This is a genomic window from Kitasatospora sp. NPDC087314 (assembly GCF_044744365.1).
GTDB lineage: Bacteria > Actinomycetota > Actinomycetes > Streptomycetales > Streptomycetaceae > Kitasatospora.
In genome coordinates, this window is record NZ_JBIUYE010000003.1 from 283,154 (window position 1) to 340,643 (window position 57,490).

Consider the following 57,490-nt stretch of genomic DNA (forward strand, 5'->3'; position numbering starts at 1 on the left):
GGTGGTCGCGGCGTCGCTGCCGGGCTCGGGAATCCTCGGCGTCCCGCCGGTCCGGCCGTTCGCACCGGCTCCCGTGTCGTCGTCCGGCTGCTGCGTCTGTGCCATCGCTCCTCGCCCCGGGCGTTCGCTCGGATCGCGGTGCCCTGTCGCTTACGTATCCCCGAACGCTACCGCTTCCGGCCCGGACCCGTGGCACGCCCGAACCGGCCGGAAAGCGTCAGAGCAGGCCATTCCGGTCGGCCGGAAGGTCCACCACCAGCACCGCCGCGGGCCGCTCGCCGCTGGTGTGCCCGGTCTTGGTCTTCGTCTTGTTGTCCTGCGCCTTGTTGACCACGATCGCGATGATGATGCCGGCCAGCACGAGCACGCCGACGATGATCCCGATGACCACCGCGGCCGTCGAGCAGCCGCCGCCGCTGGGCGCCTTCGGCTGCTGGTACGGCGGCATCGGCTGCGGCGGCGGGGTGTGCGCCTGCTGCGGCGCCCCCTGCTGCGGGTACTGGGGGTGCGGTGTGTGCGGGCCCTGCGGGTGCGACGGCTGGAAGGCCGGCGGCGGGGTCCGGTACTGCGGCTGCTGCGGCGCCCCCTGCTGCAGGTACTGGGGGTGCGGGGTCTGCGGGCCCTGCGGGTGCGACGGCTGGAAGGCCGGCGGCGGGGTCCGGTACTGCGGCTGCTGCGGGTACTGCGGCTGCGGCGTCTGCGGGGCCGGCGGCGCGGCGTGCACCGAGCGCGGCCCCTCGTTGATCACCAGCGGCGTGCTGGCCTGCAGCTGGTGCCCGCTGCCGCCGCCCTTCGCGGCCGCGATCAGCCGCTCCGCCTCGTCCCGCATCGCCGCCGCGCTCTGGAACCGGTGGGCCGGGTCCTTGCGCAGGGCCTGGGCGACGAAGGCGTCCACCACCGGGGTGACCGACCGGTTCAGGGTGGACGGCGCCGGCGGCTCCTCCTGGACGTGCTTGTAGGCGATCGAGAAGGCCGAGTCGCCGTCGAAGACCAGCTGGCCGGTGAGCATCTCGAAGAGCATCACGCCGACCGAGTACAGGTCCGAGCGGGCGTCCACCGGCTTGCCGAGCGCCTGCTCGGGCGACAGGTACTGCGGGGTGCCGACCACCATGCCGGTCTGCGTCATCGACGTGACGCCCGATTCCAGCGCCCGGGCGATGCCGAAGTCCATGACCTTGACGTTGCCCTTGCGGTCGAACATGACGTTGCCGGGCTTGATGTCGCGGTGCACCAGGCCCATGTCGTGCGAGGCCTCCAGCGCGTTCAGCACGCCGACGATGACCTTCAGGGCCTCCTCGGTCGACATCGCGCCGAACTGGGCGACCGCCTCGTTGATCGCCTCGCGCAGGCCCTTGCCGTCGATCAGCTGCATGACGATGTACGGCGTGCTGGAGCCGTCCGGGGCGACGTCCTCGCCGCTGTCGTACACCGTGACGATGTTCGGGTGCTCCAGCCGGGCCACCGCCTGCGCCTCGCGGCGGAACCGCTCCTTGAACGAGTCGTCCCGGCCCAGCTCGCTGTGCATGCTCTTCAGCGCGACCTGCCGGTCCAGCACGCTGTCGTACGCGAGGTGCACGGAGGCCATGCCGCCCTCGCCCAGCAGCCGCTGCAGCACATAGCGGCCGTTGCCCAGGGAGGAGCCCTCGACCGCCGCGTTGCCGTGCTCGCTCATGGTCCTCTGCTCCCCCTCGGCGCGGCCGTGGCGCCGCGACCGTGACGTTCGGTCTCGTCCGTGCGTGGTGGGCCCGGCCCGCTGGCCTGGCGGACCCCTGCCGCGGCGGTACGACCGGCCTGCGACAGGGGTCAGGGTATCGGCTCACGCCGACGGTGATCGGTCCAGGGCCGATCCTGGCCCCGGGCCGCCGACACCGTCCGGTGGCGCCTCGATCCGGGGCGGATCGTCGTGGTACGTCCGGTTCCGACGGCCCGCTACAGGTACGGGCCGGACCGGATGCCGCGGCTCTGGCCCGGCTCGTCCTCGTCCGGCTCGCCACCGTTCAGACCGGGCGGCAGCGCCCGCCGCATCTGCTCCAGCTGGGCCCGTGCCGCCATCTGCTGGGCGAACAGCGCGGTCTGGATCCCGTGGAACAGGCCCTCCAGCCAGCCGACCAGCTGGGCCTGGGCGATCCGCAGCTCGGCCTCGGTCGGAATGCTGTCCTCGGTGAACGGCAGCGAAAGCCGCTCCAGCTCGGCGACCAGCTCGGGGGCCAGACCGAGCTCCAGCTCCTTGATCGAGCTGGCGTGGATGTCCTTCAGCCGGGCCCGGCTGGCCTCGTCGAGGGGCGCCGCCCGGACCTCCTCCAGCAGCTGCTTGATCATGCTGCCGATCCGCATGACCTTGGCGGGCTGCTCGACCATCTCGGTCACCGGGAGCTCACGCGGCAGGTCTCCCCCGTCGTCGCCCGCCGAACCGGCGAACCCCTGGCCCACCGGCAGCCCGTCCGGTCCGACGATCAGCACCTTCTGGCCGTCCTGCGACTGCCCGCCCGCGGCCTGGAAGGGCTGCTGCGACGAGCGCTCGTTCATCGGATTCGTCATGAACAACATTCTCTCTCACTGGGGTTGGTCGGGCGGAAGCCCCCGTACGCCCGCCGTCCTGAGCCGCCGCTGACGACGGTACGCCGACGCGCGCCGCCCCGGGAATCCGTGCGGATACTCAGTTTCCGCCCCGGCCCACCACGCCCCGGCCCACCTACGGCCGCCACACACCCCTCACCGAACCTCCCCCCACCACCCGGCGCAACCGCTCCACCGCGGGGTTCACCCCCGCCGCAACCGCAACCCGATCAACCCGAGCCCGCACCCGATCAGCCCCAGCCCCGCGCCCAGCGGGAACTGCAGGGTGGAGGCGTCACGCCAGCGGGCGGGCAGGACGGTGGGGGCGGCGGCGGCCACGGCCTGGTCGGTCGCGGCCGTGGCGGTGGCGGTGTCCGGCGCGGCATCGTCGGCGGGAGCCGTCGCGTCCGGGCCGCCCTGGTCGGCCTCGAGCGGGTTCGACGTGGTGGCCTGCGCAGGAGCCCGGTCCGGCACCCGCTCCGGCGCCTGCTCCGGGGCGGCTTCGGCACGCTGGGGTGCCCACGCGCTCCGGTGGCGATGCACCCGGGGGCCGCCACCGTCCGGGTGCGGGCGGGGCACCGGGTGCTGCGGCGGCGCGGCCGCCGGGACTGCTGCGTCAGTCGGCACAGGAGTCAGCGCCGCCGGGACCACCGGGGCCGTGGGCACGGCGGCCACGGCCGCCGCCGGCGCGGCGCCCGGCGTGGCGCTCCCGCCAGGCGTCGTCGCCGGTGTGCCGGACCGGGTCGGGCCGGTGGTCGGCGCCGCGGCCGGCTCCACGATCGTCTCTGCGGTCGGCTCCGCCCGATCGCTCGCCTCGCCCGTCGGCGACGGGTGCAGCGCGGGGGACGGCACGGCGACGGCCACCGAAGCGGCGGCCAGCGGGAGCGTGAGCCCCAGCACGGCCGTCGCGATCAGCCGATGGGCCCGGCCCGGGCGGGTGCGGTGGGGACGACGGTGGTGTGGCGCGGAGGGCAGCGGCCCGAGGAGGTGTGTAGGTGCGGCCACGGTCGGAGGTCCTTCCGACGGCCGACCGCCCGCGGGCGGGTCGGCGGCGGGACAGCTCGGGACCAGCCTCACACATTCGGCCAATGAGAGCATTTCGGACCATTCGCACCAGGCCCCGGCCCTCAGCACTCAGGCCTCAGCCTCAGGCCTCAAACCCGCAGCACTCAGGCCCGCAGCACGACCTTGCCGACCTGCTCCCCCGCCGCCAGCACCCGGTGCCCCTCCCCGGCGTCAGTCAGCGGCAGCACCCGGTCGACCACCGGCTTCACCACCCCGGACTCGACCAGCGGCCACACGTGCTCGCGCACCGCCGCCACGATCGCCGCCTTCTCCGCCAGCGGACGCCCGCGCAGGTTGGTGGCGATCACCGCGGCGCGCTTGCGCAGCAGCGCGTTGAGGTCGAGTTCGCCCTTCACGCCGCCCTGCAGCCCGATGATCACCAGCCGCCCGTTGACCGCCAGCGCGTCCACGTTCCGCTGCAGGTACTTGGCGCCCATGATGTCCAGGATCACGTCCACCCCGGTCCCGCCGGTGGCCTCCTTGACCACCTCGACGAAGTCCTGCTCGCGGTAGTCGATCGCGATGTCCGCGCCGAGTTCGGTGCACCGGGCCAGCTTCTCGGCGCTGCCCGCGGTGACCGCGACCCGCGCGCCGACCGCCTTGGCCAGCTGGATCGCCATGGTCCCGATGCCGCTCGCGCCACCGTGCAGCAGCACCGTCTCGCCGGGCCGCAGGTGGGCGGTGAGGAACACGTTGGACCACACCGTGCAGGCGACCTCGGGCAGCGCGGCGGCCTCCTCGAAGCCCAGGCCCTTGGGCAGCGGCAGCAGTTGCCCGGTCGGCACCGCGACGCGCTGCGCGTACCCGCCGCCGGCCAGCAGCGCGCACACCTCGTCGCCGACCGCCCAACCGGACACGCCCGCCCCGAGGGCGACGATCCGCCCGGCGCACTCCAGCCCGGGGTAGGGCGAGGCGCCGGGCGGCGGGTTGTAGTTGCCCTGCCGCTGGAGCAGGTCGGCACGGTTGACGGCGGTGGCCGCCACCTCGACCAGGACCTCGCCCTCGCCGGGCACCGGGTCGGGCACCTCGGCCCACACGAGCGCCTCGGGACCGCCGGGTACGGGAATCGTCATCGCATACATGCCTCGAACCTACTGCGCGTCAGGGCGCGGCGGCGGGCAAGGCCCGCGTCAGCCGGTCGACTTGATCACGATCACCCGGTCGGTGAGCTGGAGCGCGGCGGCCTCGGGCTCGGTGTAGTTGAGCACCCGCCGGCCACGGACCACCGCGACCACCAGGTCCTCGCACGCGCGCGGGCTGTGCCCGGCCTCGGCCCGGGTGACGGGGCGCTCGACCACGTCCAGGCCGTGGCCGTAGGTGAGCAGGTCCTCCATCACGGCGCCGGCGTGCGGGCTGAGCATCGACAGGCCGAGCAGCCGCCCGGCCGAGCTGGAGCTGGTGACGACGACGTCGGCGCCGCTCTGCCGCAGCAGCGGGGCGTTCTCGTCCTCCCGGACGGCCGCGACGACGGTGGCGCCCTTGTTCAGCTGGCGCGCCGTCAGGGCGATCAGGACGGCGGTGTCGTCCCGTTCGGGCGCGATCACGACCCGGGCCGCGGTGGGCAGGGCGGCGCGCAGCAGGGTGTCGGTGCGGGTGGCGTCGCCGACCACGCCGACCAGGCCGTGCCGGGCGGCCTGCTCGATCACCTTGCGCTGCGGGTCGACGACGACGATCTCCTCCTTCTTCACGCCCTGTCCGAGCAGGGTGTCGACGGCGCTGCGGCCCTTGGTGCCGTACCCGATGACGACGGTGTGCTCGCGCACGGTGGACCTCCAGCGGTTCAACCGCCACTGCTGGCGGGTGCGTTCGGTGAGCACCTCCAAGGTGGTGCCGACCAGGATGATCAGGAACACCACGCGCAGCGGGGTGATCACGAAGATGTTGGTGAGCCGGGCGCCGTCGCTGTACGGGGTGATGTCGCCGTACCCGGTGGTGGAGAGCGTCACGGTGGCGTAGTACGCCGCGTCCAGGAAACTGAGCCCGCCGCCCGCGTTGTCGTTGTAGCCGTCCCGGTCGACGTAGACGACCAGCGTGGTGGCGACCAGCACGGCGAGCGCCAGCAGCAGCCGCGAGCCGACCTGCCGCCCGGCGGGCGCGGTCCGGCGGGCGGGCAGCACGATGCCGGCGTCCGCCCACGGCTCGCTGCCCGGGGCGGCCACCCGTCGCAGCCTGCTCATCCGCCCACCTCTCCCCCGGCCGTCGGCCACGGGTACCCCCGCCGTCCGGCGGCCGCTCCGCACGACACCTGCGCCCCGACGGTTCGCCCGTTCACGGCGCCTCCAGCAGTTCGACGGGCTCGCCGGCCGCCGCGCCGCCGGGCGGGACCACGGCGAGCGCCTCGGCCCGGGCGAGGCCGCGCAGCATCGCGGGCCCGTCGAAGGCGAGCGGCACGACGCCGTCGGCGGTGCGCCGGACGGGCAGCAGCCGGGTGTCCACCGGGTGCCCGGGCAGTCCGACCGCGGCGGGCGCGAGGGCCGGCGAGGAGGCGGACCGGCCGCTGCGGGCGTGCAGCAGCGGCAGGGCGAGGGTGACCGCCCCGGCGACGGCGGCCAGCGGGTTGCCGGGCAGGCCCACCAGGTGCCGCCCGCCCGGGGAGGCCTCGGCCGACGGGATTCCGGTGGGCGGGAGTTCGGCCAGCAGCATCGGGTGTCCGGGGCGGACGGCCACACCGTCCACCAGGAGCCGGGCACCGGCCTCGGCGAGTGCCCGGTGCAGGAAGTCGACCGGGCCGGCCGCCGTTCCGCCGGTGGTGACGACGACGTCGGCGGTGGAGTGCCGCAGTGCGTCCCGGAGCAGCCCGAAGTCGTCCCGGACGAACCGGACTTCGGCCACCTCGGCGCCGGCCGTCCGCAACCAGGGCGGCAGCAGCGGCCCGAGCGCGTCCCGGACCAGGCCCGGCCCGGGGACGCCCGAGGCGAGCAACTCGTCGCCGAGGACGAGCAGTTCGACCACCGGGCGGCGGCGGACGGCGAGCCGGTCGTGGCCGCAGGCGGCGGCCAGCCCGAGCACGGCCGGGCCGACCGGGAGGCCACCGGGCAGCAACACCTCGCCGCGGCGGCACTCCTGGCCGCGCGGACGGACGTCCTGGCCGGTGGTCAGCGACTGGTGGCCACGCTCGTGCAGCAACGTGCCGTCCGTCCGGCCGCGCTCGCGGCGCAGTACGGCGGTGGCGCCGGACGGCAGTTGGGCGCCGGTGGCGATCTCGACGGCCATGCCGTCGGCCAGCGGCGCGGCCTCGGCCCGGCCGGCCAGCACCCGCCCGGCGACCCGCCAGGGACCGGGCCCGGCGACCGCCCAGCCGTCCATCGCGGAGGTGTCGAAGGCCGGCAGGTCGGTCAGCGCGGTGAGCGGCTCGGCGAGGGTGCGGCCGAGCGTCTCGGCGAGCGGCAGCCCGATCGCGGGCAACGGGCGCAGCCCGGCCCGGCGGGCGGCCTCGCGGGCCTGCGGCCAGCTCAGCACGCCCGGTCCGGTCGACGGGGCGGCCACGGTGGTCTGCCCGACGGCGCTCACGGCTCGCCCGGCCCGGCGGCGGCGCTCCAGCGCTCGGCGAGCGCGGCGGTCCGGCGGGCGGCCTCGGCCACGGCCTCAGGCCCGCCGCCCTGCTGGGCGGCCGCGTAGCCGATCAGAAAGGCGGTCAGCGGTGCGGCCGGGCGGGCCACTCCGTGCGCGACCACCCGGGTGAGGTCGAGCAGTCCCCGGACGTCGACGTCCAGGTCGATGCCCAGGTCGGCCCTCACCTCGGCGATCCAGTCTTCCAGCGTGCGCTCCATGCGCCCATGCTGCCTGATCGGCGGTTTCCCCGAGGTGTTCGCCCCATGTGCAGCGCGCGTCGTTTCCCGCACGGGCTCCCGCCCGGGCCGTGCGGGAGCCCGTGCGGGAGCGCCCAAGCGCTAGGACCGGTCGCGCTCCCGGGCCTGTTCGAGGTCCTCCCAGGTGTCGCAGTCGTAGGCGACGTTGTCGGTGTCGGCCACCAGCAGGCGGGCCAGGCCGCCGGTGAGGCGGCGCAGCGGGAGGCCGGCCGGTTCGCCGATGGCGGCCAGCGCGGTGCGCAGCGGGGCGGTGCGGTAGGCGGCGGCGAGCGGCTGGTCGCGCCCGCCGGCGTCGACCAGGACGGCGGCGTCGACGGCCGGTCCGGCCTCGGCGAGGGCGGTGGCCAACCGGTCGACCGTCCGCCGGTCCAGGAACGGCAGGTCGGCGGCGAGGAGCAGCACGGTCGGCGCGGTGACCAGGTCGAGACCGGCCGCGACGGCGGCGACCGGCCCGCCCCCGGGCGGCTGCTCCCTGGTCCAGCGGACGCCGGTGCGCGTGGTCGGCCGGGTGGGGCCGACCACGACGGTGCTGCCGGCGCCCGCGCAGGCGGCGAGCACCCGGTCGAGCAGGGTGGTCTCGCCCACGCTCAGTCCGGGTTTGTCGGTCCCGCCGAGGCGCCGGGCGGCCCCGCCCGCCGGGACGATCACGTCGTACGGCGTCATGCGGCCAGTATCCGCCCTACTCGGCTTCGTCCTTCTCGGCGCCCTCGGGGCCCTCGGGGCCCTCGGCCCCCGTGGCCGCCGTGGGCTCCTCGGCGGCCTCCGCCGCCCGCCCGGTGTTGGCCGCGGCGCCCAGTTCCAGGATGGCCGGCAGCGTCAGCTCCCCGTACCGCTCGTTCATCGCGGTGACCAGCGCCTCCGGGTCGTCCGGGTGCTCGGCCAGCAGCCGGTCGAAGTCCTGGAGGTACTCGCCGGTGAAGGCGAGCACCCGGGCGGCCTCGTCGCCCTGTTCGGGGGCGCGGTGGCCGGCGATGACCCGGTCGACGCCGAGCTCGGCGATCCGGCCGAGGTTGTGGCCCCAGGTGGTGCGCTGGGCCGGGGTGGTGTCGGCGGTCCAGACGTGGGTGCCGTTGTAGGCGAAGTCCCCGGCGATCACGGTCCGGATGCTCGGCACGTGGACGACCGTCGAATCGCCGCAGTCGCCCTGGCCGAGCAGCAGCACGGGGATGACCTGGCGGTCGAGCATGAGCGGCTGCGGCAGCAGTGGGGCGGGGATCAGCGGGTGGTCCGGGATGTCGTCGCCGTAGACCGGCTTCCACTGGGCGACCTTGGCGGCGGCGGTGCGCCGGATGCCGTCCACCACGACGGGTGCGGCCAGCAGCCGGGCGTCGGGGAAGAGCTTCAGCACCTCCTCGGCGCCGAAGTAGTGGTCGGGGTGCTGGTGGGTGACGACGATGGCGAGCAGTCGGCGGCCCTTGCCGGCCACCCATTCGGCGAGTTCGCGGCCGGCGCTGCGGGTGAGCTGGGCGTCGACCAGGATCGCGGTCTGCTCGCCGAGGATCAGGGTGGAGGTGGCGAAGAAGGCCGATTCGGGGCCGGTGAAGACGGCGACCTCCAGCGGGCGGGCGGGCTGCCCGGCGGCCGGGGCGGCGGCCTCGGCGCCCGTACGCTCCGCGCCGGCGCCCTCCTCGGGCGGGGACGACGTCACTGGCTGCTCCCTCTGGTCGGCGGTCGGACTTCCTGCGCCCTACAGCATGGGAGCACCGGCGGCCGATTGCGCGGAAGGCGCGCCCGGCGGGGCGCGCCTTCCGGCTCAGGTCACATCGGGGCTCAGACGGCCGCCGTCTTGGCCCTGTGGGCGGCCTGCTCCAGGGCCTGGGCCTTGGACTCGGCGGCCTGGGGCACGAAGTCGGACAGCGCGGGGACGATCGGCGCCAGGGTGAACTCGGGGACGATGAAGTCGACCTCCAGCCCGAGCATGCCGGTCAGCACCTTCTCCAGGTAGGTGGTGACGAACTCGTACGGCTCGCGCGGGGCGCCGGGCGCGTAGGAGCCGCCGCGTGCGGCGACGACGGTCACCGGGGTGCCCTTGGCGGAGGGGGCGTCGCCTGCGGTGCGGCCGACCAGGATCACCTGGTCCAGCCAGGCCTTGAGGCTGGACGGGATCGTGAAGTTGTACATCGGGCTGCCGATGACGACGGCGTCGGCCTGCTCCAGCTCGGCCATCAGCTGCTCGCGCAGGGCGAAGGCGGCGGTCTGCTCGGCGCTGCGGCCCTCGGCCGGGACGTACGAGGCGGAGATGCCGTGGACGTCCAGGTGCGGTACCTGCTCGACGGCGAGGTCGCGGTAGACGACCGTGCCCTCGGGGTGCTCGGCCTGCCAGGCGGCCCGGAAGGCCGCGGTGACCTCGCGGGAGACGGAGCCGTCGGCGACGGCGGAGGAGTCGATGTGCAGAAGCGTGGGCATGACGGAACCTCCATAGGATTAGCAGCTGCTCTTTCCTCCGCAGCTGCAACTACCGTAGCAGCTTACTTTTCTGCAGTCACTATGGAAGGGTCGGGTACGCTGGAGCCATGTCCGAGCAAGAGCTAGCGACCGACCGGCTCCAGGGCCCGCCCGGGGTGCCCACGGGACACTGTGCGGCCGCCTCCCCCGCCCTGACCCGGGTCTTCGCGCTGCTCGGCAAGCGCTGGTCCGGCATCGTGGTCGCCGTGCTCAGCCACGGGCCGGCCTACTTCTCCGAGCTGCGCCGCACCATCCCCGGCATCAGCGAACGGATGCTCTCCGACCGGCTCACCGAGCTCGCCGACGCCGGGCTGGTCCTGCGCGAGGTCGACGCCGGCCCGCCGCTGCGGGTCAGCTACCGCCTCACCGAGGCCGGCGTCGCGCTGAAGCCCTCGCTCACCGAACTCGCCCTCTGGGCCGACCGGCACCTGCCGGAGCGCCCACTGCCCCCGGGCGGCTGCTGATCCTGCCGCGCAGGCGCGCGCACCACGCGCGAAGCCGCCCGGAGAGCGTCCGAGCGCGCAAACGCCCGGGGCCCGTCCGTTCTCGCAACGGACGGGCCCCGGGCGTACGGGAAGCTCAGCGCCTGGCGGCGCCACGCAGGCGGGCCAGCCGGTCGGCGACGCCCCAGGCGGTCACCCGCCACAGCGCCTCGACCACGATGTTGCGGCTCATCTTGGACGCGCCCAGCTCGCGCTCGACGAAGGTGATCGGTACCTCGGCCACCTTGAACCCGGCCTTCACCGTGCGCCAGGCCAGGTCGACCTGGAAGCAGTACCCGGCCGAGGCGACCTCGTCCATGCCCAGGCCCTGCAGGGTCTCCTTGCGGAAGGCCCGGTAACCGCCGGTGACGTCCCGGATCGGCACGCCCAGCATCAGCCGCGAGTAGGTCGAGCCGCCGCGGGAGAGCAGCAACCGCGACTTCGGCCAGTTCACCACCCGGCCGCCCGGCACCCAGCGCGAGCCCAGCACCAGGTCGGCGCCGCGCAGCGCGCCCAGCAGCCGGTCCAGCTCCTCGGGCTGGTGCGAGCCGTCCGCGTCCATCTCGACCAGGACGTCGTAGCCGTTGTCGATGCCCCAGCGGAAGCCCGCGAGGTAGGCGGCGCCCAGGCCCTCCTTGCCCTTGCGGTGCATGACGTGCACGTTCGGGTCCTCGGCGGACAGCTTGTCGGCCAGCTCGCCGGTGCCGTCGGGGCTGTTGTCGTCGGCGACCAGCACATGGGCCTCGGGCACCGCGGCCCGCACCCGGCCGACGATCCGCTCGACGTTCTCCGCCTCGTTGTAGGTCGGAATGATCACCAGGACCCTGCCGAGATCAGCAAAACTCTGCTGGTTCACGGTCACGTACAAACCTCTCGGCCGATGACGGGGAGTGTCAGAACACCGTCGCCCGCACTCTGGAACGCGGCTCCGCCGGCAGCCCGCCGACGGGATGACCACGGTGGAATCTGCTGCGCAGGGCGGAGACTACTGCGTCCTGGCATCCTACTACCGCGCCCGGGAACCACCGGTCCGGCCAGGGCACTCCCCTCCGGCACCGGCCGTTTCCCCGGTGGCGGCACCGGTCGGCTAGGGTCGATGCCCTTGCCTGTGCCCGGACCCCCGCACCGCCGGGCCCGCTGCCCGGCGATCCGGCACACCCGCCACCCAGCGAAGGAGTAGGACCGCGCGCATGGACAGGCTCGTCAACACCGTCCGCCCGTACGCCTGGGGGTCGCCGACCGCCCTGCCCGACCTGCTCGGGCAGGAGCCGACCGGCGAACCGCAGGCCGAGCTGTGGATGGGCGCCCACCCCGGCGACCCGTCCCGCGCCGACCGCGGCGACGGGCCCCGCCGGCTGGACGAGCTGATCGCCGCCGATCCCGAGGGCGAGCTCGGCGCCGCGACCGTCGCCCGGTTCGGCCCGACCCTGCCGTTCCTCTTCAAGGTCCTGGCCGCGGGCATCCCGCTGTCCATCCAGGCCCACCCCACGCTCGACCAGGCCCGCGCCGGGTTCGCCGCCGAGAACGCCCTCGGCATCCCGCTGGACGCCCCCGAGCGGAGCTACCGCGACGCCAACCACAAGCCCGAAATGGTCTGCGCGCTGGGCGAGTTCGAGGGCCTGTGCGGGTTCCGCCGGCCCGCCGAGGCGGCCGGGCTGATGGCCGGGCTCGCAGTGCCCGGGCTCGCCCCGCTGATCGATCTGCTGGCCGTCGAGGACGAGTCCGCGGCACTGCGCGGCACGCTGGCCGCCATCCTCACCATGGACGGGAAGGCCGCCGAGGAGACCGTCCGGGAGACGGCCGAGGCGCTGGCCGGCACCGACCCGGAGGGGGTCTACGGGCCGTACGCCCGGATCGCCAAGGACTTCGCGCAGGACCGCGGCCTGATCGCAGGACTGCTGCTCAACCACTTCCGGCTGCGGGCCGGCGAGGCGCTCTACCTGGGCGCCGGGGTGCCGCACGCCTACCTGGCGGGCGTCTGCGTCGAGCTGCAGGCCAACTCCGACAACGTCCTGCGGGCCGGCCTCACCCCCAAGCACATCGACGTCCCCGAGCTGCTGAAGGTCGTGATCTTCGAGGCCGGCGCCCCCGAGGTGCTGCACCCGGCCGTCGTCGAGGGCACCCCCGGCGAGGAGCTCTACCCCGTCCCGATCGACGAGTTCCGGCTCTCCCGCTTCACCCTGGACGGCCGGGACCGCGAGATCGACGGCCGCACCCCGCAGATCCTGCTCTGCACCGCCGGCACCGCCCGGCTCACCGGCGCCGACGGCACCAGCCTGGACCTCGCCCGCGGCCGGTCGGCCTTCCTCCCCGCCACCGGCACCCCCACCCGCCTCTCCGGCACCGGCACGACCCTGTTCCGCGCCACCGTGACCGTCTGACCGCACCCGCCCGGCGGCCCCGGCACGACAGGATCTGCGAACACCTGCGCACCGCCGGCCTGGGCGCCCTGGCCGACCTCGAAACCAGCCGGTGACGAACGATCTAGTGCAGCGCCGCGTTGATCCTTCGGGGGTTCATGCGGCTTTGAGCGGGCTGCCGTCGTAGGTCCAGCGGTAGGGCTTGGCGTCGCGTTCGTCGTAGGCCAAGACGAAGGTGGCGCTCGACGATGTCGGCGAAGGGAACCCCACGCCGCACGACATACTCCCGGCGGATTACTCCGGTACCTCCCGGGGGCTACGAACGACACCAGAATGCTTACATCCATGGGCTGATTCGATACGGAGCTGCGGATCCTAGCGTCGATCCCATGAAACGCAATCGCCGTATCAGCGCTGTCGCGGTGCTGGCGCTCGCCGCCCTCGTCACCGGAACCGGCGCCGGGTTCGCCGCCACGACCACACCGTCGGCCACACCGGTGGCCACGCACGCGTTCGACACCGCACCGGCCGCGGCCACCGCGCCCACGCGGACCTTCCACGGCACGCTCCCCGCGCCGACCGGCCCCTACGCCGCCGGCGAGGAGATCATCCACCTCACCGACACGAGCCGCCTCGACCCGTGGGTGCCGTCGTCCGGCCCCCGCCAACTGACCGTCACGATGGTCTACCCCGCCGTCCCCGGGACCGGGACCCCGGCCCCTTACATGACCGTCGCCGAGGCAGCCGGAATCACCGAGCGCCGGAAGTTGCCGGCGAGCACCGGCGTCACCCCGCAGACCCTTTCCAGCGTCACCACTCACGCCTTCGACGGCGCGCGGCCGCAACGCGGCAAGCATCCGCTGGTGGTCCTCTCAGCCGCGTCCGAGAACCCGCGCATGATGCTCACCTCGCTCGCGACCGACCTGGCCAGTCACGGCTACGTCGTCGCGCTCGTCGGCCACACCTACGAGGACAGCGGCGAGACGCTGGCGAACGGCCAGACGCCGCCGTGCGCGATCTGCGACCACCCGGAAACGATCGACTTCGACGCCGAAGCTGTCAGCCGCGGGCGGGACGTGTCCTTCGTGATCGACCAGTTGACGCACGGCAACACCGCGTGGCGCCTGGCACACCTCATCGACAAGCACGAGATCGGCATGGCCGGACACTCCCTCGGCGGAGCGGCGGCGGCCGCCACGATGATCGCCGACCCGCGTGTACGGGCCGGAGTGGACATGGACGGCACCTTCCACCCGCTCCCGATGCCCGGCCAGATCAACCGGCCCTTCCTCATGCTGGGTAGCGACGGCCACACGCCCGGCAGCGGCGACGGCATCGTGGGGCGGGCCTGGGCCGCCCTCGGCGGCTACAAGAAGTGGCTGACGGTCACCGGCGCCGACCACTTCAGCTTCTCCGACCTGGACGTGCTTCAGGAGCAGGCCGGGTTCCCGGCGGGGCCCCTCTCCCCGGAACGCGGGGTGGTGATCACCCGCGAGTACGTGACGGCGTTCTTCGACCAGACGCTGAAGGGGATCCACAGTCCGCTGCTGGACGGCCCCTCACCGAACAATCCGGAAGTAACCTTCCAGTCCTAGTGCAGCGCCGCGTTGATCCTTCGGGGGTTCATGCGGCTTTGAGCGGGCTGCCGTCGTAGGTCCGGCGGTAGGGCTTGACGTCGTGTTCGTCGTAGGCCAAGACGACGGTGTCGATGGCCGCGGCCAGTTCGTCGCGGGAGGCGAACTGGCCGCGGCGTAGTAGACGTCGGGTCAGGGTGGAGAAGAACAGCGCGACTTGGTTGAGCCAGCCGGCGTGTTCGGGGGTGTGGTGGATGTTGAAGCGGGGACGGGTGGCCAGCCAGGCCTTCGTCTTCTTCGCAACGTGGGATGAGCCGTTGTCCATGACCAGGTGGATGCTGGTGCCGGCGGGGATGGACTCGTTGAGTTGGCGTAGGAAGCCGATGAAGGTGTCGGCGTTGTTGCGGTCGATGCGCTCGGTGAGGACTTGGCCGGTGTGGACGTTGGCGGGCCGGATACGCCTACATCGACGCCGTCATCAACGGCGACGACGAAGACGACTTGCAACTGTGCAGGCTCAAGGACACCGGCCACCCCGAGATGCGGGGCTTCGCTCTGTTCACCTACAGCAACGAACGCTACGAGGACAACATCCTGCCCACGGGCCTGTCCTTCGGAAGCCCCGAAGACGCCCTCGACTGCGCCGTCGGCCTCTACCTCGGCGACCCCGCCAGCTGACCGGCAACCCCCGAAGGATCAACGCGGCGCTGCACTAGGACTCCAGCCGGACTTCTCCATTCCCGCTGGTCAACGGTCTGGGAGTGGGGAGTGTAGCCGGGCGGGGGCGGGTGTGGGGCGGTCTTGGCCGCCCCGTCCCGCCAACGGGTGACCCCTGCGCGTGTAGTGGCAACGCTGCGGGCAGTCAGCCCTCGTGAACGATGCACCAACCAGCCTGTGGGAAAAAGAACTTGGCGATCTGCTCTTGCGTCGAAAGACCTGTGCCGCGCGCTGGACCTGGGCTTCGAACCGTCCAAGATCGAAGGCATGCGGTCCAAGCTCAAACGCCTGACCGCCGCCAGCCTCGTTGCCGAAGACGAACCGGGCTTGTTCGCCCTGCCGCGCCCCCGCCCCGGCGGCTGACCCCTGACCAGCCCGCCTCACCCAACACCAACGACGAAGCGGGCATCACGGTACGTCACGCCCTCTGAAGCGCATTCGGGAGGACCGGTGGGCTCCACCACGGCCGTCGCCGTCGTCGGTGGTGGGTACCGGCAGCTGTCAGCGGCCCCCTGACCCTCCCGGTCGGCATGGCGCCAGCTGGGCGTAGTAGGAGAACGGCGGGCCGATCAGCCGGGTCACGTGGAGCCCCACAGCATTGGCATGGCGAGCCAGGGTGGCGCGCCGCACCTGGTGCCGGTCGAAGAACTCGCCCACCACGATCCTCCCGGTCGGCTTGACCACCCGCTTCAGCTCCGTCAGCGTCACCTCCGGCTGCGGGATCTCGCCCAGGGCCGTCACCAGGTAGGCGGCGTCGAACACGGAGTCCTCGAACGGCAGGTGGTGGGCGTCCGCCTGGGTCGGCGCGACGTTGGTGAGGCCGCGCTGTGCGGCCCGGCTCATCACGTGGTCGAGCATCTCCTGCTGGATATCGACGATATCCAGTCGACCGTCAGGGCCCAGTTGCGGGGCGGTCTGCAGAGCCTGCAGGCCCGTACCCGGTCCGACCTCCAGGACCCGCTCGCCATGGCGCAACTCCAGCATCGAATCGAGCCGCCCCTGGCTGAGCAGCGGCAAGGGCAGATCGAGCAGCCAGCGCTGCGCGTACGGATAGGGGGCGGAGTCCAACATCCACCAGGACAAAGCCGCAGTGCCGGCCGCCGCCGCGGTCAACCCCCATCGCGCTCCGGGCCGACCGAGCGCAGTACGAAGATTCATGATCGAGGGTCCTCTGTTTTCCAGTGATCGACGGTTGGTGTCGGAACTCGGAGCGGTCGCCAGGCGACGACCGCACAGACCACCGCAAGCGGCAGTTCGCCGAAGCACGCCATGGCCAGCGCCACGGCGAAATCGCGGCCAGGCCCCGCTGTCATCAGGTCGAACCAGGAGTCGACCAGCAACAGCATCGACGTGGCCGCGGCAGACAGGACCCGTCGGAGATCGCCACGAGCTGCCAGGACCCCGGTGGCGATGAAGCCGAGCGCCTCCATGACGTCCAACCCGGCCCAGGCGGCCGACCAATCCGCAGCAGTCGCCGTGGACGGCAGGGCGATGCAGAGCACGAACGCCCAGGCGAGTACTGCGACTCCGCAGCCGATGAGCGCCAACTCAGGCCACCGGCAAGGAAAACGGCGCCGATGCTGCGCGGGCTGCCTGCCCGCAACGGCGCTGTCGTGACTCGAATCGGACTGCGCCTTCGCCGCTGACCGGTCGATGACGCTCATGGTTTCTCCTCGCCGTACTGGTGGCCCTTCGCGTCCTCCAGCCTGCGAGCGGTACTTCGCCGATCCGGCCTCACCAAGCTGATCGACGCGCGTGCCCTCGACGGTGACACTGCCGCTGGAGGGCTTGTCCAAACCGGCGATCAGGTTCAGCAGCGTGGACTTCCCACTGCCGGAATGGCCGAGGATCGCCACACAATCACCGGACGCCACGGAAAAGGGTCACACCGGCCAGCGCGGGCGGGCCGTCATCGTATTTCTTCGTCGCCTCGCGGACGTCGATCATCGGTGCGTTCGTCATGTCCACGAACCTACGAACAGAGCGTGATCCGTCGCGTCGGCCGGTGGATGTCACCGTTCCCCAGGCCGTCGGCCCGGGGGTGTACCCCGCGTACATCCCCGGGGCGACGCGCGGAGCCGACGCCGCTGAATACGATCTCCGTATGGAAGAGCTTCTCCAGCGTCTCTCGACATCGAAGCGCGTGACCTGGCTGACGGACCAGGCCGTGGTGCTGGCCACCGCCTGCTTCTACGCGGTGATGCTCTGCTGGTCGATCGCTCAGGTTCGGGACCACGACGGCCTGTTCCGGTTTCCCGACCTCGGGCCCTTCCAGCTGATGGGTCTGTGCGTCGTGCTCGCCCTTCCGGTTCTGCTGATGCGCCGTCTGCCGGCGGCGGTCTTCGCGATGATCCTGGGCGAATCGGTCCTCGGCGACATCTTCGGCGTGCGGCCCTGGATCGTGTTCGTCCTGCTCGTCGTCTTGGGCGGGCACCTCGCCGTCCGGCGGCCGAAGGCTGCCGCCGTCGGCTCCGTCGCGGCCGTCGCGGCCGCGTTCGTCGAGAACATCCGCGTCTACCCCGGGGAGACGGTCAGCGACGCGGCCCAGTGGGCCGGGCAGTTCGCGTTGTGGTTCGCGGTCGCGTGGGTCTTCGGGGGGGTGTATCGCAAACGCCGTGAATACCTCGGAGCCCTGCACGAGCAGAGGGCGGCCCGCGCCGTCGTCACCGAGCGGCTGCGGATCGCCCGCGAACTGCACGACAGCGTCGCGCACAGCATCGGGATCATCACGGTGCTGTCGGGAGCGGCGGCGCGGGTCGTGGACACCAAGCCCGAGCAGACGCGGCAGGCGCTGACCGGCATCGAGTCCACCAGCCGCCAGACGCTGCTCGAGCTGCAGCGCATGCTCGGGGCGCTCCGCCGCGCCGAGCCGGACGACGCCATGCCGGGGGCCGCTCCGCTGGCGCCGGCCGGCAGCCTGGCCGATATCCCGCGGCTCGCCGAACGCACGGCCGACGCCGGGGTGCGGGTCCACGTGGCCTGGCGGGGCGAGCGGCGTCTGCTGCCGCCGGAGATCGAGCTGTCGGCGTTCCGGATCGTCCAGGAGTCGGTGACGAACGTGGTGCGGCATTCCGGTGCGCGGACGTGCCGGGTCGCGGTGGGTTACGAGCCGACAGGAGTGACGATCGAGGTGGTGGACGACGGGGACGACGGTCCCGGCCGTCCGAGGCCCTCGGCGGCGGCCGGCGGGAGCGGCTTCGGCCTGCTCGGCATGCGCGAGCGGGTGTCGCTGCTGTCCGGCCAGTTCAGCGCGGGCCGGCGTCCGGAGGGCGGATTCCGGGTGGCGGCGAGGTTCCCGGCATGAGCGTGCGGGTGCTGCTGGTCGATGACCAGCCGCTGATGCTGGTCGGGCTCGGGATCCTGATCGGCGGCACCGACGACCTGGAGGTGGTCGGCGAGGCCGGCGACGGCCGCGAGGCGGTGCGCCTGGTGCGTGAGCTGCGGCCGGACGTCGTGGTGATGGACATCCGGATGCCGGGCATGGACGGGATCGAGGCGACCCGGCAGGCGACCGCCGAGCCGGACCCGCCCAAGGTGCTGGTGCTGACGACCTTCGACGACGACGAGTACGTCTACGGCGCACTGCGCGCCGGCGCCAGCGGATTCCTGCTCAAGAGCATGGCCCTGGACGCGATCCTGGACGCGATCCGCGTGGTGGCGGCCGGCGACGCGTTGATCGCGCCGAGCGTCACCCGACGGCTGATCGCCGACTTCGCCGGAACCTCCGCCACCCCCGCGGCCCCCGCACCGGACACCGAGCCCGCCCAGGACTCACGTCTCATCGCAGAGATCACCGACCGGGAGCGCGAGGTGCTGGCACTGGTCGGACAGGGACTGTCGAACGCTGAGATAGCCGAGCGGTTGGTGATCAGCGCGGCGACGGCGAAGACCCATGTCGCGCGTCTGTTCGCCAAGCTCGAGGCCCGGGACCGCGTCCACCTGGCGATCATCGCCTACGAGAACGGACTCACGCCGGGTAGACGGTAGGGCAGGGTGAGAAGAACGATCGCCGACCACGAGTTCGCCGCGTTCGCCAGATGCGCGAGCTCACCCACCTGGCCGCGGCCTCTCAACCCCGATCGTGAACCAGCCGTCGGCGAGTTTGCGCAGCCAGCCGCGGTCGGCGAGCTTGGTCGGTTGTGCGCGAAGCGGCTCCAGCTTGCCCCGGACGCCGACAGGAAGGCCGAGTATCTCGCCGACCCGACGGACCGTGACCGGCCGAAGAGCTCGTAGTCCGGCGGGAGCGCGTCGGGGCCGGAGCCACCACGAACCGCCCTGACGGACGATCTACACCACAGACACCCGCCCACGACCAGTACGAATACCCACGAACCCTGACACACCAGCACGCTGACCAGCCACTTCGAGATGGTGGATCTTCAGTGGCCTCAAATTGACCATCAACCGTGAGACTTGGCCACGAAATCTGACCTCCCCTCCAGTCAGACGTCTCCGCCGTGTGTATTCATGGCTCGGCCACGCACGCGGACGACAGCCGGGGCGGTCTTGTACACGAAGGGGAACTACTCGCTGGCGAGGCATGAATCCCATGCCCCTGTCCTATTGGCCACACGATGGACATCACCGGTGGGAAAAGGACAGGGCATCCGGGATCCCACACCGACAAGCCCTAGTCGCGGGTCATGTCGACGAAGCGGGAGTAGTGGCCCTGGAAGGCCACCGTGATGGTGGCGGTGGGGCCGTTACGGTGCTTGGCGACGATCAGGTCGGCCTCGCCGGCGCGCGGGGACTCCTTCTCGTAGGCGTCCTCACGGTGGAGCAGGATGACCATGTCGGCGTCCTGCTCGATCGAGCCGGACTCGCGCAGGTCGGAGACCATCGGCCGCTTGTCGGTGCGCTGCTCGGGGCCACGGTTCAGCTGGGAGAGCGCGATGACCGGGACTTCCAGCTCCTTGGCCAGCAGCTTCAGGTTTCGCGACATGTCGGAGACCTCCTGCTGGCGGTTCTCGGCCCGGCGGGAGCCGCCGGACTGCATCAGCTGGAGGTAGTCGATGACGACCAGCTTGATGTCGTTGCGCTGCTTGAGCCGGCGGCACTTGGCCCGGATCTCCATCATCGACAGGTTCGGGGAGTCGTCGATGAACAGCGGCGCCTCGCTGACGTCGGGCATCCGGCGGGCGACCCGGGTCCAGTCGTCGTCCGTCATGTTCCCGGAGCGCATGTGGTGCAGCGCGACCCTGGCCTCGGCGGACAGCAGGCGCATGGCGATCTCGTTGCGGCCCATTTCGAGCGAGAAGATCACGCTCGGCAGCTTGTGCTGGATCGAGCAGGCGCGGGCGAAGTCCAGCGCCAGGGTCGACTTGCCCATCGCGGGACGGGCCGCGATGACGATCATCTGGCCGGGGTGGAGGCCGTTGGTGAGCTGGTCGAAGTCGGCGAAGCCGGTCGGGACGCCGGACATCTGGCCGTTGCGGGAGCCGATCGCCTCGATCTCGTCGAGGGCGCCTTCCATGATGTCGGCGAGCGGCGCGTAGTCCTCGTTGGTGCGCTGCTCGGTGACGGCGTAGATCTCCGCCTGGGCGGCGTTGACGATCTCGTCCACGTCACCCTCGGCCGCGTAGCCCATGCCGGCGATCCGGGTGCCGGCCTCGACCAGCCGGCGCAGCACCGCGCGCTCGTGGACGATCTGGGCGTAGTACTCGGCGTTGGCGGCGGTCGGGACGGAGTTGACCAGGGTGTGCAGGTAGGAGGCGCCGCCGACGCGCTGCAGCTCGCCGCGCTTGGTCAGCTCGCCGGCCACGGTGATCGGGTCGGCCGGCTCCCCGCGGGCGTACAGGTCGAGGATCGCGCCGTGGACCATCTCGTGCGCGGGCCGGTAGTAGTCGGCCGGCTTGAGCACCTCGACCACGTCGGCGATGGCGTCCTTGGACAGCAGCATGCCGCCGAGGACGGACTGCTCGGCGGCGAGGTCCTGCGGGGGGACCCGCTCGAAGCCGTCCACGCCGCCCTGGCCCTCGTCGTCACCCCGGCGCTGCCAGCCGCCCTCACGCTGCGAACCGTCGCGCGGGGAGCCGTTCCGGCCGCCCTTGCCGCCCTGGGAGCCGCCGCCCTTCTGGAAACCGCCTTCGCGGCCTCCGCCGCCCTGGCCGCCACCCTGGCCACCGTTCTGGCCGGCGCGGCCGCGGGAGACCGGGAGCCGGTCGCCGGGCCCGTCCGGGAAGGGCGCGTCGTCGAAGGCGCCGGCCGGGAAGGGGTCCTCGGCGGTCTGCCAGTCCTCCTCCGGCGGCGGGGCGTCGTGGTCGTCGTACTGGGGGCCGGTCACGCGTGTTCCCCGATCAGCGAGTGGTGCGAGTTGGAGCGGGCCTTGCCGGTGGCTGGGTGGAACGGAGCCGCTCCTCTTTGTACGCCACGGCACCGACAAATCGGACGCCGGGGCGGGCGGGAGTGTCGGGCGGAGGGCCCACGCTAAGGCGCCGGGAGCCGTTCAGCCAAGACGGTTATCCACAGGGGGTGTGGACGAGCGGCCCTGGGCTGTGGAGAAGTGCCGCAAAGCTGTGGACACCCCTGTGGAAGGTCCTGTGGATAACCAGACCATCCGCCCACCGTCAACCCGCTGACCAGGTATTACCTCTTACCGGGCCTGTGCATGAGAAATTCTTCACACGCCGCCGGGTGGCTGTGGGCGCACAGCGGGCCGAGTGCGTCGCTCAAGAATTCGAGTAATGGCCAGATACCACTAGCAGTCATTACCTGTGGATGAGTAGCCTGGAGCCCATGACCGCCTCTCCCGCAGCCCCGACCCCCGCCAGACGCCGGCACGACCGGGAGATCCTCGCGCTGGCCGTTCCGGCCTTCGGAGCGCTGGTCGCCGAGCCGCTCTTCCTGATGGCCGACTCGGCGATCGTCGGCCACCTCGGCACCCCGCAGCTGGCCGGCGTGGGCGTCGCCGCCGCCGCACTCTCCACCGCGACCGGCGTGTTCGTCTTCCTCGCCTACGCCACCACCGCCGCGGTGGCCCGCCGGATCGGCGCCGGGGACCGCCGGGGCGCCGTCCAGCAGGGCGTCGACGGCATCTGGCTCGCCCTCGGCCTGGCCGTCCCGGTGGTGCTGCTCACCCTGCTGCTGGCCCCCTGGGCGGCCGACGTCCTGGGCGCCTCGCAGACCGCCGCCCCCTATGCAGTGACGTATCTGCGGATCAGCTCCCTGGGCATCCCCGCGATGCTCATGGTGATGGCCGCCACCGGCGTGCTGCGCGGACTCCAGGACACCCGCACGCCGCTGCTGGTGGCGATAGCGGGCTTCGCCGCCAACATCGGCCTGAACGCCGGCCTGGTGTACGGCGCCGGGCTCGGGGTGGCCGGCTCGGCCTGGGGCACCGTGCTGGCGCAGACCGGGATGGCCGCCGTCTACCTGGTCGTGGTGGTGCGCGGGGCACGGCGTGAGCACGCCTCGCTGCGGCCGGACGCGGCCGGCATCCGGGCCAGTGCGAAGGCGGGCGGTCCGCTGCTGGTCCGGACGGTCAGCCTGCGCGCGGTGCTGATGATCGCCACCGCGGTGGCCGCCCGACTGGGCGACGACCAGGTGGCCGCGCACCAGATCACCATGACGCTGTTCAGCTTCCTGGCCTTCGCACTGGACGCCATCGCGATCGCCGGCCAGGCGATCATCGGCCGCTACCTGGGCGCCTCGGACGCCCCGGGCGCCCGGGCCGCCACCCGCCGGATGGTCGAGTGGGGCATCGGCTCGGGCGTGCTGCTCGGCCTGCTGGTGGTGGTCGCGCGCCCGCTGTACGTCCCGCTGTTCACGCCCGATCCGGCGGTGCAGGGGCAGCTGGACACCGCCCTGCTGCTGCTCGCGCTCAGCCAGCCGGTCGCCGGACTGGTCTTCGTGCTGGACGGGGTGCTGATGGGCGCCGGGGACGGCCCCTACCTGGCCTGGGCCGCGCTCGCGACCCTGGCGGTGTTCACCCCGGCGGCCTTCGCGGTGCCGACCACCGGCACCGGGCTGGCCGGGCTGTGGTGGGCGATGAACCTGTTCATGCTGGTCCGCGCGGCCTTCCTGGTCGGACGGGCCCGCGGCGGCCGCTGGCTGGTCACCGGGGCCGTCCGGAGCTGAGGGCCCCGGAACACGACCGAGGGCCGGGCTCCCGGAGGAGCCCGGCCCTCAGGCCACTGCTACGGAACTCAGGCAGCGACGACGGCGACGTCGAGGTTGGCCTGGACGTCGGCGTGCAGCTTGACCGAGACCTTGTGGGTGCCCACGGTCTTGATCGGCGAACCGATCGCGACGGCGCGCTTGTCCACGGCCGGGCCGCCGGCGGCCTTGATGGCCTCCACGACGTCGGCCTGGGTCACCGAACCGAACAGACGGCCGGCGTCACCCGAGCGAACGGCCAGCTTGACCTGGACGCCCTCGAGCTTGCCCTTGACCTCGTTGGCGGCCTCAAGGGTCTGGATCTCGTGGATCTTGCGGGCGCGACGGATGGCGTCGACGTCCTTCTGGCCACCCTTGGTCCAGCGGATGGCGAAGCCACGCGGGACCAGGTAGTTGCGGGCGTAGCCGTCCTTGACCTCGACGACCTCGCCGGCGGAGCCGAGACCCGGCACCTCGTGCGTGAGGATGATCTTCATTACTTGGTCACCCTCTCTTAGCGCGCGGTGCTGGTGTAGGGCAGCAGCGCCATCTCACGGCTGTTCTTCACGGCCGTGGCGACGTCACGCTGGTGCTGGGTGCAGTTGCCGGTGACCCGGCGGGCACGGATCTTGCCACGGTCGGAGATGAACTTCCGCAGCAGGTTCGTGTCCTTGTAGTCAACGTAGTTGACCTTGTCCTTGCAGAAGACGCAAACCTTCTTCTTCGGCTTGCGAGCAGGCGGCTTCGCCATTGTGTGCTCCATTTGGGGTTCACGGCCCGGCGGGCGTCCTTCGACGCCGGCGGCCGGGCCGCACGAAATCTGTCAGCTCTTAGAACGGGGGCTCTTCCGAGTAGCCGCCACCGGACGGGGCACCCCAGCCACCGCCACCGCCGCCCTGCTGGCCGCCGGAGGGAGTGCTGGACGCCCACGGGTCGTCGGAGGGGCCGGCCTGGCCGCCGCCGGAGTTTCCACCCCAGCTGCCGCCGCCCTGCTGACCGCCACCGCCGCCCCAGCCGCCCTGCTGGCCGGCGCCGCCGCCCTGCTGGCCGCCGAAGCCGCCACCGGGGCCGCCGGACCGGTTGGCCCGGGTGACCTTGGCGGTCGCCGAACGCAGGCTCGGGCCGACCTCGTCGACCTCGACCTCGAAGACCGTCCGCTTCTCGCCTTCCTTGGTCTCGTAAGACCGCTGGCGCAGTCGGCCCTGCACGATGACGCGCATGCCGCGCTGCAGCGACTCGGCCACGTTCTCCGCCGGCTGCCGCCAGACGTTGCACGTGAGGAAGAGGCTCTCGCCGTCCTTCCACTCGTTCGTCTGACGGTCGAAGGTGCGGGGGGTGGACGCGATACGGAACTTCGCGACCGCCGCACCCGACGGGGTGAAGCGCAGCTCGGGGTCGTCGACGAGATTGCCGACGAGGGTGATGACGGTCTCGCCTGCCATGGTGGTGATGACCTCTCGGGAAGATGTCCGTTCACCGCTGTTTCACGTGAAACAGCGGTCGCGAGCTACCCGAGACCCGAAGGCCTCAGAGGTGGCTCAGTGGGTGTCCGGGCGCAGGACCTTGGTCCGCAGAACCGACTCGCTCAGGCCCATCTGGCGGTCGAGCTCCTTGACGACCTCAGGCGTGGCCTTGAGGTCGATGACCGAGTAGATGCCCTCGGACTGCTTGTTGATCTCGTAAGCCAGACGGCGACGACCCCAGGTGTCGACCTTCTCCACCTTGCCGCCCGCGTTGCGGACGACGGTGAGGAAGTTCTCGATCAGGGGGGAGACAGCGCGCTCCTCGACCGAGGGGTCGAGGATGACCATCACCTCGTAGTGACGCATGGGTAACCCACCTCCTTTGGACTCAACGGCCACGGTCTCTCCGTGGCAGGAGGGTTGTGCAGCGTCGGCACCGGAGCAGTGACGACACCGGCCCACCGTAGCGGCCGGGTCCGACAGTCGGCCCCCGCTCACCCGGTGGGGCGGTCGCCCGGAAGAGGGCGCAAGGGGGCACAACTACACCAGTGCAGATGGCACAGCCTACCCGCACCCGTACGGCCGAACAAAACGCATAGGGGTTGTGAGACCGGCCCAACCGCCGCAATCTGGACGGAACGGGATTCCTGCCCGTTCGTTTCCACGCCAGGAGGTGGGACTCATGGCCCAGTCCGTCCACCGCATGCCCGCGCTCACCCTGAACACCGACGGCCACCCGCACCCCCGGGAGAACGCCCTGGTCGGCCTCACCGCCGTGCTGGGCGTGATCGCCTTCACCACCTCGTTCTTCCACAACCTGCACCTGCTGACCTCGTGGACCGGCCTGTTCGGGATCATCACGGGGCTGCTCGGCATGTTCGTCTCGGTCACCACGGCCGAGCGCTTCGTGCTGATGATCACGCTCGGCGCCTCCGCCGTCGGCTTCTACCTCGGCGTCGCCCGCGGCGGCCTCTGGGGCTGAGCCGCCCCGCCGGACCGCTCCGCTCCGGTCGGACGGCCCCACCGGACCGCCCGCGCGGAACCCTCGGCGCCCCCGTGACGTATCTGCAAGAAGACAGGTACGCGACGGGGGCGCCGTCGCGCCCGCAGCGGCGGGTGCCCGGGCCCCGGACGATAGGGTCAGCCCGAGAACCTGGGGCCCACCGCAGCCCGACCGACGAGGAGCACCGAGCAATGAGCCTGCGCCTGAGGACGATCACCCGCGAGGAGCACCTCGCCTTCATCAGGAGCCGCGCCTCGGCCAGCCACATGCAGGTGCCGTCGTGGGGCGACGTGAAGGCCGAGTGGCGCTCGGAGTCGATCGGCTGGTTCGACGACGCCAACCAGCTCGTCGGCGCCGGCCTGGTGCTCTACCGCCAGCTGCCGAAGCTCAAGCGCTACCTCGCCTACCTGCCCGAGGGCCCGGTCATCGACTGGTTCGACCGGGACCTCGACCGCTGGCTCTCCCCGATGCTGGCGCACCTGAAGTCGCAGGGCGCCTTCTCCGTGAAGATGGGCCCGCCCGTCGTCATCCGCCGCTGGAACGCCCCGACCATCAAGGAGGCCATCGCCGCCAAGCAGGCCAAGCGCCTGCGCGACGTCGAGGCCGACTGGTACGAGGCGCGCGCCTTCGAGGTGGCCGACCGGCTGCGCAAGTCCGGCTGGCTGCAGGGCGAGGACGGCGGCGCCGGCTTCGGCGACGTCCAGCCCCGCTACGTCTTCCAGGTGCCGCTGGCCAACCGCTCGCTGGACGACATCCAGAAGGGCTTCAACCAGCTCTGGCGCCGCAACATCAAGAAGGCCGAGAAGAGCGGCGTCGAGGTGTACCAGGGCGGCTACGACGAGCTGCCGATCTTCCACCAGCTCTACCTGGTGACCGCCGAGCGCGACAAGTTCACCCCGCGCCCGCTGGCCTACTTCCAGCGGATGTGGAAGGCCCTCACCGCCGAGGACCAGAACCGCATGCGGCTCTACATCGCCTACCACGAGGGCGAGCCGCTGGCCGCGACCACGATGCTGGTGGTCGGCGAGCACGTCTGGTACTCCTACGGCGCCTCGGCCAACCACAAGCGCGAGGTCAAGCCGTCCAACGCGATCCAGTGGCGGATGATGCGCGACTCCTACGCGCTCGGCGGCGGGGTGTACGACCTGCGCGGCATCAGCGACACCCTGGACGAGAACGACCACCTGTTCGGCCTGATCCAGTTCAAGGTCGGCACCGGCGGCCAGGCGGCCGAGTACCTCGGCGAGTGGGACTTCCCGCTCAACAAGCTGCTGCACAAGGCCCTCGACCTCTACATGTCCCGCCGCTGAGGAGGCTGCCCCGATGACGCTGTCCCTCTACCTCGACACCGAACGCTGGCGCACCCACCAGCGATCCGTCCTCGCCGAGTTCCCCGGCCTGGTGCCGGTCGCCAAGGGGAACGGCTACGGCCTGGGCAACCACCGGCTGGCCGAGGAGGCGACGCTGCTCGGCACCGGGGTGCTGGCCGTCGGCACCGCGTACGAGGCCGCCGACGCCGCCGAGTGGTACGGCGGCGAGCTGCTGGTGCTCACCCCGTACCGGGTCGGCGAGGAGGCGCTGCCGCTGCCGCACGCCCGGGTGATCCGGACGGTGGCGAACCTGGACTCGCTGCGGGCGCTGCACGGCTCCCGGGTGGTGGTGGAGTGCATGACCTCCATGCGCCGCCACGGGGTGAGCGCCGCCGACCTCCCGGCGGTCGCCGCCGAGCTGGCCGGCGTCGCCTTCGAGGGCCTGGCGCTGCACCTGCCGATGGACCGGCCGGACGGCTCCAGCCCGGTCGAGGAGGTCGCCCACTGGGTGGACACCGCCCGGGCGGCCGGCGTGCCGGTGCACACCGTGTACGTCAGCCACCTCGGCGCGGCCGGCATGGAGCAGCTGGCCCAGCGCTACCCGGACATCGTCTTCCGGGCCCGGATCGGCACCCGGCTCTGGCTGGGCGACCACGGCGCGCTGGAGGTCCGGGCCACGGTCCTGGACGTCACCCCGGTGAAGAAGGGCGACCGCTACGGCTACCGCCAGCACCCGGCGCCGTCCGACGGCCACATCGTGGTGGTGGCCGGCGGCACCGCGCACGGCATCGGCCTGGAGGCGCCCAAGTACGTCCAGAGCATGGCCTCGCGGGCCAAGGGCATCGCCCGGGCCGGCCTGGCGACCGTCAACAAGACCAAGTCGCCGTTCCACTGGGCCGGCAAGCAGCTCTGGTTCGCCGAGCCGCCGCACATGCAGGTCTCGCTGCTGTTCCTGGACGGGGAGACCAAGCCCCCCGCGATCGGCGACGAGCTCGGCCTCCAGGTACGGCACACCACCACGCACTTCGACCGCGTGGTGGACCGCTGACAGCTGGTTCTACTTCTCGGCCGGCTCCGACAGTTCGGGCTCGTTCAGCCACTGCTCGGAGCCGGCCGGCGCGTATCCGGCGTAGCTCTCCTCCTCGCGCAGCGCCCGGGCGGCGCCGACCACGAACACGTCCGGGGCCCGGTCGAGCACCCCGCCGGACGGGTCGTCGCTGCCGTCCAGGCGCACCGGGTCGCGGTCCGGCAGCAGAATGTCGCGGACCACCAGGGCGACCAGGTAGAGCGTCCCCAGCAGGTGCAGCACGACCGCGAAGTGGTACCAGGACTCGCCGATCCCGTGCTGCTTGGTCCCGGTGACGAAGCCCAGGTGGGACCAGATGCCCAGGGTGTACAGCACCTCGCAGGCCTGCCAGACCAGGAAGTCCCGCCAGCGCGGCCGGGCCAGCACCGCGAGCGGCAACAGCCAGAGCGCGTACTGCGGCGAGTACACCTTGTTGACCAGCACGAACAGGGCGACCACCAGGAAGGCCAGCTGCGCGAAGCGCGGGCGGCGGGGCGCCGAGAGGGCGAGCCACGCTATGGCCAGGCAGCCCAGCACCATGAGCACGCCGATGTAGAGGTCGAGGTCGGTCAGTCCCGTGCCCCGGGCCTGCATCAGGATCAGCCAGAACGAGCCGTAGTCCTCGGCGCGGTGCTTGCTGAAGACGTAGAAGGTCGACCAGCCCTGCCAGTTGGCCGCCATGATCGGCAGGTTGACCAGCAACCAGGCGCCGACCGCACCACCCAGCATCACCCGGAACTCGCGCCACTTCCCGGCCCGCCAGCAGAGCACCAGCAGCGGGCCGATCAGCAGCACCGGATAGAGCTTGGCCGCGGTGGCCAGGCCGATGAAGACGCCCGCCCAGCCGGGCCGGGAGCCGGCCCACCAGGCCATCGCCACGGCGGCCAGCGCGACCGCGAGCAGGTCCCAGTTGACCGTGCCGTTCAGCAGCAGGACGGGCGCGAGCGCGAACAGCAGGGCGTCCCAGGGGCGGCGGCGGTGGGTGCGCGAGAGCGCCACCACGGCCACCACCGCGCAGGCCATCAGCATCCCCGCGTTGATCGCCCAGAACCAGCGCTCCTGGTCCTGCTGGGTGCCGGCGCCGGGCGTCAGCCAGGCCGCGACCTGCATGAACAGGCCGGTCAGCACCGGGTATTCGAGGTACTGCAGATCCCCCGAGGTGCCCGGGATGCGGTCCACGTACGGGTGCAGCCCGGCCGAGAAGCCGCGGCCGGAGAACAGGTGCGGGATGTCGCTGTAGCAGGCGTGGATGTACTGCGGCGAGCCCGGCTGGAACCAGGCCTGGTTGTAGCAGGGCGCCTTCTGCACCATGCCGAGCACCGAGACCACGATCACCGCCAGCGCCAGGAAGCGCGCCGGGATCCACCAGGAGACGCCCAGCAGCGCCCGGCGGCCCGGCGGGCCGCCGATCACCTCGCTGCCGGCCGCCGCCACCGGGTCCTCGTCGGCCGGGACGACCACGGTGTTGACCGGCGGCGCGGCCGTGGCGACGGCCGTCGGCGCCGGCCCTGCGGCGTCGCCTGGCCCGACCGGGCCGGCGGATTCGTCACGATCGCTCGACGTCATGCCGGACATCCTGCCGCACCGGCCCCACCAGGACGAGGAGGCCCCCGCAACGGGCCCGGCCCCCGTCGCCCGGGGTGCGGCGAATCATGACGAAACGGCGGTGGCGGCCCTCCGGAGAGGACCGCCACCGCCGTTCATCCGCTCTGCGGATGGCCTCAGGGCAGCAGGGCGCCGCCCTGTGCCCCGCCCGTGCTGGACGGTGTCGGCGGCTTGCCGCTCGGCTTGCCGCTCGGCGGCGGGGTGTCCGTCGGCGGCGTCGTGGGCGGCGGCGTGTGACAGCCGAGGATGCCGCAGCTGCTCGTCGGACCGGGGTTGGTCTGCGTCGGCGTCTGGCTCGGCTGCGCCGGGCAGTCCACGCCCGGGACACAGCCCGGGCCCTGGGTGGGCGCGGGCGGCTGCGGCGGGTTGTTGCCGGCCGGCGGGGGCTGGTTGGCGGTCGACTGCGTCGTGGGCGGGGCCGACGGGGTGTCGGTCATCGTCGGCGAGGACGTGGGGGACGCGGTGCTCGGGGCCCCGGAGGAGTCGACCTCGGTGCCGACCGGGGTCGGCGTCGGGAAGTCCAGCTTCTTCTCGTTGGCCAGCGCGACCTTCATGTACCGGGTGAAGATGTCGGTGGGGATGTCACCACCGTGGATGGACTCCTTGCCGCCGGTGCCGTTGAGCGACAGCCGCTCGTGCTTGGTCGGGTCCTCCCGCCACATCGCGACGCTGGTGACCAGCTGCGGGGTGTAGCCGACCCACCAGGCCGACTTGTTCTGGTCGGTGGTACCGGTCTTGCCGGCCACCGGGCGGCCCAGGGGCTTGGTCTTGGTACCGGTACCGTTGCTCGCCACGTTCACCAGGACGTCGGTGACGTTGTCCGCGACGGCCGGCTCCAGCGCCACCCGGGGCTCCTTCTTGCCGAAGCCCGGGCGCTCCTTGCCGTCCACCTCGACCTTGGTGACCGAGTAGGGCTCGGACTCCTTGCCGCTGGCCGCCAGCGTGCCGTAGCCGGTGGCCATCCGGATCGGGCTGATGGTGGAGGTGCCGAGCGCGAAGGTCGGGGTCTTCGGGTCGGCGAAGCTCTCCTTCTTGATGCCCATCTGCTCGGCGATGTTGGCCACGTTCTGGCCGCCGACGTCCTGGTTCAGCTGGACGAACGGCACGTTGTAGGAGTACTGCATGGCCTGCCGCAGCGAGACGTAGCCGTGCTTGGTGGCGTCCTCGTTCTTCTGCCGGTAGGGCTTGCCGTCGTCGCCGATCACCAGCGAGCCGTCCGGCTTGCGGATCTCGGACAGGTCGTCGGCCAGGTAGCGGCTGTCGGCGTTGATCCGCTTCGGCTTGCCCTTGTCGTCGGTGGCCGTCTGGACGCCGACCTGCATCGCGGTGGCCAGCACGAAGGGCTTGAAGGTCGAGCCGACCTGGACCCCGATGGCGTCGGCGTTGTTGTCGAAGTGGCCGTTCTCCACGCCGTCGCCGCCGTAGAGGGCGACGATCGCGCCGTCCCCGGGGCGGATGCTGGCGGAGCCGAACTGCACCCACTTGTCCAGGTCGGGGCGCTTCTGCAGGTTGAGGTTCTCGCCCTTGACGTCGTCGACGGCCTTCTTCAGGGCGTCGACCTTGTCCTTCTCGAAGGTGGTGTAGACCTTCAGGCCGCCCTTGTCGATCATCTGCTGGGTGATCGTCTTGTCCGTGGCCATCAGGTACTTGTTCGCGGTGTCGACCAGGTAGCTGACCTCACCGTTCATGCTGGAGCTGGGCTTCTGCGGGACCGGGTCCGGGAACGTGGTGCACTTGGCGCGCTCCTCCGGGGTGATGGCCTTGGTCTTCACCATCTGCTCGAGGATCCAGGTCCACCGGTCGTTGGCCCGCTGCTTGTTCTCCGGCTTGGTGGGGTCGAAGTACGCGGCGCCCTTCAACAGGCCCGCCAGCATGGCGCTCTGGCAGACGTTCAGGTCCTTGGCGTCGACCCCGTAGTAGGCCTGCGCGGCGGCCTGGGCACCGTTCGCTCCGCGACCGAACCAGCTGGTGTTGAGATACCCCTTGAGGATCTCGTTCTTGTCCTTCTCCTGGTTGATCTTCAGCGTGATGAAGAACTCCTTCACCTTGCGGCTCAGGGTCTGCTCCTGGCTGAGGTAGGCGTTCTTCACGTACTGCTGGGTGATCGTCGAGGCGCCCTGGGTCTCGCCGCCCTTCGCCATGTTGTAGACGGCGCGGAGCATGCCCTTGGGGTCGATGCCGCTGTCGGTGCGGAAGCTCTGGTTCTCCGCCGCGATCACCGCGTTCTGCAGGTTGGGGCTGATCTCGGAGAGCTCGACGATCTGACGGTTGGTCTCGCCCTTGCGGGTCATCTCCGAGTCGTCGGCCCAGTAGTAGATCGTGTTCTGATCCTTCACCAGGTCGTTCAGCTGCGGGACCTGGGTGGTCTGGTACAGGTAGAAGACCAGGCCGACGAAGGCGGCGAAGACGGTCAGACAGGCCGTCAGCCACTGTCGCCAGGACGGCAGCCAGCGCTTGACACCGGTCTTGCCGAACCGCGGGTAGTCGATGAACCGCTTCTTGCCCGGGCCGGCGGCGACGGCCGCCGATGCGGCGGCGGCACCGCGCCGGCCGCCCTTGCCACCCTTCTGCGCGGCCTTGCGCATCTCGGCACGGCCCATGCGGGGCTGCTGGGCGGTCTCCCGCACGCCCGGTGGGCGGCGGCGGCCGATTCCGTCCGAGTTCAACTCGTCACGGCCGGGTCCGCCCCGACGGTCTCCACCTCCCGGGGGCTGCTGCCCGTCACCGCCCGGGTTGGGCGTCCTTCGCCGTCGTTCGCTCATGTTGCAGCCACTCCTCGCCAGGCGGTTCCAGCCTGAAGGCAGGGTTCACGTCCGATGCCCGCCAACCGCCCTAACCCCGGAGGTGGTCCTCGTGCACACGCGACAGCGTACGCAGCCGTTAATCACACCTAATCGGGCATCAGTCGCCAATGGCCGCAAAACGGCAACAGATCATTACACGCCCGTTGCCAATCACCGCCGCGCGTCGCCTTGTGATCACATTCACGCGTGCCCCCCTTGCCCGTTCCGGGGGCCAGGTTTACTGTTCTCGATATATCGAGCCGATACATCGAAGCGGCATACCGCCGGATGCAGCGGCCGGACGAGGGTCGAGAGGAAGGAGGACGACGGCAGTGGGCAGGCGCTCAGGAGTGCTGGAGTTCGCCGTTCTCGGCCTGCTCCACGACGCCCCGATGCACGGCTACGAGCTGCGCAAGCGGCTCAACGTCCTGCTCGGAACGTTGCGGGCGTTCTCCTACGGAACGCTCTACCCCTGCCTGAAGAGCCTGGTCGCCCAGGGTTTCCTGGTCGAGGACAACCCGGACGTCGAGTACGTCCCGGCCACCGCGCTCAACGGCAAGCGGTCCAAGACCGTCTACCGGCTCTCCCCCGAGGGCAAGCAGCGCTTCGAGGAGCTGCTCGCCGACTCCGGGCCCGACGCCTGGGAGGACGAGCACTTCGGCGTCCACTTCGCGTTCTTCGGCCAGACCGACCGGGCCGTGCGGATGCGCGTCCTGGAGGGGCGCCGCAGCCGGCTGGAGGAGCGCCTGGAGAAGATGCGCAACTCGCTGGCCCGGGCCCGCGAGCGGTTCGACGACTACACCGTCGAGCTGCAGCGGCACGGGCTGGAGTCGGTGGAACGCGAGGTCCGGTGGCTCAACGAGCTGATCGAGACCGAGCGCGCCAACCGCACCGGCCGGACCGGGCCCGCCACCGGCGGGAACACCACCGCCGTACCCCACAAGACTTCGGACGGCCGTGGCCAGGAGGAAGGGTCCCTGGACCCGCCCGGGCCACCGTACGACCGCCCGGGGCGCTCCGACCAGGAGCGCTGACACCGCGTCAGCCCTGTGCCGCGCGGCAGGAGTGGGCGCCTTGCGCCCGTACATGCAGTCATCGAAGAAGCAGGACGAGTGCCGTCGACCCCGGCGGTCCTCATGAGATCACAGGGAGCAACCGGAATGGGTTCGGTTCGCGTAGCCATCGTGGGCGTGGGCAACTGCGCCGCGTCGCTGGTGCAGGGTGTCGAGTACTACAAGGACGCCGACCCGGCCGGCAAGGTCCCCGGGCTGATGCACGTCCAGTTCGGCGAGTACCACGTCCGTGACGTGGAGTTCGTCGCCGCGTTCGACGTCGACGCCAAGAAGGTCGGCTTCGACCTGGCCGACGCCATCGGCAACAGCGAGAACAACACCATCAAGATCTGCGACGTGCCGCCCACCGGCGTCACCGTCCAGCGCGGCCACACCCTCGACGGCCTGGGCAAGTACTACCTGGAGACCATCGAGGAGTCCGACGAGGCCCCGGTCGACGTCGTCCAGGTGCTGAAGGACCAGCAGGTCGACGTCCTGGTCTGCTACCTGCCGGTGGGCTCCGAGGCCGCCGCCAAGTTCTACGCCCAGTGCGCCATCGACGCCAAGGTCGCCTTCGTGAACGCCCTGCCGGTGTTCATCGCGGGCACCAAGGAGTGGGCGGACAAGTTCACCGAGGCCGGTGTGCCGATCGTCGGTGACGACATCAAGTCCCAGGTCGGCGCCACCATCACGCACCGCGTGATGGCCAAGCTGTTCGAGGACCGTGGTGTCATCCTCGAGCGCACCATGCAGCTGAACGTCGGCGGCAACATGGACTTCAAGAACATGCTCGAGCGCGAGCGCCTGGAGTCCAAGAAGATCTCCAAGACCCAGGCCGTCACCTCGCAGATCCGCGACCGCGAGCTGGGCGCCAAGAACGTCCACATCGGTCCGTCGGACTACGTGGCCTGGCTGGACGACCGCAAGTGGGCGTACGTCCGCCTGGAGGGTCGCGCGTTCGGCGACGTCCCGCTGAACCTGGAGTACAAGCTCGAGGTCTGGGACTCCCCGAACTCCGCCGGTGTCATCATCGACGCCGTGCGCGCCGCGAAGATCGCCAAGGACCGCGGCATCGGTGGCCCGATCCTGTCGGCCTCCTCGTACTTCATGAAGTCTCCGCCGGTCCAGTACTTCGACGACGAGGCCAAGGAGAACGTCGAGAAGTTCATCCGCGGCGAGGTCGAGCGCTGAAGTTGACGGCGGGTAGCCGCCGTTAGGGGCCCCGGCCTCACCGAAGGGCCCACGGTCACCGGATCGTGGGCCCTTCACCGTTTCCGGCCGAATGTTTCACGTGAAACAGCGACCGGTTCCATGGCACCCTGGGCGGGTGGCGATCACCGAGAACGGCAGCACCCACCAGTCCGCGCACCGTGCCACGCTTCTCGGCCTGCTCCGCGGTCGGGACTTCCGCCGGCTGCTGACCGCCCGGGTGCTCTCCCAGCTCTCGGACGGCGTCTTCCAGGTCTCGCTCGCCGCCTACGTGGTGTTCTCCCCGGAGAAGCAGTCCTCCCCCGCCGACATCGCCTCGGTCCTGGCCGTGATGCTGCTGCCGTTCTCGGTGATCGGCCCGTTCGCCGGTGTGCTGCTGGACCGCTGGCGCCGCCGCCAGGTGCTCTACTACGGCAACCTGGCCCGCTTCGGACTCGGGCTGGTCACCGGCGCCCTGCTCCTGGCCGAGGCGCCGACCTGGCTGTTCTTCGCCTCGGCGCTGCTGGTCACCGCGCTCAACCGGTTCATCCTGGCCGGGCTGTCCGCCGCCCTGCCCCGGGTGGTGGAGCAGGACCAACTGGTCACCGCCAACGCGCTCTCCCCCACCCTCGGCACGGTCGCCGCCGCCTCCGGCGGGGGCGTCGGCTTCCTGCTGCACCAGGTGATGACCCCCGGGCCGAAGGCGGACGCCGCGCTGGTCACGGTGGCCGCGCTGCTCTACCTGTCGGCCGCGCTGGCCGCCCGCCGGATGGACCGGGACCTGCTCGGCCCGGAGAAGCACGGCGACCGCCCGGCGCTCGGCCAGGCGCTGGTCCGGGCCGCCGTCGAACTCGGCGCCGCCGTCCGCCACCTGGTGCGGGACTGCCGGCCCGCCGTCCACGCGCTGGCCGCCGTCACCGCGGCCCGGTTCTGCTACGGCGTGCTGATCGTGGTCGTGGTGATGCTCTCCCGGTACACCTTCAACGACCCGACCGACAGCGCGGCCGGGCTGGTCACGCTCGGCCAGGCGGTCGGCCTCTCCGCCGCCGGGTTCTTCGTCGCCGCGGTGGTCAGCCCCTGGTGCACCCGGCGGCTCGGCCTGGCCGGCTGGATGACGGTCTGTCTGGCGGCCCCGGTGGTCTTCGTCCCGGCGCTGGGCCTGAGCTTCACCCTGCTGCCCTGCCTGATCGCGGCGCTGCTACTCGGGGTGGTCACCCAGGGCACCAAGATCTGCGCCGACACCGTGGTCCAGGAGTCGGTCGAGGACGAGTACCGCGGCCGGGTCTTCGCGATCTACGACGTGCTGTTCAACGTCGCCTTCGTGGCCGCCGCCCTGGTCACCGCGCTGGTGCTGCCGCTCTCCGGCCGCTCGGTCGCGGTGCTCGCCGGGGTCGCGGCGGTGTACGGGCTCGCGGCGGTCCTCTACCTGCGCGCCGCCCGGCGCCACGGCCCGCTCCCCGGTGACCAGCACTCCTGAAATCCCCTGGGCACCGGTGGCGTCCGACCGACTCGCTAAGGTACGTCAGATCTGTCGGAGCGACAGCACTCCGCCTCGGGGGACGAACTGATGAGCACACCGCCCGGCCCGTACGGGCCGCCGCCGCCGTACGGGCAGCCGCAGCAGGCCCCGCCCGGCTTCGGGCCTCCGCCGCCGTACGGGCAGCAGCCCCCGTACATCCCCTCGCAGCCGCAACCGCAGCCCGGGGCGCCGCAGCCCGCCCCGCCCGGCTTCGGGCCGCCCCCGGCGTACGGCCAGCAGCAGCCCGGCTACGGCGCCCAGCCGCCGTACGGGCAGCAGCCCCCGTACGGCCAGCAGCCGCCCGCCGGTCCGTACGGCTATCCGCAGCCCGCCCCGGCCGCCGGCGCGCCCGGTGGGGGGAAGCGCGGCGTCAAGGCCCGGCTGAAGGCCGTCGGCGTGGTCGGCGGCTGCATCGCCCTGGCCGTCGGCTACTTCGTCAGCGGCCCGGCCGTCAGCAGCGCCAAGCCCGGCGACTGCGTCCGGGTGAGCGGTACGCGCGATGTCGAGATCGTCAAGTGCACTGACTCCACAGCGAATTACCGAGTGCTGTCGAAGTTCGACGACACCACCGACGTGAACCGCTGCCGCCAGACACCGCAGACCACCAGCGCCGTCTCGGGCAAGAGCGGGCGCCGCTGGAACAAGAAGCGGTACGTGCTCTGCCTCGGCCCGATGGCCCCCGCCGGCACCCCGCCGGTGAAGAAGTCCTGACCTCTCCACCACCACCGTTTCCCCGGGGGACCCCTTGTCCGTTCCGCCGCCCCAGATGCCCTACGGCTCTCAGCAGCCCGACGACGGCAACCCGTACGCCGCCGGGAACCCCTACGGCGCACCGACCCCGCCCCCGCCGCCGGGCCCGCCGCCCGGCTACGGCTACCCGACCGCCCCGCCGCCGCCCGACCAGCCGTACGGCTACCCCCCGCAGCCCGCGCCCGGTTACGGCTACGGGTACCCGCCGCCGGCGCCGCAGGACGGGCCCACCTGCCGCTTCTGCGGCGGCTTCCCGGCCGTGGACACCACCGTCCGCGGCCACCAGGGCCTGCTCCTGGCCTACCGGATGCTGCGGATGTCGGGCCCGTTCTGCCGCACCTGCGGGACGGCGACGGTGCGCGACATGTCCGCCCGCACCCTGGTCCAGGGCTGGTGGAGCCCGGTGTCGGTGCTGCTGGCGCCGATCACCCTGCTGCTGAACCTCGTCCCCAACGGCCGGATCAAGCAGCTGCCGCCGCCCGTCCCGGGCAGCCACGGCCCCCAGCTCGACCCCGGCGTCCCGCTGGGCCGGCGGCCGCACGCGCTGATGCTGCTGCTGCCGCTCTCGCTGGTCGTCACGCTCGTGCTGGTCGCCACCGGGGCGCTCGGCCCGAAGCAGGACGACCCGGCCAAGCCGATCGCGATCCCGACGGTGACGGTGCCCCCGGTGTCCACCTTCTCTCCGCCGGCACTGCCGACCTACACGCCGCGGCCGTTCCCCTCGCCGACGTTCACGATGCCGCCGCTGCCCAGCATCACGCTGCCGCCGCCGTCCGACCCGAGCACCGAGGCGAACAGCATCGACCAGGCCAAGTCCGGCGACTGCCTGCGCAACGAGAACGGCACCGGCGCGACCCACGACGCCAACCCGAAGATCACCATGCTGCCCTGCGGCGACTCCCGCGCCCAGTACAAGGTGGTCTTCAAGTACCTCGCCACCTCCGACGAGAAGGTCTGCGAGAAGCAGCCGAAGTCGGACAGCACCTACACCCGCACGTACTCCAACCTGCCGTCCCTCAGCTACGTGCTCTGCCTGCAGAGCCTCCACGGCTGACCTTCCGGCACGCCCGAGGGGTGGTCCCGGCCGACGCCGCGACCACCCCTCGTCAACACCCCTCAGCCCTGCTGCCCGGCCCACCAGGCCCGCAGCGCGGCCACCGCCTCGTCGTGCTCCATCGGGCCGTGCTCCAGCCGGAGTTCGAGCATGTGCTTGTACGCCTTGCCGACCTGCGGGCCGGGCTTGAGGCCGAGCAGCTCCATGATCTGGTTGCCGTCCAGCGCCGGACGGACGGCGTCCAGCTCCTCCTGGGCCCTCAGCTCGGCGATCCGCTGCTCCAGGCCGTCGTAGGTGCGCGACAGCGCCGTCGCCTTCTTGCGGTTGCGGGTGGTGCAGTCGGAGCGGGTGAGCTTGTGCAGGCGCTCCAGCAGCGGCCCGGCATCGGTGACGTAGCGGCGCACCGCGGAGTCGGTCCACTCGCCGCCGCCGTAGCCGTGGAAGCGCAGGTGCAGCTCGACCAGGCGCGAGACGTCCTCGGTGAGCTCCTTGGAGTACTTGAGCTCGCGCATCCGCTTGCGGGTCATCTTGGCGCCGACCACCTCGTGGTGGTGGAAGGAGACCCGGCCGTCCGACTCGAAGCGGCGGGTGCGCGGCTTGCCGATGTCGTGCAGCAGCGCGGCCAGCCGCAGGATGAGGTCCGGGCCGTCCTGCTCCAGGGCGACGGCCTGCTCCAGGACGGTCAGCGAGTGCTCGTAGACGTCCTTGTGCCGGTGGTGCTCGTCGCGCTCCAGCCGCAGCGCGGGCAGCTCGGGCAGCACGTGGTCGGCCAGGCCGGTGTCGACCAGGAGCCGCAGGCCCTTCACCGGGTGCTCGGCCAGCAGCAGCTTGTTCAGCTCGGCCTGGACGCGCTCGGCCGAGACGATGGTGATCCGCTCGGCCATCGCGGTCATCGCGGCGATCACCTCGGGGGCCGGGTCGAAGTCGAGCTGGGCCGCGAAGCGGGCGGCCCGCATCATCCGCAGCGGGTCGTCGGAGAAGGACTCCTCGGGGGTGGCGGGGGTGCGCAGCACCCGGGCCTCCAGGTCGTCCAGGCCGTGGTGCGGGTCGACGAAGCCGCGGCCGGGCAGGTCGACGGCCATCGCGTTGACGGTGAAGTCCCGGCGGACCAGGTCCTGCTCGATGGTGTCGCCGTAGCTGACCTCGGGCTTGCGGGAGGTCCGGTCGTACGCCTCGGAGCGGTAGGTGGTGATCTCGATCAGGAAGGAGCCCTCGGCGGTGTCCTTGCGGGCACCGACCGTGCCGAAGGCGATGCCGACGTCCCAGACCGCGTCCGCCCAGCCCTTGACCAGCTTGAGCACCTGCTGCGGGCGGGCGTCGGTGGTGAAGTCCAGGTCATTGCCGAGCCGGCCGAGCAGCGCGTCCCGCACCGAGCCGCCGACCAGGGCCAGCCGGTGACCGGCCGCCTCGAACCGGCGGGCGATCTCGTCGGCGACCGGCGACACCCGCAGCAGCTCTTGCAGCCCCAGGGTCTGGGCCTCGCTCAGGCCTGGGACGACCTGGACGGCGGTGCTGGAAGGGTCGATGCGCGCGGTGGGCTCATTGGCAGTGGACACGGCTCACAAGAGTACGTGGCCCGGCAGGTCAACCGCCCGCGCGTTTTGGGCGTCTCACCCCAAGGCCCGCAACACTGCATCCCGGGCTGCATCGTTACCATGCCGGTGGACGAGTCTCGGGCACCGGACAGGGGATGCGGTGTCGCGCGCCGCCGTGGCCGGCGGAGTATCCGCGGCACCGGCACGGCGAACAGCGTCAAGCGAACAGCATCAGCAGCGAGCGATCGAGAACGGCGAGGGCGGAACGAGTGAGTGAGCCGGCACGGCACTCGGGCCTGGGGGCGCACCGACAGCCCGAACGGACCGAACGGACCGTCGAGGGGCGCGGCCCGGGACTGCGCGCGAGGCGTGCGGCCCGCCGCCTCGCCGCCGCCTGCGGGGCCGCCATAACCCTGTTCGCGGCGGTCGCCCCCGCCGAGGCGCTGCCGAGCGGGGGCAACGTCCGGCCGGCCGCCGACAGCGGGTCCACGGCCGAGTACCCGGTGACGATGACCATCGACACGGTGGCACCGCAGGTGGCCAGTCCGAACGGCACCGTGACGATCACCGGGCACGTCACCAACACCGGCAAGTCGGCGCTCAAGGGCGCCCACGCGGCCGTCCGCAAGCCGGTGTCGGGCAAGCCGCTGCAGCGGCGCAGCGAGCTGTCCTCGGTGGCCGGCCGCTCCGGCCCGGGCAACTCGGACGGCGTGGAGCTGGACAGCCCGCAGTACGCCCTGCCGGAGCTGGGCCCGGGCCAGAGCCAGCCGTACACCCTGGGCGTCGCGGTGAGCGACCTCGGACTGTCCGAGAGCGGCGTCTACGAGCTCGCGGTGGACGCCTGGGGCTCGACCGCCGACAACCAGCGCGACCGGCCGCTGGGCATCGCCCGGACCTTCCTGCCGTACAACCCGGGCGGCGCCGAGGCGCAACCCACCAAGATCACCCCGCTCTGGCCGCTGGTGCACGCGCCGGTGCTGGTCGCACAGACCACCTCCGAGAACGACCAGACCGTCCCGGTCCTGCGCGACGACAGCCTGACCGCCGAGTTCTCCCCGGGCGGCCGGCTGTACGAGCTGGTGGACACCGGGGCCAAGCTGCCCGGGCTGACCTGGGTGGTCGACCCGGACCTGCTGGACGCCGCGTTCGCGATGACCAAGCAGTACCGGGTGCAGAAGCCGGGCCACGACTCCTCCGGCAAGCCGGCCAAGGACGACAACACCGTCCTCGGCAACGGCCAGGCCGCGGCCACGGCCTGGCTGGACAAGCTGCGGGCCGCCATCGCCAAGCCGGGCGACCAGGTGGTGTCGCTGCCCTACGCCGACCCGGACCTCGCGTCGATCGCGCACAACGGCGCCGACCTGACCGGGATGGGCACCGCCCTGAACAAGGCCGCCACCGCCGGCCGGCTCACCGTCGAGGGGCGGCTGTCCGTCGACACCCGCTCGGACGTGGCCTGGCCGTACCAGGGCTACCTCGACCAGCAGATCGCCGGCGTCGCCCAGCAGGCGGGCAGCAACCTGCTGGTGGTCAACGGCGCGAGCATGCCGGAGTCGGACTCGATCACCTACACCCCGACCGCGGTACGCCCGATCGGCAACGGGCAGAACGCGGTGGTCGCCGACGAGACCGTCTCCGGGTTGTTCCAGACCGACCTCACCACCCCGCAGGCGCAGACCCAGGCGACCCAGCGCTTCCTCGCCGAGACGTACACGATCACCCACGAGCAGCCGCAGAACCAGCGCGGCCTGCTGGTGATGCCGCCGCGCGAGATGACCGTGAGCACCGCCAAGGTGCTGGCGGGCGCCCTGCAGACGGCCTCCGACAAGTGGCTCTCCCCGGTCAAGCTGGACACGCTGGCCCAGGCCTCGCCCGACCCGAAGGCCACCACCGCCGTCCCGGCGGCCACCGACTACCCGGCCCAGGCCCGCGCCTCGGAGCTGTCGGCGGACGACCTGAGCAAGACCGACGGCATCCAGCACGACCTGGACACGCTGATGCGGGTGCTCACCCTGCCGCAGCGGGTGCGCGGCCCCTTCAGCGCCGCGATGGTCCGCTCGCTGTCCACCGAGTGGCGCACCAACGCGTCGGCCGGCAGTAGCTACCGGGACGGCGTCACCGACTACCTGGACGAGCTGACCAAGGCCGTCCGGGTGCCGCCGAAGACGGTGGTCACCCTCTCCGGTGACACCGGTCTGCTCCAGGTCAGCGTCCGCAACGACCTGACCCAGGCCGTCACCAACCTCAAGCTGGTGCTCACCTCGACCCAGCCCAACCGGCTGCGGGTGGGCAAGGACGAGGAACTGGTCATCCCGGCCTCCCAGAGCGTCACCCTCCGGTTCCAGGCCGAGGCGCACAACAACGGGCCGGTCACCATGACCGCCCAGCTCTGGACCACCGGCCCCAACCCGCAGAAGTACGGCGCGGCACAGACCTTCCAGGTCGAGGTCACCTCGGTGACCAACGGCGTGCTGTACGTCTTCGCGGGCGCCGCCCTCCTGCTGCTGCTCGCCGCGCTGCGGTTCGTCCGCCAGCGCAAGCGGCGGGCCGGGCAGCCGCACGCCGACGGAGACCAGCCGGTCGACGGCCCGGCGACGGGCGGCCCGGCCGGGGACAACCCGGCCGGGGGCGGTGCGGCGGACCCGGCGAAGGACGGGGGCACCGACGGGGACGAGCCCGAGGACGGTGCCGGCGAACCCGCCGAGGACGGCCCGGACGACGGCCCCGACAGCGGCTCCGGCGACGGCTCCGACGCCGCCGGTCCGGCGCAGACACCGCGCGGCAGCAGCGCGGATGGGCGGGATCGGACCGCCAGTGATGAGAAGGTTGGTCCTTGATACCGCCGACCCCCGCAACGCCGGGCCGGCCACCCCCACGACAGCGAAGAGGTGACATGACCGGGCGCAGCGAGGAGCGGCCGCCGGGCCGCGGTGAGAACCGGCCGGGCGCCGAGTCGCCGTCCGGCGACTGGTACGTGGCCGACACCTACGCCCAGGACCCGTACGCGGCCGACGCGTACGGGAACCCGCGGGCCGGCCAGGACCCGTACGGCCTGCGGGCCGACCGGCCGGCGACGCCGCAGCCGCCGGCCACCGCGTACGACGTGCCGCCGCAGCTGCCACCGCACGGCGGCGGCTACCCGACACCGGTGCCGCCGGTCCAGTTCCCGTCGCCGGCGCCGTTCCCGTCACCGGTGCCGCCGGTGCAGCCCGGCTGGGACACCCCCGCGCAGGCCGCCTGGCAGGAGGCGCCGGCTCCGGCCGGCGGCGGCCAGTGGGGCGGCCAGGAGCAGCCCCGGCAGCAGTGGGAGCCGGGCCCGGCGCACGCGACCTGGGACAGCGAGACCACCGAGTACGTCGGGGTGGACGCGCTGTTCGGCGGCCACCCGGCGCAGGCCGCGGCCCAGCCGCCGGCGCCCCAGCCCGCCCCGGTGCCGCCGATGACGCCGCCGGGTGCGCCCGTGCCCCCCGCCGCCGGGCCGCCGGTCACCCCCGCGCCGTACCCGCCGCCGGGCGGCTATCCGGGGCAGCAGCCGCCGCACGGCGCTCCGGACGGGTACCGCCCGTACGTGCCCCCGATCGAGTTCGACCCGCCGCTCTCCGAGGAGGAGGCCACCATGCAGGTGGCCGCCGTGGCGGTGCCGCCGGCGGTGGAGCCGCTGGCGGACATCGTCGCCGACGAGCGCGCCGCCCAGCAGGCGCCCGCGCCCGCGGCCGAGCCCGCCCCGGCGCCCGGCGGCGGCAAGGTCGCGAGCCTGCTGAACTCCAGCGCGATCATGGCGGCCGGCACGCTGGTCTCCCGCGGCACCGGCTTCGTCCGGACCATGGTGATCACCGCGGCCATCGGCGTCGCCGTCATGGGCGACTCGTACAACGCCGCGTACACCCTGCCGACCCTGCTGTACATCCTGATCGGCGGCGGCGCGCTGAACGCGGTCTTCGTGCCGCAGCTGGTGCGCAGCATGAAGAACGACGAGGACGGCGGCACCGCGTACGCCAGCCGGCTGCTCACCCTGGTGATGGTCGGGCTCGGCGGCGTGGTGTTCCTCGCGGTGCTCGGGGCACCTCTGCTGGTGCAACTGATCTCGCACCCGATGATGGAGAACCGGGCCCGTGCCGACACCACGGTGGCGCTGGCCCGGTACTGCCTGCCGACCATCTTCTTCATGGGCGTCCACGTGGTGATGGGGCAGATCCTCAACGCCCGCGGCCGGTTCGGCGCGATGATGTGGACCCCGGTCCTCAACAACATCGTGGTGATCTTCACCTTCGGCGCGTACATCTGGGTGTACGGCGGCTACAGCGGCTCCCAGGTGACCCCGGAGACCATCTCGCCCGAGGGCGTCCGGCTGCTCGGCCTCGGCACCCTGCTCGGCCTCGTCGTCCAGTCGCTGGCGATGATCCCGTACCTTCGGTCGGCCGGCTTCCGCTACCGGCCCCGCTTCGACTGGCGCGGCCACGGCCTGGGCAAGGCCGCCCGGCTGGCCAAGTGGACCTTCTTCTTCGTGCTCGCCAACCAGGCCGGCTACCTGGTGATCACCCAGCTGGCCACCGCCGCCGGCAGCGCCGCCGAGAAGCTCGGCCACGAGGGCGTCGGCCTCTCGGCGTTCTCCAACGCCCTGCTGATCTGGCAGCTCCCGCAGGCCGTCATCACCGTCTCGATCATGAGCGCGGTGCTCCCCCGGCTCTCCCGGGCGGCGGCCGACGAGGACGCCGGCGCGGTCCGCGACGACCTCTCGTACGGGCTGCGCACCTCTGCGGTGGCGGTCGTCCCGGGTGCCTTCCTGTTCCTGTCGCTCGGCCCGGCGATCGGCCGCTCGATCTACGCGGTCGGCGGCGGTGACAAGGCCCTGGACAACGCGACCAACGTCGGTCTGATGCTCTCGGCCTTCGCGCTCGGGCTGATCCCGTACTCGGCCCAGTACGTGATGCTGCGCGGCTTCTACGCCTACGAGGACACCCGGACGCCCTTCTCCAACACCGTCTGGGTCGCGGTCTGCCAGGCCGGGTTCTCGCTGGTCTGCTGGTTCGCGCTGCCCGCCCAGTGGGCCGTGATCGGGATGGCCTTCGGCTATGGTCTGGCCTACGCCGTCGGAGTGGCGGTCGCGCTGCCGAAGCTGAAGAAGAAGATCGGCGGGCTGGACAGCAAGCGGATCGCCAAGACCTACAGCCGGCTGGCCACCGCCTGCGTGCCGGCCGCGGTCGTCGGCCTCGGCGTCAGCCTGGCGGTCCAGCAGGTGCTCGGCGGTTGGATGGGCAGCGTGCTCTCCCTCGTCGCGGCCGGCGGCCTCCAACTGGCGGTGTTCGTGTTCATCGCGAAGCGCCTGCGGATCGAGGAGCTCAACGCCATGCTCGGCATGGTTCGCGGCCGGCTGGGCCGCTGATCCACCGCACCAACCGACCGGACGAGCGGGCGCCCTGACCGGGCGTCAACCGGAGCCACCGACTCCTCCGCCCGTCCGGCCGGGTGTCGGGCCGCCGCCCGCGCCCGGATCCGCCCGGGCCGCCAGATGGCGGCCCGGTGTCGGGTCTGCACCACATCTCTCCACCGTCATGCAACCGAGCAGGCCCTTCAGCGGTCGTACTCGGTGGAGAAGAGTGGGCACAATTGTCCTGGAGCACGGGGCCCCCAACCCGCGGGCTCCAGCGACTCTCTCAGGCCGGGGCGACACAAGGGGAGGCAGGACCACGGTGGCTGATGGCACCAAGGCGGTCGTCGACACGTCAGCAGCTGACGCGGCGGCGGACGAGGCCGCACTGGCCGCGGCGATCGACGAGCTCGCGGGCGGGAAGACCGCCCCTGCGGGCGACGCCGGCGCGCCCTCTTCGGACGCCTCCAAAAACGCCTCCACGGACCCCGAGCAGGGCTCCGCCCCGGACACCCCGGTGGCCGACGACGCGGCCGACGACGCGGCCGGCGACGCGGGCCCCGACGCGGCCGCGGAAACGGAGGCCGACACGGGCGCGGAGGCCGACGCGGAGGCCGGAAAGGGCGCCTCCGGCGGCGAGGAGACCTCGGAGATCACCGCTCCGCTCTCGGTCCACGAGATCGCCGCCGAGCTGGCCGCGGGCACCGCCCGGCGCAAGCCCGCCGCCCCGGAGCCCGCGCCGGCCGCCAAGCGCCGCCCCACCGACCCGCAGCCCACCGTCGACCCGCGCGACACCGCCACCCTCCCGCGCACCCTCCCCGCCCCGCTGCGGCACAGCGGCGACAAGATCGGCAACCGGTACCGGCTGGAGGAGTGCATCTCCCAGACCGAGACCTTCAGCAGCTGGCGCGCGGTCGACGAGAAGCTGCGCCGGGCCGTCGGCGTCCACCTGATGGCCTCCGGCCACCAGCGGGCCCGCAAAGTGCTGGCCGCCGCCAAGTCCGCCGCCCTGCTCGGCGACCCGCGCTTCGTCCAGGTCCTGGACGCCGTCCAGGAGGGCGAGCTGGTCTACGTCGTGCGGGAGTGGCTGCCGCACGCCTCCGACCTCGCCAAGCTGCTCGCCGACGGCCCGATGGAGCCGCACGCGGCGTACCAGATGGTCCGCCAGGTCACCGACGCCGTCGCCGCCGCCCACCGGCGCGGCCAGGCCCACCTGCGGCTCACCCCGCGCTGCGTACTGCGCACCGACAGCGGCCAGTACCGGATCAACGGCATCGCGGTGGACGCCGCGCTGCGCGGGCTGCCCGCCGACGATGGTGCCGAGGACTCCCAGCGCGCCGACACCCGTGCGATCGGCGCACTGCTGTTCGCCGCGCTCACCCACCGCTGGCCCTACCCCGAGGACCGCTACGACCTCCAGGGCCTGCCGAAGGACCTCCAGAACGCCGCGCCGGACCAGGTCCGCGCCGGCGTCCACAAGGGCCTGTCGGAGCTCGCCGCGCGGGCCCTGTTCGACCACCCGCCGCATCACGCCGAGCCGATCACCACTCCGGAGGAGCTGGCCCGGGCGATCTCGCTGATGCCCCGCATCCGCCAGCCCGAGCCCGAGCTGCCCGTCTTCCCGACCCCGCCCCGGCACAACACCCACGCCCTGCCCACCGCGCCCATCCCCAACCGGGTGGCCGACCCGGCCGTCGCCCCGCTGCCGGCCTCGTCCCGCCCGACCTCGACCCGGCGCACCCGGCGGCGGCTGCGCCGGGTGGTCAAGGCGACCGCCTGGACGGTCGCCCTGGGCGCGATCGGCATCGCCTCCTGGCAGTTCGTCGACACCCTGCGCAACAACCAGGGCGCCGTCGCGTCCCCGCTGCCCTCGGCGAGCAGCGCCTCGGTGACCCCCCACCCCACCACGCACACCCCGGTGCCGATCCCGATCAAGGAGGCGCTGTCGTACAACCCGCTGGGCGACGGCCCCGACGGCAACGACAGCATCGGGAAGGCCGTCGACGGCGACCCGAACACCAACTGGACCACCCAGTGGTACAACGACCAGCTCGGCCCCAAGCCGCCCGCCCTCAAGTCGGGTACCGGTCTGTTGATCGACCTCGGCTCGCCGCAGGCCATCAGCTCCGTGAACGTCCAGTTCGTCGGAAACCACACGGCGGAGCTCCGGGTGCCCAACGCCGCGGCCGCGGCCGACCCGAAGGGCGCCCCGATCGGCGAGTACACCCTGCTCGGCAAGAAGAGCGGCACCGCGACCGACTTCACCCTGGACAGCCCGGTCACCACGCGTTACGTCATGATCTGGCTGACCAGCCTGTCGAAGGATTCCGACGGCAGGTTCCGTGGCCACGTCGCCGAGGTCAAGGTCTCCGGCTGAGCGGAGGCCCGCACACACCGGGACGGCGGAGAGGGGGGGCAAGGGTGACGACGGCGGACGACGACGCGGCGTTGCTCGCCCGGCACGTCGCCGGCGACCCGGACGCCTTCGGCCTCCTGGTGAACCGCCACCGCGACCGGCTCTGGGCGGTCGCCCTGCGCACCCTCGGCGACCGCGAGGAGGCCGCCGACGCCCTCCAGGACGCCCTGGTCTCCGCCTTCCGCGCCGCCCCCGGCTTCCAGGGCCGCTCGGCGGTCACCACCTGGCTGCACCGGATCGTGGTCAACGCCTGTCTGGACCGCGCCCGGCGCAGCGCCACCCGCCGCACCACCCCGCTCGACGAGGACCCGCGGCGCCTGGACGCCCTGGTCGGCGCCGCCGAGCCGGCCGACTCCCCGGTGGTCCGGGCCGAGGTCCAGCGCGAGCTGACCGCGGCGCTCGCCGAACTGCCCGCCGAACAGCGGGCCGCGCTGGTCCTGGTCGACATGCAGGGCTACCCGGTCGCCGAGGCGGCCGAGCTGCTGGGCGTCCCGGTGGGCACCGTGAAGAGCCGCTGCGCCCGGGGCCGGGCCCGACTGCTCCCGCTGGTCCGCCACCTGCGCGAGAACGGCGGCGGGGCGGATGTTTCACGTGAAACACCGGACGGCCCCGGCCCGGCCCTGCCGTCACGGCGGAGCGCACCGGGGAACCCCACGGACACCCGCACCGTCACAGGGACAGGCCCGAACACCGGTCGGACGGTTCTGGAAGGAGACGCGAGCACGCGATGACGGCCCACTTCTCCTCCCCCGGCACCCCCGGCCCCGCAGGGGCCCACCCCTCCGTCGACGAGCTCGCCGACCTCGCCGAGGGGCTGATCGCGTCCGCCGGTGCCGCCGACGCGCTGCGGCGGCACCTGGACGGCTGCGCCGAGTGCCGCGAGACCACCGACACGCTCGGCGAGGTCCAGGCGCTGCTCGGCGCCGTCGAGACCCCGCCGATGCCCGCCGACGTCGCCGCCCGGTTGGACGCCGCCCTGGCCGCGGCCGCCACCGCCCCCGAGGCGGTGCAGGCCACCCAGGACACCCCCGCCGCGGGCTCCCGGGCCACCACCCCGGCCCCGCCCTCGCGGGCCGTCACGGCGCCCACCGCGCCCCCTGCCCGGCCCGCCGCACCCACCGGCCCGGGCCGCCCGCGCCCCCGGCGGCGGCGCGTCGCCCTGCTGCTCGGCGCGGCCACCGCCCTGGCCGCGATCGCCCTCGGCGGGGCCCTGCTGCTGCGCCCGGCCGACCAGGGCGACCGGCATCCGGCCGCGGCCGCCGGCGCGCCCACCGAGACCGGTGCCGCGCACAGCGCCCGCGCCGACCAGGCCGCGGGCGCCGGCCCCGTCTTCCGGGACGACGACCAGCTGGCCGACCAGATCCGGCAGCTGCTGGCCCACGCGGGGACCACCCCCGGGCTGCGCCCGACCGGGCCCGCCAAGCCCTCCGCCGCGCCGCCCGCCGAGGGACGCCAGGAGCTCACCACCCAGGCCTCCCCGCCGGCCTGCCAGGCCCCCGCCGAGGGCACCCCGCTGGCCACCGACCACGGCAGCTACGCGGGCGCCCCGGTCGAGGTGCTGGTCTACCCGGCGCCCGGCCGACCCGGGTTCGCGGACGTCTACCTGCGCTCCCCCGACTGCGGGCCGGTCGTGCTGCACCGCACCGTCCCCACCCGTTGACCGCCCGATCCCGTCCGACCGGCCCCCGTTCCCATGCGATCGACGACCAGGGCGCCACGCCGCTCCCGCAGTGCGGGCAGCTGGTACTGATCCGCCTGGGAATGCGAGACACTGGTCAGTCGTTGTCCCGGGCGGCGGAGCAGGACCGCCCTCCCCGCACCTAGCGCGGGTCGCGATGCGAACCAGGAGATGCAGTGAGCGACGTCCGTAACGTGATCATCATCGGTTCCGGCCCGGCCGGCTACACGGCCGCGCTCTACACGGCTCGGGCCTCCCTGAAGCCGCTGGTCTTCGAGGGGGCCGTCACCGCCGGTGGCGCCCTGATGAACACCACCGAGGTCGAGAACTTCCCGGGCTTCCGGGACGGCATCATGGGACCCGAGCTGATGGACAACATGCGGGCCCAGGCCGAGCGCTTCGGCGCCGAGCTGATCCCGGACGACATCGTCGCGGTCGACCTCACCGGTGACGTCAAGACCGTCACCGACTCCGAGGGCAACGTGCACAAGGCGCGTGCCGTGATCGTCACCACCGGCTCCCAGCACCGCAAGCTGGGCCTGCCGAACGAGGACAAGCTGTCCGGTCGCGGTGTCTCCTGGTGCGCCACCTGCGACGGCTTCTTCTTCCGCGACCAGGACATCGCGGTGGTCGGCGGCGGCGACACCGCGCTGGAGGAGGCGACCTTCCTCTCCCGCTTCGCCCGCAGCGTCACGATCATCCACCGCCGGGACAGCCTGCGCGCCTCCAAGGCGATGCAGGAGCGCGCCTTCGCCGACGAGAAGATCCGCTTCGAGTGGGACAGCGCGGTCGAGGCCATCCACGGCGACCCGAAGCTGAGCGGCGTCACCCTGCGCGACACCACCACCGGTGAGACCCGCGAGCTGGACGTCACCGGCCTCTTCATCGCGATCGGCCACGACCCGCGCACCGAGCTGTTCAAGGGCCAGCTGGACCTCGACGGCGAGGGCTACCTCAAGGTCGAGGCGCCCTCGACCCGGACCAACATCCCGGGCGTGTTCGGCGCCGGCGACGTCGTGGACCACACCTACCGCCAGGCCATCACGGCCGCCGGCACCGGCTGCTCCGCCGCGCTGGACGCCGAGCGCTACCTCGCCGCGCTGGACGACCTGGAGGCCAAGGCCGCCGCCGTGGCGGTCTGACCTCCGCGCCCCTCGCGCCACCGACCGATCCCCCGCGGGGGTGTGGCACCTGTTTCACGTGAAACACCCCCGCCCCGGCCAGGCCGAAACAGAACGGGCCCGCCCGTTGTTGACCTGGCAGCAGCCCTCTCCGTCCGAACCCGAGGAGTACCCGTGGCCGGCGCCACCACCACCGTCACCGACGCGACGTTCCAGGCCGACGTCCTGGACAGCGACAAGCCCGTGCTGGTCGACTTCTGGGCCACCTGGTGCGGCCCGTGCCGTCAGGTCGCCCCGATCCTGGACGAGATCGCGGCCGAGAACGGCGACAAGCTGACCATCGCCAAGCTGGACGTGGACGCCAACCAGGCGACCGCCGCCCAGTACGGCGTCATCTCGATCCCGACCCTCATCCTCTACAAGGGCGGCGAGCCGGTGAAGTCCATCACCGGTGCCCGTCCGAAGGCCGCGCTGCTGCGCGAGCTGGACGGCTACATCTAGGTCGACAGGTCGTCGACCGAACGGCGGCGGGGCTCCCCACACCAGGGAGCCCCGCCGCCGTCGTTTCCACGGCCGCCGTCGTTTCAACGGCCGCCGTCGTTTCAACGCCCTAGAACGGCCGCAGCGCAGGCTCCTTGCGCCCCCCACCGAGCAGCCGCTCCAGCGCCACCTCGACATCGCCCCGCCAGGAGAGCGTGGTCCTCGCCTCCAGCCGCAGCCGCGGGTAGCGGTGGTGCGGCCGGACGGTCTTGAAGCCGACCGCGAGCAGATGGTCGGCCGGCAGCACGCAGCCGACCGGCTCCGGCCCCGCCGAACCGAACGCCTCGATCGCCCGCACCCCGCGCCCGAGCAGGTCCTTGGCCACGGTCTGCACCAGCACCCGGCCGAGCCCCTGCCGCTGGTAGCCCGGCAGCACCCGGCTGACCATCAGCTGCACGGCGTCCGGCGAGACCGGACTGGTCGGGAAGGACTGCGACCGGGGCACGTAGGCGGGCGGCGCGTACAGCACGAAGCCGGCCGGCTGGTCGTCCACGTAGACGATCCGACCGCAGGAGCCCCACTCCAGCAGCACCGCGGAGATCCACCCCTCCTTCTCCAGCTCCGGCTTCCCGGACTCCACCGCCGCCCTCCCGCTGACCGGATCCAGCTCCCAGAACACACAGGAGCGGCAGGTCGTCGGCAGGTCGGCGAGGTTGTCCAGGGTCAGCGGAGCGATCCGGCGTCCCATGCCCCGCACCTCCTCCTCGTCACGGTCGAGCATGCCCCCACAGACGCCGATGGGTGCATGTTTCACGTGAAACAGCGCTCACGAAACAGCGCTCACGTGGAACATGCACCCATCGGGTACCGTCCCCGGCCCGGCTCAGCCCTGCGACAGCCGCAGACCGTCCTCGCCCGGGGCCAGACTGTCCAGGATCCGGTTCAGGTCCTCGACCGAACCGAACTCCAGCACCACCTTGCCCTTGCCCAGCTTGCCACCGCGCTGCGACACCTCGACCTTGACCCGGGTGTCGAAGCGGTCCGACAGCCGGCTCGCCAGATCGTTGAAGGCCGGGGAGAGCAGCTTGCCGGCCTTCGGCGCCTGGCGCTTCGGCTTCTCCTCCTCCGAGCCCATCACCGTGACGATCTCCTCGGTGGTCCGCACCGAGAGGCCCTCCGCGACGATCCGCTTGGCCAGCTGCTCCTGCCGCTCGGCGTCCGCCACACCGAGCAGCGCCCGGGCGTGGCCGGCCGTCAGCGTTCCGGCGGCCACCCGGCTCTGCACGGTCGGCGAGAGCTTCAGCAGCCGCAGCGTGTTGGAGACGTGCGAGCGCGAGCGGCCGATCCGGTCCGCCAGCTCGTCGTGGGTGCAGGAGAAGTCCCGCAGCAGCTGGTCGTAGGCGGCGGCCTCCTCCAGCGGGTTCAGCTCGGCCCGGTGCAGGTTCTCCAGGAGGGCGTCCAGCAGCAGCTTGTCGTCCTCGGTGGCGCGGACGATCGCCGGAATCCGCTCCAGCCCGGCCTCCTTGGAGGCCCGCCAGCGGCGCTCCCCCATGATCAGCTCGAACTTCTCCGAGCCGACCTGGCGCACCACGACCGGCTGGAGCAGGCCCACCTCCTTGATGGAGGCGACCAACTCGTCCAGCTTGTCCTCGTCGAAGTTCTTGCGCGGCTGGCACGGGTTGGCCACGATCGCGCCCAGCGGCAGCTCGGCGAAGAAGGCACCGGCCACCGGTGCGAGCCGCACCTGGTCGGCCTGCTCCCGCAGGCTGCCCGCGGCCGCCCTGGCCGCCACCGTGGCACGGCCGCCCGGCAGCACCGGCACCGAGGCCGACGACACCGAGTCGGTCGCCACCGCCGAGGCCGGTGCGGGCGGGACCGCCACGGGCTGCGCCGCCCCGCCGTCCACCGGCGTGGCGGGGCCGATCAGCGCCCCGAGCCCTCGTCCCAGACCCCTGCGACCACTCACTGATGACCCTCCGTCGTACCGTGCTGTGCCACCGGGGCTCCGTGCCCCTGCTGGCCGTCCCGCTGCTGGCCCACCAGTGTGGAGCCACCCACGCCCGTGCCCACCGCGCGCAGCGCGAGCTCGCGGGCGGCCTCCAGGTAGGAGAGCGCCCCGGTCGAGCCCGGGTCGTAGGTGAGCACCGTCTGACCGTAGCTGGGCGCCTCCGAGATCCGGACCGAGCGCGGGATCGCGGTGCTCAGCACCTCCTGCTGGAAGTGCGTCCGGACCTCCTCGGCGACCTGCGCGGCCAGCCTGGTCCGGGCGTCGTACATGGTGAGCAGGATGGTCGAGACGTGCAGCGCGGGGTTGAGGTGCGCGCGCACCAGCTCGACGTTGCGCAGCAGCTGGCCCAGGCCCTCCAGCGCGTAGTACTCGCACTGGATCGGGATCAGCACCTCCTGCCCGGCCACCAGGGCGTTGACCGTGAGCAGGCCCAGCGAGGGCGGGCAGTCGATCAGGATGTAGTCGAGCGGCTGCTCGTAGGCGGCGATGGCGCGCTGCAGCCGGCTCTCCCGCGCCACCAGCGAGACCAGCTCGATCTCGGCGCCGGCCAGGTCGATGGTCGCGGGGACGCAGAACAGTCCCTCGACGTCCACCACCGGCTGCACCACGTCGGCGAGCGGCTTGCCCTCGACCAGGACGTCGTAGATGGACGGCACCTCGGCGTGGTGGTCGATGCCGAGGGCCGTGGAGGCGTTGCCCTGCGGGTCGAGGTCGACGACCAGGACGCGCAGTCCGTGCATGGCGAGCGAGGCGGCCAGGTTGACGGTGGTGGTGGTCTTGCCGACCCCGCCCTTCTGGTTGGCGACCACCATCACCCGGGTGGCGGCCGGGCGGGGCAGACCCTCACCCGCTCGGCCGATCGCCTGAACCGCAGCCTGGGCAGCCCGCGCGATGGGCGTGTCATCGATCTGGTCGATGGTCTCCGAGTCCTGCATGGAGGTCAGTGTTTCACGTGAAACCGGAGCGGCAACAGTCGCCGCCCGGCTGCGGCCGAGGATTCCCGAGAGCAAGGAGCGACGTTTCACGTGAAACACCATGCCTGCTATGTCGGAAATATGACGTTGCGACACTCCGGTGTCCTCCCGTCGACCCACCGTCACCCGGCCGGCCACCGGAACGCCGACGGGCGGGTGCTCCCCCGTTCAGGAGGAACCACCCGCCCGTCGTCGAGCGTGTCCGGCGTCACCCGTCTCAGCGGGTACGGCGCCGCCCGCCCCGGGTGCGCTCACCGGTCCGGGCGCCCGCGTTGCGCCCGGCCCGGGCCGCCTTCGCCCGCCGGGTCGCGGCCTTCACGCCGCCGGGGCTCTCGCCGGCCTTGACCTGGACCACCCGGGTCGAGGTCTCCAGGGTGCCCTCACCGACCGAGATCACGCTCCACTCGACCGCGCCCAGCTTGGTCAGCCCGGCCCGCGAGTCGGCCAGCTCCTGCTCGGCGCTGTCGCCCTTGAGCGCCAGCATCTGCCCGTGCGGCCGGAGCAGCGGCATCCCCCAGCCGGCCAGCCGGTCCAGCGGCGCCACCGCGCGGGCGGTCACCACGTCCACCGCGAGCTTGCCGACCATCTCCTCGGCCCGGCCGCGCAGCACCGTGACGTTCTCCAGCCCGAGCTCCCGGACGACCTCCTCCAGGAAGGTGGTCCGACGCAGCAGCGGCTCCAGCAGCGTCACCGAGACGTCCGGACGGGCCAGCGCCACCGGGATGCCCGGCAGACCGGCGCCGGACCCGACGTCGCACAGGGTCGAGCCGGCCGGCAGCAGCTCGGCGAGCACCGCACAGTTGAGGACGTGCCGGTCCCAGAGCCGGGGCACCTCCCGCGGCCCGATCAGCCCGCGCTGCACGCCCGCGGTGGCCAGCAGTTCGGTGTAGCGGACCGCGGCGTCGAAGCGATCGCCGAAGACCTCCCGGGCGACGGCCGGAGCACCGGCCAGCTCGGGCGCGTCGGCCGCCTCGGCGGCCTGCCCGGCAGCGGCCGGATTCACGTCGGCCGCCCCCGGCCGACCAGCGGCCGCGTTCTCCGTGTCCATCTCGACCTCTCCGATCCCCGGATCCACCGACCCGCTCTCCGCACTGTTTCACGTGAAACATCTCGCGCCGGGCTCACGCCCCGCGAAGGGACGACGACCCCGCCCGCACGAGGCGGACGGGGTCGCGTCCGGTGAAGCCCACCGGCCGCCGAAGCAACCGGTCGTCGTACCGCCGGCCTCAGACCGGCAGCACGACCACGCATCGCTGGGGCTCTTCGCCCTCGGACTCGCTGCGCAGACCGGCGGCCGCGACCGCGTCGTGGACGACCTTGCGCTCGAAGGGCGTCATCGGCCGCAGCTTGACCTGCTCGCCACTGCTCTTCGCCTGCTCGGCGGCCTTGGCACCGAGCGCGGCCAGCTCGGAGCGCTTGCGGGCCCGGAAGCCGGCAATGTCCAGCATGAGGCGGCTGCGCTCGCCGGTCTCCCGGTGGACAGCCAACCGGGTCAGCTCCTGCAGTGCCTCCAGCACCTCGCCGTCCTGGCCGACCAGGCGCTGCAGCGCGCGGTCGTTGCCGTCACCGACGATGGAGACCAGGGCGCGGTCGCCCTCGACGTCCATGTCGATGTCACCGTCGAGGTCGGCGATGTCGAGCAGACCCTCCAGGTAGTCCGCCGCGATGTCGCCCTCCTGCTCCAGCCGGGCGATGAGGTTCTCGTCGGCGCTGGCGGCGGCCTCGGCCTCGACGGCGGAGGTGGTGCCTTCAGTCACTGATGGACTCCTTCGGAGATGGGCCCAGTTGGTGGGCCGGGAACGAAGCTCTGCGCGCTGTCACAACAGGTCCGGGACCGGTCAGGACTTCTTCTTCGGCCGCTGCCCGCCACCGCGCTTCGGCTGCTGCCGGGCGCCCTGCTGCCGGGTGGTGCCCGGCTTGGCCGCACCGGGCTTGGTCGCGCCCTGCTGGGTGGCCGCCGGATTGGCACCGGAGTCGGCCTGGACGGCCTCCTCGGCGGGCTCCTCGGTCGAGGACGGGGCGTCCTTGGTCAGGTCGGCGGTCTGCTGCCCGGTACCGCTCTGCTGGCGCTGCGCCTTGCTCTGCTTGCGGGGCTGCTGGCGGCGCGCCTGCGCCGACTCCTCGACCACGGCGGCCGCGGACGAGGCCGCGCTGATGGCCGCCTTGGACGGGGGAAGCATGCCCCACAGCGCGCCCTTGATCTCCGAACCGTCCGGGTTCAGCCGGCCGGCCTTCTTCAGGCGGACCTGCCGATCCGCGAAGGCCTTGCTGCCCGGAGTCGGGTTGTTGCGGATGACGATCAGCTGCTGGCCCATCGACCAGACGTTGGTGGTCAGCCAGTAGACCAGGACACCGACGGGGAAGTTGATGCCCATCACGGCGAACATCACCGGGAAGACGTACATCAGCATCTTCTGCTGCTGCATGAACGGCGTCTTCACCGTGAGGTCGACGTTCTTGGTCATCAGCTGGCGCTGGGTGATGAACTGCGACAGCGACATCATGATGATCATCACCGCGGTGACGATCTTGACGCTGGTCTCGGGGCTGCTGACGAAGGTCGCGGAGAGCGGGGCACCGAAGATGTGCGCCTTGCCGGCGCTCACCAGCAGGTCGCCGTGGATGACGCCGATCTCCTGGCTCTTGGCGACCTTGGCGAGCACGCCGTAGAGGGCGGTGAAGAACGGCGCCTGCACGATGATCGGAAGGCAGCTGGAGAACGGGTTGGTACCCGCCTCCTTGTACAGCTTCATCATCTCTTCGGACTGGCGCTGCTTGTCGTTCTTGTAGCGCTCCTGGATGGCCTTCATCTTCGGCTGGATCGCCTGCATGGCCCGGGTCGCCTTGATCTGCTTCACGAAGAGCGGGATCAGGCAGATCCGGATGACGACCACCATCGAGGCGATGGCCAGACCCCAGGCCCAGCCACCGTCCGGGTCGAAGATGTTGCTGTACAGCGAGTGGAACTGGACGATGATCCAGGACACCGCTGTGTACAGGGGATTCAGGAAGGAGAAGGTCACCGGTCAGGCTCCTTGGACATGTGGATTGGCCCCGCGGGGCCAATGGTCGCCGGGCCCTCTGGGTCCGGACCGGCGGGGGTCGTGGTCACCGGCTGTCCGGTGGCGGACCGGCTGCTCAGCCAGTCTCGCAACCGCCGGTGCCACACCGGATGCTTACGCGGCGGAACGTGATCGACCCCGCCGGGCGTCCACGGATTGCAGCGCAGGATGCGCCACACGGTCAGCCCGCCGCCCTTGACCGCCCCGTGCACCTTCACGGCTTCGAAGCCGTAGTGCGAACAGGAGGGGTAGTAACGGCAGACCGGACCGAGCAGTGGGCTGATGGTCCACTGGTAGACCCTGATCAGACCCATCAGCAGGTACTTCATCGACCTGCTCCCGTCGGCGCCGTCGTGGCGGGCTCCACCTTCAGCAACCGCTTCAGCGCCGCGTCCAGGTCACGTTCGAGGTCCTGGTACGAGGCGGACGCGGCCTGGGGCAGCGCACGCACCACTATCAGGCTACCGGCGGGCAGCCTGGACAGACGATCACGAACGAGGTGACGCAACCGGCGCTTGACCAGGTTGCGAACGACCGCCGGGCCGACGGCCTTGCTCACGACGAAACCCGCACGCGCCGAAGGAGTCCCCTCGGCGACGTGCGGGCGGGAGTCGCTGGTCCGGTCGGTCTGCCCCTTGGGGTCACCATCTCTGCTGAGATGGACGACCAGAAGGGGCCGGCCGGCCCGACGACCGCGTTTCACCGCGGTCGCGAAGTCCTGGCGCCGCCGCAGCCGATTCTCGGAGGGCAGCACAACAGACTCTGTCGTGGATCAGGCGGACAGGCTGGCGCGGCCCTTGCCACGGCGGGCAGCCAGGATGGCGCGGCCGGCGCGGGTACGCATACGCAGCCGGAAGCCGTGGGTCTTCGCGCGACGACGGTTGTTCGGCTGGAAGGTGCGCTTGCTCACTCGGGGGCTCCTGAGGTGAATCGTAGGATGACGGGGAGTCGCT

Annotated in this window: 51 protein-coding genes and 3 pseudogenes (1 of these 54 only partly in view); 22 read left to right on the forward strand and 32 right to left on the reverse strand. The window is 72.2% G+C overall.

The features are described from left to right. The 11 genes and pseudogenes from ACIO5E_RS07780 to ACIO5E_RS07830 form a co-directional block, all read right to left on the reverse strand. Nucleotides 1-105 carry the start of a protein kinase gene (locus ACIO5E_RS07780; RefSeq protein ID WP_400664853.1) on the reverse strand. It extends 1,680 nt beyond the left edge of the window, so only the first 105 of its 1,785 coding nucleotides appear in the window; its start codon is at nt 103-105; its stop codon lies off the left edge, out of view. A gap of 112 nt (nt 106-217) precedes the next feature. Then, the gene (locus ACIO5E_RS07785; protein ID WP_400664854.1) at nt 218-1,672 is read right to left on the reverse strand and encodes a protein kinase; all 1,455 of its coding nucleotides are present in this window, start codon (nt 1,670-1,672) and stop codon (nt 218-220) included. A 257-nt stretch (nt 1,673-1,929) separates the two neighbouring features. Then, nucleotides 1,930-2,538 (reverse strand): bacterial proteasome activator family protein, encoded by a 609-nt coding sequence (locus ACIO5E_RS07790; protein WP_400664856.1) that lies wholly within the window; start codon nt 2,536-2,538, stop codon nt 1,930-1,932. 222 nt (nt 2,539-2,760) lie between these two features. After that, a complete protein-coding gene (locus tag ACIO5E_RS07795) occupies nt 2,761-3,561 on the reverse strand; it encodes a hypothetical protein (protein ID WP_400664857.1) in 801 nt (266 codons plus the stop codon). A 164-nt stretch (nt 3,562-3,725) separates the two neighbouring features. After that, nucleotides 3,726-4,703, reverse strand: coding sequence for an NAD(P)H-quinone oxidoreductase (locus ACIO5E_RS07800; protein WP_400664859.1), 978 nt, complete (start codon nt 4,701-4,703; stop codon nt 3,726-3,728). Between the two features lie 48 nt (nt 4,704-4,751). Beyond that, on the reverse strand, nt 4,752-5,798 hold the full coding sequence (locus ACIO5E_RS07805; RefSeq protein WP_400664860.1) for a potassium channel family protein: 1,047 nt from the start codon (nt 5,796-5,798) through the stop codon (nt 4,752-4,754). Nucleotides 5,799-5,889: 91 nt separating this feature from the next. Then, entirely contained in the window at nt 5,890-7,131 is a 1,242-nt protein-coding gene (locus ACIO5E_RS07810; protein WP_400664861.1) for a molybdopterin molybdotransferase MoeA, read from the reverse strand. After that, a pseudogene (locus ACIO5E_RS07815) lies at nt 7,128-7,409 on the reverse strand (DUF6457 domain-containing protein); the annotation flags it as partial. The pseudogene ACIO5E_RS07815 and the gene ACIO5E_RS07810, both read right to left, overlap by 4 nt. A gap of 114 nt (nt 7,410-7,523) precedes the next feature. Continuing rightward, nucleotides 7,524-8,093 (reverse strand): annotated as a pseudogene (locus ACIO5E_RS07820) (molybdenum cofactor guanylyltransferase); the annotation flags it as partial. Nucleotides 8,094-8,109: 16 nt separating this feature from the next. After that, nucleotides 8,110-9,078, reverse strand: a complete 969-nt coding sequence (locus ACIO5E_RS07825) for an MBL fold metallo-hydrolase (RefSeq protein ID WP_400664863.1) — start codon at nt 9,076-9,078, stop codon at nt 8,110-8,112. Between the two features lie 122 nt (nt 9,079-9,200). After that, nucleotides 9,201-9,836 (reverse strand): FMN-dependent NADH-azoreductase, encoded by a 636-nt coding sequence (locus ACIO5E_RS07830; protein WP_400664865.1) that lies wholly within the window; start codon nt 9,834-9,836, stop codon nt 9,201-9,203. A 107-nt stretch (nt 9,837-9,943) separates the two neighbouring features. Between ACIO5E_RS07830 and ACIO5E_RS07835 the strand changes: the two genes are divergently transcribed. After that, nucleotides 9,944-10,339, forward strand: a complete 396-nt coding sequence (locus tag ACIO5E_RS07835) for a winged helix-turn-helix transcriptional regulator (RefSeq protein WP_400664866.1) — start codon at nt 9,944-9,946, stop codon at nt 10,337-10,339. 115 nt (nt 10,340-10,454) lie between these two features. Here the strand turns inward: ACIO5E_RS07835 and ACIO5E_RS07840 are convergent, their stop codons facing one another. After that, on the reverse strand, nt 10,455-11,219 hold the full coding sequence (locus ACIO5E_RS07840; RefSeq protein WP_280673845.1) for a polyprenol monophosphomannose synthase: 765 nt from the start codon (nt 11,217-11,219) through the stop codon (nt 10,455-10,457). A gap of 328 nt (nt 11,220-11,547) precedes the next feature. Between ACIO5E_RS07840 and manA the strand changes: the two genes are divergently transcribed. Both manA and ACIO5E_RS07850 read left to right on the forward strand, forming a co-directional pair. Further along, nucleotides 11,548-12,738 (forward strand): mannose-6-phosphate isomerase, class I, encoded by a 1,191-nt coding sequence (manA, locus tag ACIO5E_RS07845; protein WP_400664868.1) that lies wholly within the window; start codon nt 11,548-11,550, stop codon nt 12,736-12,738. Between the two features lie 368 nt (nt 12,739-13,106). Next, nucleotides 13,107-14,312, forward strand: a complete 1,206-nt coding sequence (locus ACIO5E_RS07850) for an alpha/beta hydrolase family protein (RefSeq protein ID WP_400664870.1) — start codon at nt 13,107-13,109, stop codon at nt 14,310-14,312. Nucleotides 14,313-14,340: 28 nt separating this feature from the next. Here ACIO5E_RS07850 and ACIO5E_RS07855 read toward each other — a convergent pair whose 3' ends face one another. Further along, nucleotides 14,341-14,748, reverse strand: coding sequence for a transposase (locus tag ACIO5E_RS07855; protein WP_400665344.1), 408 nt, complete (start codon nt 14,746-14,748; stop codon nt 14,341-14,343). Between the two features lie 44 nt (nt 14,749-14,792). Here ACIO5E_RS07855 and ACIO5E_RS07860 point away from each other — a divergent pair, with 44 nt between their 5' ends. Then, nucleotides 14,793-14,969, forward strand: coding sequence for a hypothetical protein (locus ACIO5E_RS07860; protein WP_400664871.1), 177 nt, complete (start codon nt 14,793-14,795; stop codon nt 14,967-14,969). Between the two features lie 540 nt (nt 14,970-15,509). Here ACIO5E_RS07860 and ACIO5E_RS07865 read toward each other — a convergent pair. Together ACIO5E_RS07865 and ACIO5E_RS07870 are read right to left on the reverse strand one after the other, a co-directional pair. Further along, the gene (locus tag ACIO5E_RS07865; protein ID WP_400664873.1) at nt 15,510-16,166 is read right to left on the reverse strand and encodes a class I SAM-dependent methyltransferase; all 657 of its coding nucleotides are present in this window, start codon (nt 16,164-16,166) and stop codon (nt 15,510-15,512) included. Nucleotides 16,167-16,720: 554 nt separating this feature from the next. Next, nucleotides 16,721-16,970, reverse strand: a pseudogene (locus ACIO5E_RS07870) (ATP-binding cassette domain-containing protein); the annotation flags it as partial. A 43-nt stretch (nt 16,971-17,013) separates the two neighbouring features. Here ACIO5E_RS07870 and ACIO5E_RS07875 point away from each other — a divergent pair. Together ACIO5E_RS07875 and ACIO5E_RS07880 are read left to right on the forward strand one after the other, a co-directional pair. Then, on the forward strand, nt 17,014-18,312 hold the full coding sequence (locus ACIO5E_RS07875) for a sensor histidine kinase (protein WP_400664875.1): 1,299 nt from the start codon (nt 17,014-17,016) through the stop codon (nt 18,310-18,312). Beyond that, nucleotides 18,309-18,995, forward strand: a complete 687-nt coding sequence (locus tag ACIO5E_RS07880; RefSeq protein ID WP_400664876.1) for a response regulator — start codon at nt 18,309-18,311, stop codon at nt 18,993-18,995. Before ACIO5E_RS07875 ends, ACIO5E_RS07880 begins: the two co-directional genes overlap by 4 nt. A gap of 643 nt (nt 18,996-19,638) precedes the next feature. Here ACIO5E_RS07880 and dnaB read toward each other — a convergent pair. Then, a complete protein-coding gene (gene dnaB / locus ACIO5E_RS07885) occupies nt 19,639-21,291 on the reverse strand; it encodes a replicative DNA helicase (protein ID WP_400664877.1) in 1,653 nt (550 codons plus the stop codon). Nucleotides 21,292-21,743: 452 nt separating this feature from the next. On the opposite strand from dnaB, the gene ACIO5E_RS07890 reads away from it, so the two are divergent. Further along, nucleotides 21,744-23,084, forward strand: a complete 1,341-nt coding sequence (locus ACIO5E_RS07890) for an MATE family efflux transporter (protein ID WP_400664878.1) — start codon at nt 21,744-21,746, stop codon at nt 23,082-23,084. Between the two features lie 68 nt (nt 23,085-23,152). Here ACIO5E_RS07890 and rplI read toward each other — a convergent pair whose 3' ends face one another. The 4 genes from rplI to rpsF all read right to left on the reverse strand — a co-directional run bounded on the left by rplI (nt 23,153) and on the right by rpsF (nt 24,931). Next, nucleotides 23,153-23,599 (reverse strand): 50S ribosomal protein L9, encoded by a 447-nt coding sequence (gene rplI, locus ACIO5E_RS07895; protein WP_280673856.1) that lies wholly within the window; start codon nt 23,597-23,599, stop codon nt 23,153-23,155. 17 nt (nt 23,600-23,616) lie between these two features. Beyond that, nucleotides 23,617-23,853, reverse strand: a complete 237-nt coding sequence (gene rpsR / locus ACIO5E_RS07900; RefSeq protein WP_030304537.1) for a 30S ribosomal protein S18 — start codon at nt 23,851-23,853, stop codon at nt 23,617-23,619. Between the two features lie 79 nt (nt 23,854-23,932). Beyond that, on the reverse strand, nt 23,933-24,544 hold the full coding sequence (locus tag ACIO5E_RS07905; protein ID WP_400664880.1) for a single-stranded DNA-binding protein: 612 nt from the start codon (nt 24,542-24,544) through the stop codon (nt 23,933-23,935). Nucleotides 24,545-24,640: 96 nt separating this feature from the next. Further along, nucleotides 24,641-24,931: a 30S ribosomal protein S6 gene (gene rpsF, locus ACIO5E_RS07910; RefSeq protein ID WP_063348486.1), complete on the reverse strand. Its 291-nt coding sequence runs from the start codon at nt 24,929-24,931 to the stop codon at nt 24,641-24,643. Between the two features lie 316 nt (nt 24,932-25,247). On the opposite strand from rpsF, the gene ACIO5E_RS07915 reads away from it, so the two are divergent. The 3 genes from ACIO5E_RS07915 to ACIO5E_RS07925 all read left to right on the forward strand — a co-directional run bounded on the left by ACIO5E_RS07915 (nt 25,248) and on the right by ACIO5E_RS07925 (nt 27,926). After that, complete coding sequence (locus ACIO5E_RS07915; protein ID WP_400664881.1) at nt 25,248-25,547, forward strand: hypothetical protein; 300 nt, start codon at nt 25,248-25,250, stop codon at nt 25,545-25,547. Nucleotides 25,548-25,759: 212 nt separating this feature from the next. Beyond that, a complete protein-coding gene (locus ACIO5E_RS07920) occupies nt 25,760-26,878 on the forward strand; it encodes a peptidoglycan bridge formation glycyltransferase FemA/FemB family protein (protein ID WP_280673863.1) in 1,119 nt (372 codons plus the stop codon). 13 nt (nt 26,879-26,891) lie between these two features. Further along, nucleotides 26,892-27,926 carry an alanine racemase gene (locus tag ACIO5E_RS07925; RefSeq protein ID WP_400664883.1) on the forward strand — a complete coding sequence of 345 codons (1,035 nt, stop codon included), beginning with the start codon at nt 26,892-26,894 and terminating at the stop codon, nt 27,924-27,926. 9 nt (nt 27,927-27,935) lie between these two features. Here the strand turns inward: ACIO5E_RS07925 and ACIO5E_RS07930 are convergent, their stop codons facing one another. Together ACIO5E_RS07930 and ACIO5E_RS07935 are read right to left on the reverse strand one after the other, a co-directional pair. Then, a complete protein-coding gene (locus ACIO5E_RS07930; protein ID WP_400664884.1) occupies nt 27,936-29,510 on the reverse strand; it encodes a glycosyltransferase family 87 protein in 1,575 nt (524 codons plus the stop codon). Nucleotides 29,511-29,665: 155 nt separating this feature from the next. Further along, entirely contained in the window at nt 29,666-32,215 is a 2,550-nt protein-coding gene (locus ACIO5E_RS07935) for a transglycosylase domain-containing protein (protein WP_400664885.1), read from the reverse strand. A gap of 449 nt (nt 32,216-32,664) precedes the next feature. Here ACIO5E_RS07935 and ACIO5E_RS07940 point away from each other — a divergent pair, with 449 nt between their 5' ends. The 5 genes from ACIO5E_RS07940 (at nt 32,665) to ACIO5E_RS07960 (ending at nt 37,895) form a co-directional block, all read left to right on the forward strand. Continuing rightward, the gene (locus ACIO5E_RS07940; RefSeq protein WP_400664886.1) at nt 32,665-33,366 is read left to right on the forward strand and encodes a PadR family transcriptional regulator; all 702 of its coding nucleotides are present in this window, start codon (nt 32,665-32,667) and stop codon (nt 33,364-33,366) included. A gap of 126 nt (nt 33,367-33,492) precedes the next feature. Then, nucleotides 33,493-34,575, forward strand: a complete 1,083-nt coding sequence (locus ACIO5E_RS07945) for an inositol-3-phosphate synthase (RefSeq protein ID WP_400664888.1) — start codon at nt 33,493-33,495, stop codon at nt 34,573-34,575. A 136-nt stretch (nt 34,576-34,711) separates the two neighbouring features. Then, the gene (locus ACIO5E_RS07950) at nt 34,712-36,049 is read left to right on the forward strand and encodes an MFS transporter (RefSeq protein WP_400664890.1); all 1,338 of its coding nucleotides are present in this window, start codon (nt 34,712-34,714) and stop codon (nt 36,047-36,049) included. A gap of 90 nt (nt 36,050-36,139) precedes the next feature. Beyond that, entirely contained in the window at nt 36,140-36,802 is a 663-nt protein-coding gene (locus tag ACIO5E_RS07955) for a hypothetical protein (RefSeq protein WP_400664892.1), read from the forward strand. Nucleotides 36,803-36,857: 55 nt separating this feature from the next. Next, entirely contained in the window at nt 36,858-37,895 is a 1,038-nt protein-coding gene (locus ACIO5E_RS07960; protein ID WP_400664893.1) for a hypothetical protein, read from the forward strand. A 62-nt stretch (nt 37,896-37,957) separates the two neighbouring features. Here ACIO5E_RS07960 and ACIO5E_RS07965 read toward each other — a convergent pair whose 3' ends face one another. Then, the gene (locus tag ACIO5E_RS07965; protein ID WP_400665346.1) at nt 37,958-39,382 is read right to left on the reverse strand and encodes a CCA tRNA nucleotidyltransferase; all 1,425 of its coding nucleotides are present in this window, start codon (nt 39,380-39,382) and stop codon (nt 37,958-37,960) included. A gap of 317 nt (nt 39,383-39,699) precedes the next feature. Between ACIO5E_RS07965 and ACIO5E_RS07970 the strand changes: the two genes are divergently transcribed. From ACIO5E_RS07970 to trxA, 7 genes are all read left to right on the forward strand, one after another. After that, entirely contained in the window at nt 39,700-42,267 is a 2,568-nt protein-coding gene (locus ACIO5E_RS07970) for a DUF6049 family protein (protein ID WP_400664894.1), read from the forward strand. 524 nt (nt 42,268-42,791) lie between these two features. Beyond that, on the forward strand, nt 42,792-44,813 hold the full coding sequence (murJ, locus tag ACIO5E_RS07975) for a murein biosynthesis integral membrane protein MurJ (RefSeq protein ID WP_400665348.1): 2,022 nt from the start codon (nt 42,792-42,794) through the stop codon (nt 44,811-44,813). A 307-nt stretch (nt 44,814-45,120) separates the two neighbouring features. Next, nucleotides 45,121-47,175 carry a protein kinase family protein gene (locus ACIO5E_RS07980; protein WP_400664895.1) on the forward strand — a complete coding sequence of 685 codons (2,055 nt, stop codon included), beginning with the start codon at nt 45,121-45,123 and terminating at the stop codon, nt 47,173-47,175. A 44-nt stretch (nt 47,176-47,219) separates the two neighbouring features. Then, a complete protein-coding gene (gene sigM / locus ACIO5E_RS07985; protein ID WP_400664896.1) occupies nt 47,220-47,945 on the forward strand; it encodes an RNA polymerase sigma factor SigM in 726 nt (241 codons plus the stop codon). Next, the gene (locus ACIO5E_RS07990; RefSeq protein WP_400664897.1) at nt 47,942-48,874 is read left to right on the forward strand and encodes a hypothetical protein; all 933 of its coding nucleotides are present in this window, start codon (nt 47,942-47,944) and stop codon (nt 48,872-48,874) included. Before sigM ends, ACIO5E_RS07990 begins: the two co-directional genes overlap by 4 nt. A 194-nt stretch (nt 48,875-49,068) precedes the next feature. After that, complete coding sequence (gene trxB, locus ACIO5E_RS07995; protein WP_400664898.1) at nt 49,069-50,034, forward strand: thioredoxin-disulfide reductase; 966 nt, start codon at nt 49,069-49,071, stop codon at nt 50,032-50,034. 153 nt (nt 50,035-50,187) lie between these two features. Further along, nucleotides 50,188-50,514 carry a thioredoxin gene (gene trxA, locus ACIO5E_RS08000; RefSeq protein WP_400664899.1) on the forward strand — a complete coding sequence of 109 codons (327 nt, stop codon included), beginning with the start codon at nt 50,188-50,190 and terminating at the stop codon, nt 50,512-50,514. Nucleotides 50,515-50,623: 109 nt separating this feature from the next. Here trxA and ACIO5E_RS08005 read toward each other — a convergent pair whose 3' ends face one another. From ACIO5E_RS08005 to rpmH, 9 genes are all read right to left on the reverse strand, one after another. Then, nucleotides 50,624-51,241: a GNAT family N-acetyltransferase gene (locus ACIO5E_RS08005; protein WP_280674105.1), complete on the reverse strand. Its 618-nt coding sequence runs from the start codon at nt 51,239-51,241 to the stop codon at nt 50,624-50,626. A 135-nt stretch (nt 51,242-51,376) separates the two neighbouring features. Then, nucleotides 51,377-52,459 (reverse strand): ParB/RepB/Spo0J family partition protein, encoded by a 1,083-nt coding sequence (locus ACIO5E_RS08010; protein ID WP_400664900.1) that lies wholly within the window; start codon nt 52,457-52,459, stop codon nt 51,377-51,379. After that, complete coding sequence (locus tag ACIO5E_RS08015) at nt 52,456-53,409, reverse strand: ParA family protein (protein WP_400665350.1); 954 nt, start codon at nt 53,407-53,409, stop codon at nt 52,456-52,458. The genes ACIO5E_RS08010 and ACIO5E_RS08015 overlap by 4 nt, the downstream gene beginning before the upstream one ends. A 283-nt stretch (nt 53,410-53,692) precedes the next feature. After that, entirely contained in the window at nt 53,693-54,523 is an 831-nt protein-coding gene (rsmG, locus tag ACIO5E_RS08020; protein WP_400664901.1) for a 16S rRNA (guanine(527)-N(7))-methyltransferase RsmG, read from the reverse strand. A 178-nt stretch (nt 54,524-54,701) separates the two neighbouring features. Next, complete coding sequence (locus ACIO5E_RS08025; RefSeq protein ID WP_280673893.1) at nt 54,702-55,232, reverse strand: R3H domain-containing nucleic acid-binding protein; 531 nt, start codon at nt 55,230-55,232, stop codon at nt 54,702-54,704. Between the two features lie 81 nt (nt 55,233-55,313). Next, nucleotides 55,314-56,498: a membrane protein insertase YidC gene (yidC, locus tag ACIO5E_RS08030; protein WP_400664902.1), complete on the reverse strand. Its 1,185-nt coding sequence runs from the start codon at nt 56,496-56,498 to the stop codon at nt 55,314-55,316. After that, nucleotides 56,495-56,866: a membrane protein insertion efficiency factor YidD gene (gene yidD / locus ACIO5E_RS08035; protein WP_280673895.1), complete on the reverse strand. Its 372-nt coding sequence runs from the start codon at nt 56,864-56,866 to the stop codon at nt 56,495-56,497. Before yidD ends, yidC begins: the two co-directional genes overlap by 4 nt. After that, a complete protein-coding gene (rnpA, locus tag ACIO5E_RS08040; protein ID WP_280673896.1) occupies nt 56,863-57,291 on the reverse strand; it encodes a ribonuclease P protein component in 429 nt (142 codons plus the stop codon). The genes yidD and rnpA overlap by 4 nt, the downstream gene beginning before the upstream one ends. A gap of 18 nt (nt 57,292-57,309) precedes the next feature. Then, nucleotides 57,310-57,447 (reverse strand): 50S ribosomal protein L34, encoded by a 138-nt coding sequence (gene rpmH, locus ACIO5E_RS08045; RefSeq protein WP_030059672.1) that lies wholly within the window; start codon nt 57,445-57,447, stop codon nt 57,310-57,312. Between the last annotated feature and the right edge of the window lie 43 nt (nt 57,448-57,490).

Bases quoted from the DNA above. Each gene is read 5' to 3' on its own strand.
- ACIO5E_RS07785 (WP_400664854.1), bottom strand. From the start codon at position 1,672: ATGAGCGAGCACGGCAACGCGGCGGTCGAGGGCTCCTCCCTGGGCAAC.
- ACIO5E_RS08005 (WP_280674105.1), bottom strand. From the start codon at position 51,241: ATGGGACGCCGGATCGCTCCGCTGACCCTGGACAACCTCGCCGACCTG.
- ACIO5E_RS07830 (WP_400664865.1), bottom strand. From the start codon at position 9,836: ATGCCCACGCTTCTGCACATCGACTCCTCCGCCGTCGCCGACGGCTCC.
- ACIO5E_RS07790 (WP_400664856.1), bottom strand. From the start codon at position 2,538: ATGACGAATCCGATGAACGAGCGCTCGTCGCAGCAGCCCTTCCAGGCC.
- rsmG (WP_400664901.1), bottom strand. From the start codon at position 54,523: ATGGACACGGAGAACGCGGCCGCTGGTCGGCCGGGGGCGGCCGACGTG.
- rpsF (WP_063348486.1), bottom strand. From the start codon at position 24,931: ATGCGTCACTACGAGGTGATGGTCATCCTCGACCCCTCGGTCGAGGAG.
- ACIO5E_RS07925 (WP_400664883.1), top strand. From the start codon at position 26,892: ATGACGCTGTCCCTCTACCTCGACACCGAACGCTGGCGCACCCACCAG.
- yidD (WP_280673895.1), bottom strand. From the start codon at position 56,866: ATGAAGTACCTGCTGATGGGTCTGATCAGGGTCTACCAGTGGACCATC.
- ACIO5E_RS07955 (WP_400664892.1), top strand. From the start codon at position 36,140: ATGAGCACACCGCCCGGCCCGTACGGGCCGCCGCCGCCGTACGGGCAG.
- ACIO5E_RS07865 (WP_400664873.1), bottom strand. From the start codon at position 16,166: ATGAATCTTCGTACTGCGCTCGGTCGGCCCGGAGCGCGATGGGGGTTG.
- ACIO5E_RS07835 (WP_400664866.1), top strand. From the start codon at position 9,944: ATGTCCGAGCAAGAGCTAGCGACCGACCGGCTCCAGGGCCCGCCCGGG.
- ACIO5E_RS07905 (WP_400664880.1), bottom strand. From the start codon at position 24,544: ATGGCAGGCGAGACCGTCATCACCCTCGTCGGCAATCTCGTCGACGAC.
- ACIO5E_RS07850 (WP_400664870.1), top strand. From the start codon at position 13,107: ATGAAACGCAATCGCCGTATCAGCGCTGTCGCGGTGCTGGCGCTCGCC.
- ACIO5E_RS07915 (WP_400664881.1), top strand. From the start codon at position 25,248: ATGGCCCAGTCCGTCCACCGCATGCCCGCGCTCACCCTGAACACCGAC.
- ACIO5E_RS07960 (WP_400664893.1), top strand. From the start codon at position 36,858: ATGCCCTACGGCTCTCAGCAGCCCGACGACGGCAACCCGTACGCCGCC.
- ACIO5E_RS07920 (WP_280673863.1), top strand. From the start codon at position 25,760: ATGAGCCTGCGCCTGAGGACGATCACCCGCGAGGAGCACCTCGCCTTC.
- ACIO5E_RS07880 (WP_400664876.1), top strand. From the start codon at position 18,309: ATGAGCGTGCGGGTGCTGCTGGTCGATGACCAGCCGCTGATGCTGGTC.
- manA (WP_400664868.1), top strand. From the start codon at position 11,548: ATGGACAGGCTCGTCAACACCGTCCGCCCGTACGCCTGGGGGTCGCCG.
- ACIO5E_RS07805 (WP_400664860.1), bottom strand. From the start codon at position 5,798: ATGAGCAGGCTGCGACGGGTGGCCGCCCCGGGCAGCGAGCCGTGGGCG.
- rplI (WP_280673856.1), bottom strand. From the start codon at position 23,599: ATGAAGATCATCCTCACGCACGAGGTGCCGGGTCTCGGCTCCGCCGGC.
- ACIO5E_RS07990 (WP_400664897.1), top strand. From the start codon at position 47,942: ATGACGGCCCACTTCTCCTCCCCCGGCACCCCCGGCCCCGCAGGGGCC.
- rpsR (WP_030304537.1), bottom strand. From the start codon at position 23,853: ATGGCGAAGCCGCCTGCTCGCAAGCCGAAGAAGAAGGTTTGCGTCTTC.
- ACIO5E_RS07945 (WP_400664888.1), top strand. From the start codon at position 33,493: ATGGGTTCGGTTCGCGTAGCCATCGTGGGCGTGGGCAACTGCGCCGCG.
- ACIO5E_RS07800 (WP_400664859.1), bottom strand. From the start codon at position 4,703: ATGTATGCGATGACGATTCCCGTACCCGGCGGTCCCGAGGCGCTCGTG.
- ACIO5E_RS07890 (WP_400664878.1), top strand. From the start codon at position 21,744: ATGACCGCCTCTCCCGCAGCCCCGACCCCCGCCAGACGCCGGCACGAC.
- ACIO5E_RS07930 (WP_400664884.1), bottom strand. From the start codon at position 29,510: ATGACGTCGAGCGATCGTGACGAATCCGCCGGCCCGGTCGGGCCAGGC.